Genomic DNA, 57,671 nt, shown 5'->3' on the forward strand with positions numbered 1-57,671 from the left:
CGTTGTTATTATTGCGAAATGGGAACTTTTCGCCTCTTGAAATTGGGATACAATTATTAATGGCTGCAGTTTCAGGGATTATCTCTTCTGTTCTAGCTATGGGGATTTTACCGTATTTAGAAAGTGGCCTTGGGATTGTATCAAGTATGAAGTTGATGGAACTCTCAAGTCCGAATCACCCGCTCTTGCGCAAAATTTTATTAGAAGCACCAGGTACATATCACCATAGTGTAATGGTAGCTAATCTTTCAGAAGCTGCATGTGAAGCAGTTGGAGCAAACGGGGTATTAGCTCGTGTAGGGGCGTATTATCATGATGTAGGGAAAACAGTACAACCGCGGTTTTTTATTGAAAACCAGATGGGGATTGAAAACCCGCATGATAGATTAGACCCTGTAACGAGTAAAGATATTATAATTGCTCATGTAACCGATGGGGTGAGAATGTTAGAAGAACACCATATACCTCAAGAAATTATTGATATCGCTGGACAGCATCATGGTACAACGCTACTTAAATATTTTTACTATAAGGCTATTAAAGAAGATAAAGAGAAATATACTGAGGAAATGTTCCGCTATCCAGGATCAAAAGCAACTTCTAAGGAGTCGGCGATCGTTGGTATTGCTGATAGTGTAGAAGCGGCGGTACGTTCAATGAATCATCCAACGCCAGATCAAATCAATAATTTAGTGCAAAGTATCATTAGAGATCGTTTGCAAGATGGTCAATTTAGTGAATGTGATTTGACATTTAAGGAACTACAAATCGTTGGAAAAACGTTATGTGAAACGTTAAATGGTATTTTCCATTCCCGTATTACATATCCGGAGCCGCCGGAAGAAAAGGAGAAAGAATGAGTTTATTAATTGATTTTATTGATGAAACAGAAGAAGTGAAAGACGAGTATATAAGCTTGATTCGAGGGCTGGTAGAGAAAGCAGCCCAAATGGAAAACATAGAAGAAGGAGCAGAATTATCGGTTACGTTTGTAGATAATGAACGTATTCGTGAAATAAACCGTGATTACCGAGATAAGGATCAGCCTACGGACGTTATTTCTTTCGCTATGGAAGAAATGGGAGAAGGCGAAATGGAAATTGTCGGTGCGGAGATGCCGCGTATGTTAGGAGATCTTATTATTTCTATTCCAAGAGCAAAAGAACAAGCTGAAGAATATGGACATTCTTTTGATCGAGAACTTGGGTTTTTAGCACTACATGGCTTTTTGCATTTGCTTGGTTATGATCATATGACAGAAGAAGATGAAAAAGAAATGTTTGGAAGACAAAAAGAAATTTTAGAGGCCTTTGGATTAGGACGATGAAAAAAGGAAAACTTTTAGATAGTTTTGGATATGCTATAGCTGGTATATACTTTTGTCTTCGTCATGAACGAAATATGAAAATTCATTATTTAGCCGCAGTCATTGTTATATGCTGCGGCTTTTATTTCCATATTACAACAATGGAATGGATTGTATTACTTATTGTGATAGGGATTGTAATGAGTTTAGAGATGGTGAATACGGCTATTGAAAAAACGGTAGACTTAGCAACCGCCGATATTCATCCGTTTGCAAAAATTGCAAAGGATGTTGCAGCGGGTGCGGTTTTATTGTTTGCAATTATAGCTGCTGTAATTGGTGCTATTATCTTTTTACCGTATATGGTATAGTTGCATTCCGAAGCTTTTATTAAGCTTTGGGAGCGCCGTGAAGGCCTTTAATGAACGAGTGTATCTATTCACATCTGTGAACGGAAAGGATGCGGGAAATGAATAGCAAACAATTAATTCAAGAAGCAACCGAAGCGCGTAAACGAGCGTACGTACCATATTCTAAATTTCAAGTAGGTGCAGCTTTACTAACTCAGGATGGAAAAATATATCGTGGATGTAATGTTGAAAATGCATCATATGGTTTATGTAACTGTGCAGAAAGAACAGCGTTATTTAAGGCGATTTCTGAAGGAGATAACGAGTTTGTAGCTATTGCAGTCGTAGCGGATACAAAGCGTCCGGTACCTCCTTGTGGAGCATGTCGACAAGTTATGGTAGAATTATGTAAACAGGATACGAAAGTATACCTATCAAACTTACATGGTGATGTTCAAGAGACAACAGTCGGAGAATTGTTACCAGGAGCATTTTTAGCGGAGGATTTACATGAATAGAAAAGGTTATAAATCAGGTTTTGTCTCTATTATTGGCAGACCGAATGTTGGGAAATCTACATTTTTAAATCGTATTATCGGTCAAAAAATTGCCATTATGAGCGATAAGCCACAAACAACTCGTAATAAAATTCAAGGTGTATATACAGAAAATGATTCACAAGTAGTTTTCATTGATACACCAGGAATACATAAACCTAAACATAAACTAGGCGATTTCATGGTGAAGATGGCTCAAACGACATTGAAAGAAGTTGATATTGTTCTGTTTATGGTCAATGCAACTGAAGGATTTGGTCGTGGTGAGGAATTTATTATTGAGAAATTACAAGAAACGAAACAACCGGTATTTTTGGTAATCAATAAAATTGACCAAGTTCATCCAGAACAATTATTAGCGTTAATTGATCAATACCGTAAACTACATGAGTTTGCAGAGATTGTACCAATTTCTGCATTAGACGGTAATAACGTGGAAGCGTTAATTGGAGCAATTAAAAAGTATTTACCAGAAGGACCACAATACTACCCGGATAATCAAGTAACGGATCATCCGGAGCGATTTATTATTGCAGAGCTTATTCGTGAAAAAGTATTACATTTAACACGCGAAGAAGTACCGCATTCTGTAGCGGTTGTTATTGATGCGATTCAAAAACGTGAGGGCGGAGCGGTTTATATAAACGCAACGATTGTTGTTGAACGTGCATCACAAAAAGGAATTATTATAGGTAAGCAAGGGAAGATGTTAAAAGAAGTCGGTAAGCGAGCTCGCTTTGACATTGAAGCACTTCTTGGTTCTAAAGTATTTTTAGAAGTATGGGTGAAAGTGCAAAAAGATTGGCGTAATAAGATGTCACAGCTTCGTGACCTTGGTTTCCGTGAAGACGAGTATTAATATGAAGTAAAGTTATGATCAGTGGATGTTGTGTTCATCCACTGATTATTGGTTTTTATGAACCTTGATAAATTAGGAAAAATTTTTCTCACATGAAAATGAACAAAATGGGTCAATTTAATAACAACAAAAGAAATTGGTTTATAGGCTACGCTTATTGAGAAAGGTGGATTCTTATGCTAGATTTTACCTGGAAGTTTTTCTCCAAAACAGGAAGCATTGAAACGTATTTGCTTTTGAAAGAAATGGAAAAAGACGTAAACGATGAGATGGATCAACATGAAGAGGAGTTAGCGCATCTAGACTCTCCAATTTCTTGACCCGTTTTGTTCAAACCTTGGATGGTGACGAACATGTTTCAAAAAGTTGAGGGCATTGTTATCCGTACGACAGATTACGGAGAAACGAATAAGATTGTTACAATATACTCACGGGAATTTGGTAAGGTAAGTGCAATGGCAAGAGGGGCGAAAAAACCGAAGAGTCGGTTAGCAGCTATTTCGCAACTTATGACACATGGTCATTTTCTTATTCAAATGGGATCTGGACTTGGAACTTTGCAACAAGGCGAGATTATTTCATCTATGAAAGAAATTCGAGAGGATATATTTTTAACTGCTTATGCATCATTTGTTATTGAGTTAACTGATAAAGCAACAGAAGATAAGAAGCATAATCCGTATTTATTTGAAATGTTATATCAAACGTTGCATTATATGTGTGAGGGTGTTGACCCAGAAGTATTATCATTAATTTATCAAACGAAAATGCTTCCGGTATTAGGGATGCGCCCGTACTTTGATACATGTGCTATTTGTCATCAAGAAACAGATTTTGTCGCCTTCTCTGTCCGGGAAGGCGGTTTTCTGTGCTCGCGTCATGCGGAGCAAGATCCGTATCGTATTCCGGTGGGAGAGGCTGTTCATAAATTATTACGTCTCTTTTTTCACTTTGATCTACACCGGCTCGGTAATGTATCGGTGAAGGATAGTACAAAAAAACAAATGCGCACAGTATTGAATACATATTATGATGAATATTGTGGGATTTATTTGAAATCAAGGCGTTTCTTGGAACAACTTGATAAGTTTCAAATATAAAAAGGGCCGTATACGGTCCTTTTTACATACTTTCTTTTTCGAATAGCATATTTAGTATATAATATTTAAGAGATAGTATAACTTTTTTCGTTGTGCATTAAAGGTGGTGATTATCATAGAGCTGAATAAACGGCAAGAACATATCATTCAGATTGTAAAAGATCACGGTCCTATTACGGGGGAGTCAATTGCTGCGCAATTGGGTTTAACACGTGCAACGCTAAGACCAGACTTAGCAATTTTAACGATGGCTGGTTATTTAGAAGCGCGTCCACGCGTAGGTTATTTTTATACGGGTAAAACTGGGGGACAGCTATTATCTGAAGCTGTTAAGAAAATTAAAGTGCAAGATTATCAATCTAGACCGGCTGTAATTGATAAAAATGTATCAGTATACGATGCAATCTGTACGATGTTTCTAGAGGACGTTGGTACATTATTTGTTGTAGATCAATCTACTTTATTAGTTGGCGTTGTATCTCGTAAAGATTTATTACGAGCTAGCTTAGGAAAGCAGGATTTAACCTCTCTTCCGGTTAATATTATCATGACAAGGATGCCAAACATTGCGATGTGTCGCAGGGAGGATTCTTTATATGATATTGCGATGGAATTAATAGAAAGACAGATTGATGCGTTGCCAGTTGTGAAGGATACGAAACAAGGTTTAGAAGTGATTGGGCGAATTACAAAAACAAATATTACACGTGCGTTTGTAAATTTAGTAAATAACGAATAAGTGTAATTTGTTTAAAGTGAGGTAATGTAATGGATAATAAAATCGTATATGTCGTATCTGACTCTGTAGGAGAAACGGCTGATTTGGTTGTTAGAGCGGCAATGGGACAGTTCCCATTCGCTCCTGATATTAGACGTGTACCGTATGTAGAAGATACAGGGACATTAAAAGAAGTAATCTCGATTGCCAAGAGCAATCAAGCGCTTATTTGTTTTACGTTAGTAAAGCCTGATATGCGTCAATATTTATTGACAGAAGCGGCAAAAGAAGGAGTAGAGGCATACGATATTATCGGACCTCTTATCGATCAAATTGAAGGAATTACAGGGCAAGTACCAAGGTATGAGCCAGGTGTCGTTCGAAAATTAGATGAAGAGTACTTTAAAAAAATTGAAGCGATTGAATTTGCAGTTAAGTATGATGATGGTAGAGATGCACGTGGTATTTTAAAAGCTGATATCGTGTTGATTGGAATTTCACGTACATCAAAAACACCACTTTCACAATATTTAGCGCATAACAAACGTTTGAAAGTTGCCAATGTACCACTTGTACCGGAAGTGGATCCGCCTGAGGAATTATATCAAGTGGCAAAAGAGAAATGTTTCGGTTTGAAAATTATACCGGATAAGTTAAATCATATTCGAAAAGAACGATTGAAATCACTTGGATTAAGTGATGGAGCAACATATGCAAATATTAATCGTATTCAAGAAGAAATTGATCATTTTGAAGAAGTAATTAGTAAAATAAATTGTCAAGTGATTGATGTATCAAATAAGGCGATTGAAGAAACAGCAAATATTATTGTGAATGCAGTGCAAAGCCAAAAAATGTTTTAGCACATTTACCAAAGGTGAATGTGCTTTTTTCGCTCGTGAGAAGGCGGTAGAGGAAGATGCGAAGTAGAGCATGAACTTTCGGCTTAGTAATAGAATATAGCGGAATGGTTATACTTATATTCTTCTGTTTTTTAATTATGCTAAAGGAACGATTTCGTTATCTTTAAATGTAAGATGAAAATTAAAGGGATATGTAGCGTAGTTGAAGAAAATATATTATAATAAAAAATTGTGATAAAAACCTATATTTTACGTTTAGACTTTAATTTTTCAGAATAAACTAGGGATAGGATTTTCGAAAAAGACATGTATTTACGTTAAATCGACAAAATCTAGACAAGAAAACGCACATTATGGAAGGATTCACAGAAGGGATGTAGAATACAGAAATATGCAAAACATCAGTAAGATATTAGTTGATGCAGATGCGTATCCCGTGAAGAATGCAATTGTGCAAGTTGGAACAAAATTTTATGTCGAAATTTTGTTTGTCGCATCCTATGCTCATCGTTCAAGAAAACAGCAAGGTAATTGGGTCTATGTAGATTCTGAGCAAGATGAAGTTGACTGTTATATTTATTAACATGCAAAAGCTACAGATCTCATGATCATACAGGTTATAGTGCTTGCTAGTCTTCTTGTGAAAAAGGAGTATATGTATTGTCTCCAAGAGATACATTTGTAACAGATGAGCAAATGGATACAATTTTATATAGTAGTATGTATCTGCGAATTTACGCAGACTAGGGACTTATACGAAAGGTCCAAAATCGTTTACACAATGTGATTGACAGTACTTTCTAACAAATTTAGAAAAATATTGTCGAATTATAAAGGAATCTTTTAATTTATATCGAATACAAAATACGACACGGAGATGGATTTATGGGGAACAGAATTCCCGAAGAAGTTGTTGAACAGATTCGGACATCATCTGATATTGTAGAAGTGATTGGTGAGTATGTTCAACTTAGAAAGCAGGGACGTAACTATTTCGGCCTTTGTCCATTTCATGGTGAGAATTCTCCTTCATTCTCTGTTTCATCTGATAAGCAAATTTTTCATTGCTTCGGATGTGGAGAAGGTGGAAATGTATTTTCTTTTCTTATGAAAATGGAAGGACTTGCTTTCACCGAGGCTGTTCAAAAGCTTGGCGAAAGAAATGGAATTGCAGTTGCAGAATATACATCAGGGCAAGGACAACAACAACAAGAAGACATATCTGATGACACTGTCATCATGCAACAGGCTCATGAACTTTTGAAAAAGTATTATCATCATTTATTAGTAAATACAGAAGAAGGAAATGAAGCACTTTCATATTTATTAAAACGTGGTATTACAAAAGAGATGATTGAGAAATTTGAAGTTGGTTATGCATCACCAGCTTGGGATGCAGCAACGAAAATTTTACAAAAAAGAGGTTTGTCGCTATCTAGTATGGAACAAGCTGGCCTTCTTGTAAGAAGTGAGAAGGATGGCAGTCATTATGACCGCTTCCGCGGAAGAGTTATGTTTCCGATTTATACTTTACAAGGTAAGGTGATAGCGTTTAGTGGAAGGGCGTTAGGAGATGACACTCCAAAATATTTAAATAGCCCTGAAACACCGATTTTTTACAAAAGTAAGCTGTTGTATAATTTCCACCAAGCAAGGCCGTTTATTAGAAAACGTGGGCAGGTTGTCCTTTTTGAGGGTTATGCCGATGTACTAGCCGCGGTGAAAAGTGGTGTGGAAGAAGCTGTTGCGACAATGGGAACAGCCTTAACTGAAGAACAAGCGAAACTTCTGCGACGTAACGTTGAAACTGTTGTTCTTTGCTATGATGGTGATAAAGCAGGACGAGAAGCGACGATGAAAGCAGGGCAATTACTATTGCAAGTTGGTTGCCAAGTGAAAGTTACATCCTTGCCAGATAAGCTTGACCCTGATGAATATGTGCAACAATATGGGACAACCGCTTTTGAAAATCTTGTGAAATCAAGTATAAGTTTTGTTGGTTTCAAAATAAATTATTTGCGTTTAGGGAAAAATTTGCAAGATGAGTCTGGCAAAGAAGAATATGTAAAAAGTGTTTTAAAAGAGTTATCATTGCTACAGGATGCGATGCAGGCGGAATCATATTTAAAATCATTATCGCAAGAATTTTCGTATTCAATGGAAACACTTTTGAATCAATTGCACCAATATCGCAAAGAACAAAAGGTACAGCAAAAACAAATAAAGCAGGTTTCTAAGCCATCTCAAATTGTTCAAACGAAGCCGAAGCTAACAGGTTTTGAAAGGGCAGAAAGAGAAATTATTTACCATATGTTGCAAAGTGCAGAAGTGACAGTACGTATGGAACCTCATATAGAAGATTTTTATACAGAAGAACATAAAGGGATTTTATATGAACTATACGCATATTATGAAAAGGGAAATGAACCTTCAGTCGGAACATTTTTAAGTTGGCTCTCTGATGAAAAGTTGAAAAATATTATCACTGATATTTCGACGGATGAATTTATTAATCCAGAGTACACAGAAGAAGCGTTACAAGGTCATTTGGAGGCGTTAAGACGCCATAAAGAGAAACTTGAAAAGATGGAAATTATCTTTAAAGTAAAACAAATGGAAAAAACAGATCCTGTAGAGGCTGCTAAATATTATGTGGCATATTTACAAAGTCAAAAAGCAAGAAAATAGCTTTTTCGATAAAATTTTAGTATAATGAATGTTTGTATCTCGCGTAAGGAGGGGAACAGATGGCTGATAAACCAGCTCGTTCTAAACAAATTGAAACTGAAATGACCCTTGAGCAAGTGAAAGAACAACTCACTGAGCTCGGAAAAAAACGTGGCGTTCTTACATATGAAGAGATTGCAGAACGCATGAATGGATTTGAAATTGAATCCGACCAAATGGATGAATACTACGAATATTTAGGTGAACAAGGGATTGACTTAGTTGGTGACAATGACAACGACGAAGGTCCTAATAATCGCCAAATTACAAAAACGGAAGAAGAATTCGACCTCAATGATTTAAGTGTGCCACCAGGTGTGAAAATCAATGACCCTGTTCGTATGTACTTAAAAGAAATTGGTCGAGTTGACTTACTATCCGCTGAAGAAGAAATTCGACTTGCGACACGTATTGAAGAAGGCGATGAAGAAGCAAAACGCCGTCTTGCAGAAGCAAACTTACGTCTTGTAGTAAGTATTGCAAAGCGCTACGTGGGCCGCGGTATGCTTTTCTTAGACTTAATCCAAGAAGGAAATATGGGTCTAATTAAAGCGGTTGAAAAGTTCGACTATCGTAAAGGTTTTAAATTTAGTACGTATGCAACTTGGTGGATTCGCCAAGCTATTACACGTGCGATTGCAGACCAAGCGCGAACAATTCGTATTCCAGTTCATATGGTCGAAACCATTAATAAGTTAATTCGTGTACAACGTCAATTATTACAAGATTTAGGACGCGAACCATCTCCTGAAGAGATTGGTGAAGAAATGGATCTTGCTCCAGAAAAAGTACGCGAAATCTTAAAGATTGCACAGGAGCCAGTTTCTCTTGAAACACCAATTGGTGAAGAAGACGACTCCCATTTAGGTGACTTTATTGAAGACCAAGAAGCAACATCGCCTGCGGACCATGCAGCGTATGAATTGCTAAAAGAACAATTAGAAGATGTGTTAGATACACTAACAGATCGTGAAGAAAATGTTCTGCGTCTTCGTTTTGGTTTAGATGATGGACGAACTCGTACGCTTGAAGAAGTTGGGAAAGTATTCGGCGTAACGAGAGAACGTATTCGTCAAATTGAAGCGAAAGCACTTCGCAAACTAAGACATCCGAGCCGTAGTAAACGTCTTAAGGATTTCTTAGAATAGGTTATTTTAAGTTTACTTCACGATTGTGAAGTAAACTTTTTTCTTTTGTTAATTTTTGTTAACATTTAGCTATCGGCAACGATTACAATTTCTTGTAATTTATTTTACAGAATTGTCTTTTGATTTGCAAATGCTCATTTTTAGATTTTTCGATTAATTTTGTTTATTCTATACAAAATAATATGTAGAAAAGTAAAAAATATGATGAGAAACGTTAGTAATTATCGAAATAATATGCGATATAATAGTGAAAATCAATAAAATGAATTTACGGAATATTTTTAACAAGTAGTAGTTTGCTCTTTTCTGATAGAGCGTTTTCAAGTACAATATAAATGACTGAATCATCTAACTATTTAGGGATATAGAGGGGGGAGAAGAGATATGAAACGTAATCCGTTGATTCCGTTCGCTCTTATTGCAGCATTAGGTATTATCGTTATGTTTGTATTTTCATTTCAGGGGCTAAATAAATCTAAAGAGTTAGCTGATGCAAAAAATGGCGGGAAACCAGCACAAACAGCATCAAAGCCAGAGGATATTGTAAAGCAAAGCTGTACGAGCTGTCATGGTGATCAGTTACAAGGGGCGGTAGGACCTAATTTACAAAAAATTGGTGGGAAACTTTCAAAAGATGAAATTAAAGAAATTCTTTCAAAAGGAAAAGGGAATATGCCACCAAATGTAGTTCCAGCTGATCAAGCAGCTAAAGTAGCTGATTGGTTATCGAAGAAAAAATAAAGTGAAACTTTAATCAGTGGGGGGTTCATCCCCCATTGATTATTAGCCCTCACCAATCGGGCGTTTACGGGCAGTTGGTCTCCCACCTAACTTCTTTGTTCTAGCCGAATTTTGAGGTGGGAGTCTTACTGCCCGCAAATAGCGGGATAAAGTATAGAAAAACAAGTCTTTTGCTTTTTGCAAAAGGCTTGTTTTTCTATACTATCTAAAATACGATTAGTAATAGAGAATTGAAGTGTTGTTATAGACTTGCAACAACCACTATAAATTCATTATCATGGAGACAGACTGACAAGAGAAGGAGTAATGGAAATACATGAATGAAGTAAAGCTTTCAAAACGATTAGAAGAAGTTGTGAGGGAGATTCCTGTAGGCTCTACAGTAGCTGATATTGGATCGGATCATGCGTATTTACCGTGTTATACAATTATAAATAATATTGCTACAAAAGCAGTTGCAGGAGAGGTTGTAGATGGACCGTTTCGCTCTGCACAAGCAACTGTAGCTGAAAGTGGCTTACAAGATAAAGTAGACGTTCGTAAAGGGAATGGATTAGCTGTTATTACACCAGGAGAAGTAGATGTTATTACGATTGCTGGTATGGGTGGAGCGTTAATTCGTGACATTTTAGAAAGTGGTAAAGAAAAATTAGAAGGTGTAACACGTTTAATCTTACAGCCGAATATTGCAGCGCACCATATCCGTGAATGGTTTATTGAAAATGGATGGGAGCTTATCCGTGAGAAAATTGTAATAGAAGATGGAAAGATTTACGAGATTTTAGTCGGAGAGCGGGGAGATACAGCAGTACCTTACTCTGAAAATAAACAAGCTGAATTGTTTATGGGTCCATTTCTAATAAAAGAAAAAAGTGAAGCTTTTGTTGAAAAGTGGGAAGGGGAATTGAAAAACTTCCAAAATATTTTAAAACAGTTAGAGCGTGCAGCGGAGTCTGAAGAGACAAAAGCGAAGCGTGCAGAAGTAGAAGCGAAAATGAAAATGATAGGAGAGGTTTTATCATGAGTAAAATTCCGAATGGCCATGAAATTATTTCTTTATTTGAAAGTATGTATCCGAAGCATTTAGCGATGGAAGGGGATAAGATTGGCTTACAGATTGGAGCGCTTAATAAACCTGTGCAGCACGTATTAATCGCATTAGATGTAACTGAGGAAGTTGTGGACGAGGCGATCCAATTAGGAGCGAATGTCATTATAGCGCACCATCCTTTAATCTTTAATCCATTAAAAGCGATTCATACAGATAAGGCGTACGGAAGAATTATTGAAACGTGTATTAAAAATGATATTGCAATTTATGCCGCACATACAAATGTAGATATTGCTAAGGGCGGGGTAAATGATTTACTTGCTGATGCGTTAGGGTTACAAAATACAGAAGTATTAGCTCCTACATATGCAGAAGAAATGAAAAAAATTGTTGTATTTGTTCCAGTAACCCATGCAGAAGAAGTGCGCAAAGCTCTTGGAGATGCGGATGCAGGTCATATCGGTAATTATAGCCACTGTACGTTCGGTAGCGAAGGGGTAGGTACGTTTATCCCTCAAGAAGGTACAAATCCTTATATCGGAGAAACTGGACAGTTAGAACGTGTAGAAGAGGCGCGTGTCGAAACGATTATTCCAGCTTCGTTACAAAGAAAAGTTATTAAAGCGATGTTGGCAGCCCATCCATATGAAGAAGTGGCATATGATGTATATCCGCTTGATAATAAAGGTGAAACATTAGGTCTTGGTAAAATAGGATATTTACAAGAAGAAATGACGCTTGAACAGTTTGCTTCACATGTGAAACAATCATTACATGTAAAGGGTGCAAGAGTTGTTGGAAAGTTAGATGATAAGGTGCGTAAAGTAGCTGTACTTGGTGGTGACGGTAATAAATATATAAACCAAGCGAAATTCAAAGGAGCAGATGTATATGTAACAGGTGATATGTATTATCATGTTGCTCACGATGCGATGATGATTGGTTTAAATATAGTCGATCCAGGACATAACGTTGAAAAAGTAATGAAGCAAGGTGTACAAAAACAATTGCAAGCTAAAGTAGATGAAAAGAATTTCAATGTACAAATTCATGCTTCACAGTTACATACGGATCCGTTCACATTTGTATAAGAAAAATAAAAACCGTTGCTCATGTAGGCAACGGTTTTTATTATTGTTGTTTTTTTACTTTTACACGTGGCAATATCTTTTGAAGTGGTACCTTTCGAATTCTGTCCCATGTAGCTGGATTCATCGGATCATATTGCTCTAAGAAAGCAATAACTTCTTTTGTGATTGGTGTTGGAGTAGAAGCCCCCGCTGTAACTGCAACATTTTCGATACCTTGTAGCCACTCTAATTGGATTTCACTTACGTCTGCAACACGGTATGCTTTTGTACCAGCAATTTCTTGTGATACTTGAGCTAAACGGTTGGAGTTGTTACTTTTCGGATCACCAACAACAATTGTTAAATCTGCAACATCAGCTTGTTTAGCGACAGCTTCTTGGCGAACTTGAGTTGCTAAACAAATTTCCTTGTGGAATTCTGCTGTTGGGAATTTTTTCTGAATGTCCTCCATTAAATGTTGAACATCCCATTGACTCATTGTTGTTTGATTTGTAACTAAAATTTTATCCGTTGGGATTTCTAATGTTTTTAAATCGTCAGCTTTTTCGATAAGATGAACGATATCAGGTGCAATACCAACTGCACCTTCTGGTTCTGGATGATTTTTTTTGCCGATATAAATGACATGGTATCCTTCAGCTTTCTTTGCTTCAATAAGGTCATGTGTTTTTGTAACATCTGGGCAAGTTGCATCAATTGTCGTTAAACCTTTTGCTTTTGCACGTTGTTTAACTTCTGGAGAAACACCGTGTGCAGTAAAAATAACAGTACCAGAATCGATTTTATCTAAAATTTCTAATCGACTTGGACCGTCTAATGTAATGATGCCATCCTCTTCGAAAGCATCTGTTACATGCTTATTGTGAACAATCATACCTAAAATATAAATGGGTCTCGGTAATGATTTATCTAATGCGGCGTTACGTGCAATAACCATCGCGTCAACAACGCCGTAGCAATAACCACGAGGGGAAATTTTAACAATCTTCATGTGAGTAATCCTCTCCTTCTAAACAAGGGATACTTTTGTGCATAGTCCATTACATTATAAAGGAGGAGTGGAGAGAAAACAAAGGATAGTTACACATATAGTTTTGGTTTTGTAGCTATTTGTTGAACAGGCTCTTCCGGTAATTCTTTTTCTATTACTGGTTCTATTACGATTTTTTTTCTTTTTTTCTTTTTTTGTGGAGGAGGAGTGGTCACTTCAACTTCTCCAGGCTGGTCTTCAGCTTGTTTTTCTTCCGTGCCTTTTCCAGAGGTGAGGATTTTAACAATACTGGGTAGATTACGCATAATTGGACTGTATTGCTCAACGACAGGTCCTACAGATTGAACAACTTGTGATACTTTTTCGATGTTATTTATCATATTAGTTGGATTTGCAATTAGGTTAGAAAAAAAACTTCCGATGCCACTGCTAGATGTCGCCGCAGCTGTAGTTGTTGTACCGCCACGCGTTTCGTTTGCTTCATACATTTGAGGGGGTATCATTTGTTGAGGATATGGTTGCTGTGGTTGGTACGGTTGTTGGTATGGTTGCTGTGATTGGTACGGTTGCTGGTATGATTGCCTTTGTTGGTACGCTTGCTGCTGGTGCATCATCGGCGGCTCTTCCATTTGCCGATAGGGAGGGACCATTTGCATGAAAGGCTCCGTAGGATCGTGTTTTTTAAAGAGTTTAGAAAGAAAACTTTTCTTTTTTTGTGCCATTGGTGGTAGTTGTGGAATTGGGTATGGTGTATAAGAATGATGTCCTTGATTAGGATACATTTGCCCTATTGGGGATTTCGGATACATATGAGAAATCCTCCTTTCTTCAGTTAGGTATATACACATACAATATGCAATGGAAGGAAAGAAGGTTAGTTTTTGAGATGAAAACCTAAACTAAAGATGGATTTTACTTGTAGACTTCGATATAATGTAGACTTGACTGATTTGTGCGCAGTAGAAATTTTAGAAAGAAGGTGTAACTTATGACACTACAAACTTTTACACAGTATGATTTTAAACCATTTTTAATAGATGCAATTCGTGAACTACGCTTTTCAGAGCCGACAGGAATTCAAAAGAAAATTTTCCCAGTCGTGAAAAAAGGTGTGAGTGTAATTGGACAATCCCAAACTGGTTCTGGGAAAACACATGCATACTTACTTCCTACATTAAACAGAATTGATGCAAGTCGTGAAGAAGTACAACTTGTTATTACAGCGCCTACTCGTGAGTTAGCACAACAAATTTATCAAGAAATTGTGAAATTAACAAAGTTCTGTGCAGAAGATCAAATGATTACAGCACGTTGCTTAATTGGTGGAACTGATAAACAACGATCAATTGAAAAGTTGAAAAAACAACCTCATATTGTAGTTGGAACGCCAGGACGTATTAAAGACTTAGTAGAAGAAAAGGCGCTATTTGTTTATAAAGCGGATACTATTATTGTCGATGAAGCGGATTTAATGCTTGATATGGGATTCATTCAAGATGTAGATAAAATTGCAGCACGTATGCCTAAAAGCCTGCAAATGTTAGTTTTCTCTGCAACAATTCCTCAAAAATTAAAACCATTTTTGAAGAAATATATGGAGAATCCAGAACATATTCATATTAATCCGAAGCAAGTTGCAGCAGGAAATATTGATCATTACCTTGTGCCTTCAAGACACCGTAATAAAATTGAATTAGTAAAAAATATGTTACTTCAATTTAAACCATATTTAGCAATTGTCTTTACAAACACAAAGAAGAAGGCTGATGAAGTAGCCGATGGATTAGCAGAACGTGGGTTAAAAGTAGGGCGTATACACGGTGATTTATCACCACGTGATCGTAGAAAAATGATGAAACAAGTTCGTGATTTAGAGTTCCAATACATTGTCGCAACAGATTTGGCGGCACGCGGTATTGATATTGAAGGAATTAGCCATGTTATTAACTATGAACTTCCACCAGATTTAGATTTCTTCGTTCACCGTGTTGGAAGAACTGCACGTGCGGGTCATTCAGGTATTGCAGTGACGATTTATGATCCAGCAAACGAAGAAGCATTAGATAGCTTAGAAAAACAACGTAATATTGAGTTTAAGCATGTAGATTTACGCGGAGATGAATGGGCGGATTTAGGTGACCGTCGTCGTCGTAAGAGCCGTAAAAAACCAAATGATGGACTAGATGTTATGGCAACAAAAGTTGTTAAAAAGCCGAAAAAAGTAAAACCAAACTATAAACGAAAACTTGCCACAGAACGTGACAAAGTGAAGAAAAAATATAGCAATAAAAAAAGATAAGGGATTTCCCTTATTTTTTTTTATCTCACTACTTGAGAGAAAATCGATTAATGCAGATTAATAATTAGTGAGGGGTAGAAAAAACGTTGACTAAAGTTTCACTTTATCCAATTAATTTAGGTGTAGAGTGCAGATTGTTTAAATAGTCAGTTTAATTTGTGTAGTGCCTTTTGTGTGAACAAACAATTCGCTACATATTTCTACAAATTATGCTATCATTATATCTATTGTATATTGAAGAGGTGATTGTATGTTAAAGATTGGATCTCATGTTTCAATGAGTGGTAAGAAGATGTTATTAGCAGCAAGTGAAGAGGCTGTTTCATACGGTGCAACAACGTTCATGATTTATACAGGTGCGCCACAAAATACACGAAGAAAACCAATTGAAGAATTGAATATAGAAGCAGGAAGAAAACATATGGAACTAAACGGTATCGAGGAAATTATCGTCCATGCTCCGTATATTATTAATGTTGGGAATACGACGAAACCTGAGACGTTCCAATTAGGTGTTGATTTCCTGCGTATGGAAATTGAAAGAACGGCAGCATTAGGGGTAGCAAGACAAATTGTTCTTCACCCAGGAGCTCACGTTGGTGCAGGAGCCGATGCTGGTATTCAACAAATTATTAAAGGGCTTAATGAAGTAATAACGCCAGAACAAACGGTTAATATTGCGCTAGAAACGATGGCAGGAAAGGGAACAGAATGCGGTCGTAGCTTTGAAGAAATTGCGAAAATTATTGATGGTGTGAAATATAATGAAAAACTATCTGTATGTTTTGATACGTGTCATACGCATGATGCAGGTTATGACCTTGTAAATGATTTTGACGGTGTGTTAAACGAATTTGATAAAATTGTTGGGATAAATCGTTTACAAGTACTTCATATTAACGATAGCAAAAATGTATGCGGAGCTGGAAAAGACCGTCATGAGAATATTGGTTTTGGTCATATTGGCTATAAGGCATTGCATCACATTGTGCATCACCCACAACTTACGCACGTACCAAAAATTCTTGAAACGCCGTATGTAGGTGAAGATAAAAAAGATAAGAAGCCACCATATAAATTAGAAATCGAAATGCTGAAAAATGGTACTTTTGATGAAGGAATTCTTGGGAAAATTAAAGCGCAATAAGGAGGGGATTTTCCCCTCCTTATTTTAATAGCTGCTGAAATAAAATATTTACTTGTTGGGCAGTGGCAGGAGTAGTTACTTTAGCGATTTGTTTTAACAAATCTAGTCGCTCGGTATTATCGTAAATGTTAATGTTTTTCCCTTTCATAAGTAAAACGATTTTATCAGCTTGTGCAGTTGTGATTGGAACTTCGTATTCTTTACTATATTTCAATAACTCTTTTGTAGAAATATGATTTAATTTTTTGTTCACAATTTGTTTAATGAGGTTCATCGTGTTGTCCTCCTTCACACGTTCTTCTATCGAAATATATGTACGCATAGCTTGTACATATTCGTATCAAGGTGCATTTTTTCAATGGGGAAAAGAAGCTTATGTTATAATATAAGGACAAAACTATAGATAAAGAGTATAAGGAGGACTTATGGAAAAAAAGCAACATCGAAAAGAAAGTGTTATTCATCTTGTATATCGTTTAGTTATGATTGTCTTTGGGGCAGCGTGTGCGGCGGTAGCGATTGAACTATTTTTAATGCCAAATAAAATTATTGATGGTGGAATTATTGGTATTTCTCTTATATTAGATTATCTTACTCCTAATATTTGGTGGTTAAGTTTTTCTACTTTAGTTGTTGTCCTCAACATTCCGTTTATGTACTCTGGGTATAAGCAAATTGGAAAAACATTCATGTTATCTTCAGCATTTGGAATTGTAGCTTTAGCATTTATTGAATCAACGTTGCATGCTATCCCGCCATTTACAACAGAGCCGATTTTAGCAACAGTTTTTGGCGGTCTTATTTTAGGGATTGGTGTAGGACTTGTTATTCGTCATGGTGGATCGTTAGACGGGACGGAGATTATGGGAATTCTATTAACGAAGAAATTACCGTTTTCTGTTGGTGAATTCGTAATGTTTGTGAACTTATTCATTTTTGCATGGGCAGCATTTGTTTTTGGTGTTGAACAAGCGATGTATTCTGTTATGACGTACTATATCGCATTCAAAACAATTGATACGGTAATTCAAGGATTGGACGAAACGAAAGCAGTTTTAATAGTATCGGATCAATATGAGGAAGTGTCAAATGCAATTTTACACCGCCTTGGTCGTGGAACAACAAAACTTGTTGCTAAAGGTGGCTATACAGATAAAGAAAAAGAAGTTATTTATGCAGTTGTAACACGTCTGGAAGTGACGAAGTTAAAATCAATTGTGCATGAAATTGATGAAAATGCATTTGTTACGATTATGAATACACAAGAGACAAATGGTGGTAAGTTTAAATCAGCAATTCACTAAAAAGTTAATTGTAATATCTTTTGAAAGCAGAGAATTCTTCTCTGCTTTTTGTTATAATAATAAGGTTTCTTGAAATAAAGAATATATTTTAGGCAGATTGGTTTACAACTATAATAAGCTGTACTATAATTCAAATAGAGATAAATCGGAATCATTCTGAATTAAAATAGGTGAGATGATATGAATAATATATTGGAAATAGAAGGATTAACGTTTCGATATGAAGATCGCAACGTGTTAGAAGATATTAATTTGCAAGTTCCGAAGGGAGCTTTTTTAGGTTTAGTTGGACCAAATGGTTCAGGGAAATCGACTTTACTTAAATGTTTATTGGGTGTTTTAAAACCAAAGCAAGGAAGTATTCGATTGTTTGGCATTGATAGTAAGAAATTTAAAGAGTGGAATAAAGTTGGTTATGTATCCCAAAAGGCAAGTAGTTTTAACTCAGGTTTCCCGGCAACTGTTTTTGAAGTTGTTTCAATGGGGCTTGTTTCGAAAAAGGGGCTTTTTCGCTTTTTTACGAAAGACGATAATGCGAAAGTAGAACAAGCGATTGCTGATGTAGGTATGAGTGAGTTTCAAGGTCGTAACATTGGAGAACTTTCTGGTGGACAACAACAGCGTGTATTTATTGCTCGTGCACTTGTAAGCAATCCGGAATTGCTTATTTTGGACGAACCTACTGTTGGGATCGATGTAAAAAATGTGGAAAGCTTCTATGAGATACTAGAGGATTTAAACAAAAGGCTAGGAATCACGTTAATTCTTGTTACGCACGATATGGGTGCTGTAACAGAGAAGGTGACGCATGTTGCATGTTTAAATCAGCATCTACATTTCCATGGGAATGTAGAGAAATTCCGAGAGTTAGAAGATGCAGAAATGTCGATTTTATATGGACATCATGTTCATCGCTTAGAACATGAACATGGGCATCACGGGAGGATATAATGATACAGGATTTTTTACAATATGATTTTTTACGTAATTCTTTATACGCTGGTGTTTTAATAGGGCTTGTCGGACCACTTATCGGCGTGTTCGTTGTAATTCGCCGCATGTCGCTTATTGCGGATGCATTAAGTCATGTGACGTTATCAGGAATTGCAGCTAGTTTATTACTTGAAAAGACAATCTTTACTGGTGGGTTTTTAAACCCTTTATATATGGGAATGTTTTTTTCAATCGGTGGAGCATTGCTAATTGAAAAATTACGTACTGTATATAAACATTATCAAGAGTTAGCAATTCCGATTATACTTTCAGCAGGGATGGGAATCGGTGTTATTTTTATTTCACTTGCAAATGGATTTAACACAGATTTATTTAGTTATTTATTTGGTAGTGTAAGTGCTGTGACAAGTACGGATTTAATTATTATCGGTGTTGTAGCAATTGTTGTTATTGCAACGATTGTTTTATTATACAAAGAGTTGTTTTTACTATCATTTGATGAGGAATACGCTGTATCAACGGGTTTGAGTGCAAAGTGGATTCACTTTATTTTCATTATATTAGTTGCTCTTGTAATTGCGGTCTCAATGCGGGTTGTAGGTGTTCTTCTCGTATCATCTTTAATGACGTTACCAGTTGCAGCAAGTATTCGTATTGCAAAAGGATTTAAACAAACAATTTTCTTTTCCATTTTATTTGGTGAAATTGCAGTAATTGGTGGAATGTTTGCTTCGTATCAACTTGATCTAGCACCAGGTGGTACAATTGTTATGATAGCGGTTCTTATTTTAATCGGTGCGATTTTATGGAAGAAGAAAAAAACTGCATAAAGTAGGGATAGGTATGAATCTAACAGAAGCTTTACGCCTAATGAAGGAAAAAGGATATAAACATACGGGGAAAAGGGAAGAGATGCTAAGATTATTCGCGGCGCATAATCGTTATTTAACTGCGAAAGATGTTTTAGAGCATATGAAGGATGATTATCCAGGACTTAGTTTTGATACGATTTATCGTAACTTAACGGTTTTTGCTGAAGTCGGTGTTTTAGAGCAAACGGAATTAAATGGTGAAAAGCATTTTCGTTTTACATGCTCAATTATGGAACATCATCACCATTTCATTTGTTTAGATTGTGGTGGTACGAAAAAAATCACTTCTTGCCCAATGGATTTTATGAATAAAGATTTTAAAGGTTATGAGGTAACCGGGCATAAGTTTGAAATATATGGTCGTTGCCCAAAATGTGCAAAATGAGAGGGCTCGTCGGTTATATAATTGACGAGCTTTTAATTTAAATGTAAAAAAAGGTTGCTCACAAAAATTGTGGGCAACCTTCTTTTATTGTTCTTGTTTTTCTTTTTCTTTATCTCGTTCGGCAGCCATTTCAGCAGCGATTACATCAATTTCTTTTTTCAGTTCTTCTACCATTGTTTCTTCTGGTACTTTACGAACGACTTGCCCTTTACGGAATAATAAACCTTCTCCGCGTGCACCGGCAATACCGATGTCAGCTTCACGAGCTTCACCAGGACCGTTTACGGCGCAGCCGAGTACTGCAACCTTAATTGGAACTTGAAGCGTAGAGATGTATTCTTCGACTTCATTAGCAATGCTAATTAGGTCGATTTCAATACGACCACAAGTTGGACAAGAAATAAGTGTTGCGGCATTAGATGCAAGACCGAATGACTTTAATAGTTCACGTGCAACTTTTACTTCTTCAACTGGATCAGCACTTAAAGAAATACGAAGTGTATTTCCGATGCCTTTACTTAAAATTGCTCCAAGACCGGCGGCACTTTTTACAGTTCCAGCAAACAATGTTCCTGATTCTGTAATACCTAAATGTAATGGATAATCAAAAGCGCGAGCAGCTTTTTCGTATGCTTCAATTGCTAAGTTAACATCAGAGGCTTTCATTGATACGATAATATCGTGGAAATCTAAGTCCTCTAAAATTTTAATATGGTGCAGTGCGCTCTCGACCATACCATCAGCAGTTGGATATCCATACTTTTCTAAAATATGACGTTCTAATGAACCGGCATTTACACCGATACGGATTGGAATGCCACGCTCTTTCGCTGCATTTACAACAGCTTCTACTTTATGGCGACGTCCAATGTTACCTGGATTGATACGTACTTTATCAATGCCGCCTTCGATTGCTTTTAAAGCAAGGCGATAATCAAAATGAATATCAGCAACAAGTGGAATGTTGATTTGTTTTTTAATATCAGCAATAGCATTTGCTGCGCGTTCGTCTGGAACAGCAACACGAACAACTTGACAGCCAGCTTCTTCTAAACGTTTAATTTCAGCAACTGTAGCCTCAACATCATGTGTTTTTGTTGTCGTCATACTTTGTATAATTAATTCATTGTTACCGCCAATTGTTAAATTACCGACTTTAACTGGACGTGTTTTTGTACGTTGAGTCATTTCATTCACGAATTGATCGCTCTCCTTATAAAAGAAGTTTCTTATTTTAGTCCCTTACATCAATGATAGTATGTGTGAGAAAGGGCTATAGAAACCAAAGTACTCGGTTTCACTTTTACTATTGTATCAGCGCCTTTATGTAATTGACAAGGATTAAGTGATTGCTTATTGATATAACGGGAATTTATAAGACTTTCCAACTTGGATTTTTGTAGCAGATGTATTTTTATTTAATTGCTTAAAATCATCAATTACTTTTTCAATAGAAGGGATTTTTTTCTTATTAATTTGTTCTGTAATAGAAAGAACGGTCTCGCCAGTTTTTACTTCGATTGCTTTATAAACTGTATCCGTTTCTTTTTCTGTTTCTTTCTCTTTATTTTGTTTTGCATCTGTATTTTCTTTTTTTATCGTTTGGGCAGCAGAGGTTTTTTTGTATGAACTTAACATCGGTAAAGTACCGATTTTTATGTCGTAATAAAATATATAACCGAGGACAAGCACGAATAAGAGTACACCTAATCTCTTCATATCCTTCACTCCTTTGCTAGGAATATATGCTTGTCCAAAAAAAAAATGCCTATTTAGGCATTTTTTTTTATAGTTCTTGTTTTTCTTTCGGTTTTGGAACTTCTTTAATTGTTAAGTATAGAACGATTAACACAACTGCAATGTAAATGAATGTTGCACCAGGTACGTTTATTTTGAATAAATCCATAATCATAAAGAAGATTGTTGGAATTGTGTAGCTGTAAGCAGTTAATGTCCAAACTTGTTTATAAGATAATTTGCGCTGACCGCTCATCGCAGAACCGATGAAGGCAAGCAATGTAACTCCTACAAAGGTAATAAATAATTGGAACAAGTACAGTAAGAACCCAATAACGAATAATAAGATTGGATAAATACTGTCAAATAACGAAATGAAGTCCTGTAAATCTTTTTTCTCAAGAGATGCGCCTAATAAGTCATTATAGGAGTATGTTTGTGTTTGACCATTTCCCATGGAGACTACTTTATCTTTTAAAACAAATAAACCTGTTTTATTTTGATATTTTTCTAAGTCTGTTGAATTTGGATCAAATACGAAAAGGGCGTTTCCGTCTTCTTTTTCGATAGGTTGATCAATATCAGCTTGTAGCTCGCCGTTTTCGATTTTAAAATCAGGTAAATCTTTTTCGATTACTTTATTTACCATGTTAACACCATCTTGGATGACGCTACCGTACAAGAAAGTTCTTGGAATAGTAGTGATTAGGCAAAGAAGCATAATATACAAAATGGTTTTACCGATTTTTTGAAAACGGAAAAGCGCCATATCTTTAGGCGAATATACGCTTTTTGCTAGCTGTGTAAAAATGGACATAGATTCACTTCCTTTATGTATGTATAAAATCATTGTAACGTACGAATCTAGAGAAGCTCAAGATATATTATATTTACATATAGTAGAGAGGACTAAATTTCTTCTTATTAATTTACTTCTTCTAGTAGAGAAAAATACAATTGACACTTTTCTTTTGTATATGGTAAATTTATCTTACATTTTTCAAACGATATATCCGATGGGAATTTAGTTGTTTTTAATGTTACATACATAATCGTGGACCCTTAGCTCAGTTGGTTAGAGCAGACGGCTCATAACCGTCCGGTCGTAGGTTCGAGTCCTACAGGGTCCATATCCATTTCATATGTTTATTATGTCAGCAGGAAGCTTCCTTGTAGAAGGAAGCTTTTTTTACGGGATATATGAGCATTTTAATTGAAAAGAAGTGGGAATTTTGCTACTTTAATGATAGCAAGACAAAGCGATTTATTTGTTTGCACCCTATGGCAATTAGGGTAGAATGAAGTTGTAGGTCACATATGTAGTGACAATACATAAACCGGGAGGAATATAACAATGGCAAAACACGAATTACCAAATTTACCTTATGCGTATGATGCTTTAGAACCTCACTTTGATAAAGAAACAATGAACATCCATCATACAAAACATCACAACACGTATATTACAAACTTAAACGCTGCTTTAGAAGGTCATGCAGAATTAGCTGACAAAAGCGTTGAAGAATTAGTTGCAAACTTAAACGAAGTACCTGAAGCAATCCGTACAGCAGTACGTAACAATGGTGGCGGACATGCTAACCATACATTCTTCTGGACAATCCTATCTCCAAACGGCGGGGGACAACCAGTAGGCGAACTTGCAACTGCGATTGAAGCGAAATTCGGTAGCTTTGATGCATTCAAAGAAGAATTCGCAAAAGCTGGCGCAACTCGCTTCGGTTCTGGTTGGGCTTGGTTAGTAGTAAACAATGGTGAGTTAGAAGTAACAAGCACTCCAAACCAAGATTCTCCTCTAACTGAAGGTAAAACTCCAGTTATCGGTTTAGATGTTTGGGAGCATGCTTACTACTTAAATTACCAAAACCGTCGTCCTGACTACATCGGTGCATTCTGGAACGTTGTAGATTGGAACGTTGCTGAAAAACTTTATCAAGAAGCAAAATAATTAAAGTTAATAAAGCTAGAAAAAAGCTAGGAGTTTTCTCCTAGCTTTTTTCTATGCTCTCCTTTTACATAATTGAGCTTGTCTTTGGAAGACTAGAACATGAAGTAAAGGAGAGTTGTGTATGAAGTGGAAACATGTAATTGGTGATGTTGAAGTGAGTCGGGATTTAGTATTATTGCTCGTTATAGGAGGTTTATACACGCTCGCAATTTCTTTATCGAATACGTTTGTAAACATTTATTTATGGAAGCAAACACAAAATTATGTGAATCTGGGCTTGTATAATTTGGCCAGCGTTGTATTGCAGCCTCTAACATTTCTTGTGGGCGGGAAATTAGCGAAACGTATTGATCGCTCGGTTTTATTGAGAATCGGTGTAGGCACGTTAGCTGTTTTTTTTATCGTCGTTTTAGTAGCGGGGAAAAGTGCATCTCACTATATTTTACTAATGGGAGCCCTTTTAGGAGTTGGTTATGGTTTTTATTGGCTTGCTTTTAACTTGTTGACATTTGAGATTACAGAACCAGAAACAAGAGATTTTTTTAACGGTTTTCTAGGACTTCTTACATCGTTCTCTGGAATGATTGGACCGATAGCAGCAGGATATACAATTTCACGTATGGAAAAATGGAGTGGTTATACTGTTGTTTTCTTCCTCTCGTTAATGCTATTTGCGGTTGCAGTCGTTCTAAGCTTTTTTTTATCGAAGAGGGAATGTGAAGGACGCTATGAAATTGTGCAAGTATTGAAAGAGCGGCAAGTTGATGAAAACTGGGGAAGAATTACGCGTGCTCATTTCTTCCAAGGTTTGAGAGAGGGAACGTTTATTTTCGTTATTTCGGTATACGTCTATTTAGCATCTGGTAGCGAGTTAGCACTAGGGAAGTATAGTTTAGTGAACTCTGCAGTATCATTTGTATGCTATTATTTAGTTGCTCGTATGTTAAAGAAAGAATGGCGGAAAAAAGCAATTTTACTTGGTGGCATTATTTTATATGCGGTCGTATTTTTAGTTATTTTCAATGTTACATATACGAAATTACTTATTTATGCAGCATGTATTGCGGTTGCATATCCTATTTTACTCGTTCCGTACGGATCTATGACATACGATGTAATTGGTAGAGCAAAACAGGCGAGAGAATGGCGTGTAGAATACGTAGTTGTCAGGGAATTATGGTTAAATGCCGGAAGAATTTGTTCCATTTTAAGTTTTTTATGTGCTGTAACATTCTTTCCCCCTGAAAAAAGTTTACCGTTCTTACTATGTATTTTAGGAGCTGGACATTTTCTTATTTATTTTGCAGTTAAAAATGTCAAATATGATGAGGGAAATGTGAACAAAACCAGCGTTGTAGCGCAGGGAACCACGCAGAATCAAACTGAACCAGAAGGTTAACTTATCGTTTGTTTTATGCTAGAATAGAAAAAGATGTAAGACAGCAGTGAGGGCACCTGTATGAAGGTGTCCCTTTCACATTACATAGCTGTTGGTAGAGGGGGTTTGTATGAGCAAGAAGCAGAAAAAGAACCAGACAAAGACAAAAACCCACGTTCCCTTTCGGTTAAACGTGTTGTTTTTTTGCGTGTTTTTAATGTTCTCCGCGGTTATTGTAAGGCTTGGATACGTACAAATTGTTCGTGGTGAGGAATATAAAAATGAAGTTGAGAAAAAAGAAAATTCAACGATAAGTAATCCTGTACCACGCGGGAAAATATTTGATCGTAATGGAGAAGCGGTCGTAGATAATGAGCCTATTCGTACAATTACATTTACAAAAATGAAGGGATCAACTGCAGCAGATCGCTTAGAAACGGCGAAAAAGTTAGCAGATTTAATTGAAGTCCCAACAGATAAGTTAACAGATCGCGATAAAAAAGATTATTGGCTTGCTTTACATAAAGAAGAAGCAGAAGCAAAAATCACAAAAAAAGATCGTGAAGAGTTTAAAGCGAATAAAATTGACGATAAAGAACTAGATGAACGTCAACGAAATCGTGTAACAGAAGAAGAGATTAATCAACTGTCAGCAAAAGATTTAGAAATATTGGCGATCAAAAGTAAGATGGAAAGCGGATATGCAATGACGCCGCAAATCGTTAAAAAAGGTGCAACAGAAGAAGAATATGCGATTATTAGTGAAAATTTGGCGAAATTGCCAGGTGTAGATACAAATGTCGACTGGGAACGAAAATATAAGTATGATGATATGTTCCGAAGTGTACTTGGTGGTGTAACTTCTTCTGATGAAGGGTTACCGAGAGAAAGATTAGATTACTATCTTGTTCGTGATTATAATCGTAATGATCGCGTAGGAAAAAGTTACCTTGAGCAACAGTACGAAGATAGTTTACACGGTACAAAATCCGAAGTGAGAAATGTTACAGATAAAGACGGAAATATTTTAGAAACTATTAATGTGTCACAAGGACAACGAGGTAACGATCTGAATTTAACAATTGATATGGAATTACAAAAGCGTGTAGAAGAGATTCTTGAGAAAAACTTAAATAAATTTAAAGGATCAGAACCGCTTTTAGATCGCGCTTTCGTTGTAATGATGAATCCGAAAAATGGTGAAGTTTTATCCATGGCAGGGAAACAATTAGTTAACGAAGATGGTCAAACGAAAGTAAATGACTTTGCTTTAGGTACCATGACAAGTTCTTATCCGATGGGTTCAACTGTAAAAGGTGCGACTGTACTTACGGGATATCAAACTGGCGCGATTCAACCTGGATCTGTACAGTTAGATGAACCAATTAAATTAAAAGGTACACAAACAAAATCATCTTGGAAAACGATGGGATACATTAATGACCTTGAAGCGTTAAAAATGTCTTCAAACGTTTATATGTTTAAAACAGCGATGAATATCGCTGGTGTCCCCTATGTGCGAGGCGGTACGTTAGATATACCACAAAAATCATATGATACTATGCGTTACTATTTCAGTCAATTTGGACTTGGTGTAAAAACTGGCATTGATTTACCGAATGAAACGGCTGGACAAAGAGGTAGAACAGATCATATACCAGGTTTCTTATTAGATTTATCAATTGGACAGTATGATACGTATACACCGCTTCAATTAGCACAATATATTTCGACGATTGCTAATGGTGGATATCGTATGCAACCGCAAGTTGTAAAGGAAATTCGTGAGCCATCGGCGAAGCCAGAGGAAGTTGGAAAAGTTGTTCAATCCATGGAACCGAAAGTATTAAATCGCATTGATATGCCTGAATCGCAAATTAAACGTGTTCAAGAAGGATTTAGACAAGTGTATAACGATTCAGGTGGTACAGCTACAAAATACTTTGCAGGTGCACCATATAAAGCAGCTGGGAAAACAGGTACAGCTCAAACTGTATATGGCGGAGATAAAGAGATTGGTAGAAATGCAAAAGGTGAGCGTGTTGAAACATATAACTTAACATTAGTAGGTTATGCGCCACTTGAAGATCCAGAAGTAGCATTTTCTGTTGTTGTGCCATGGGTACATGATGATAAAACAGGAATTAATGGATATATTGGTCGTGAAATTATGGATGCTTACTTTGAGTTAAAACAACAAGCGTTAACTGGTGAAGCTCCGAAAGATGGAAAAGAGAAAAAAAGTAATGCACAAGATGATGAATAAAAAAGTTGTAAAAAAAGCACACTATCTGAAAAGATAGTGTGCTTTTTTTTATGCTTTATGCATATGGTCTAGTAAATGTGGACAAGCGTAAAATGTTGAAAAACATGTAGTTTCAAAAACGATGAACATAACAAGATTAGTGCATATGCTCTAACTTTGTCTTGTGTGATAGGAGATAGCAGTTTTATGGATGATTAGAAAATTTATTGCATCTAAAGTGCAAAAATGAAAATCAAGTTTGTGTATACAGTTGTTTTTGTGGAACTTTACAAAACTTTTACAAACAATTAAAACCGAATTAATAGTTTAGCAGTATTCTTATATCTGTAATCCTGTTATTTCCGGTTGCTTCTAGGAGGAAGAACACGTGAAATGGATGAGCGCATCGATTAAAGTTTTGACATTGTCGACATGTTTCCTTTGTTTTAACATGTCTACTGCATTCGCTACAAATGAAATGGGAGAAGTGAGAGTTGATGGATCCTCAACGGTTTTTCCTATTATAGAGGCAGTAGCAGAGGAATATACAAAGGCCCATCCAAACGTGAAAATTTCTATTAGTATTTCTGGGACAGGAGGAGGATTTAATCGTTTCAGTAAAGGAGAAGTAGATATAAACAATGCTTCGAGATTGATGAAACCGGTAGAAGAAAATGCAATGCAGAAAAACTCCATTCAATTTACACCATTTGAGGTTGCTTATGATGGTCTAACGATTGTTGTGAATCGTCAAAATACGTGGGTAAACAATATGACGCTAGACGAGTTACGTCTATTATGGAGTGAAAATGGAAGATTGAAACGATGGTCACAAATTCATTCATCATGGCCACGTGAACAAGTTAAATTTTATGCGCCAGGCGTAGACTCTGGTACTTATGATTATTTCCAAAATGTTGTCTTACAAAATAATCGCCTTGTAAAAACGGTTTCTTTGTCTGAAGACGATCAAGTTATTATGCAAGGGGTAATGAATGATAAAAATGCCATTGCTTTTGTAGGATATGCTTATTATATGGCCAATCGAGATAAGGTAAAAGCAATACAGGTGGATGGTGTATTTCCAACGAAAGAGACCATTCAGTCGGGTACGTATAAGCCATTATCTAGGCCGCTATTTACGTATGTGAATCATGCATCTATCAGAAATAAAATTAATGTAGCCAATTATGTTGAGTTTATGATTAAGCATGTTGGAAGCCTTGCTGAAGAGGTCGGATATGTAAAATTACCAAAGGGAAAATATAATGAACAGCTGCGAATGTTAACAGAAATAAAAAGGTAATGTCAGGGTGGAAAGGGGTTTTCATCTTTGGCTCATAATGACAAAAGTCAAATTACATTTTCTGTACAACATTTGATTGAGAGAAATACAAATAGAAGAAAAAAAACGCAGCGAATCAATCGAATTGTTCCGTTAATACTAAAAGCCATTGCTAGCGTGTCCATTGTAACGACACTTGGAATTATTATTACGTTGGCAAATGAAACAATCATGTTTTTTCAAAAGATATCATTGTATTCTTTTTTGACAGAAAAAGAATGGTTACCTTTTTTTGAAGATCCGAAATTCGGTATATTACCACTTATATGTGGAACAATCCTTGTAACAGCAATTGCCATGTTCGTAGCAATTCCTATTGGTTTAGGTTGTGCCGTGTTTTTAAGCGAATACGCTTCGAATGGCGCTCGGAAAATATTAAAACCGTTGTTAGAGCTACTAGCAGGCATCCCGACAATTGTATATGGTTTTTTCGCGTTAACAGTTGTCACACCACTTTTACAACGGATTATACCAGATTTGCAGTTTTTTAATGCTATTAGTCCAGGTATTGTTATAGGGTTTATGATGATACCGACGATTGCGTCTCTCTCTGAAGATGCAATGAGAGCTGTAGCAAAAGGAATTAAAGAAGCCTCATTAGCGCTAGGAGCAACTCGTTTTGAGATGGTAAAACAAGTGGTGTTTCCATCGGCTTTTACGGGCATAATGGCAGCGATTATATTAGCAGCTTCTCGAGCAATTGGTGAAACGATGATTGTTGTTATTGCAGCTGGATCAACACCGAATGTATCGATAAATCCGACTCATTCTATTCAAACATTAACAGCCTATATTGTACAAGTGAGTTTAGGTGATGCTCCGCACGGAACGATTACTTATTACAGCATGTATGCTGTAGGTGCAACGTTATTTATGTTTACTTTTATTATGAATATCATTTCGCAATATATTATGCGCCGTTTTAGGAGGGTGACATAATATGCGAATGTTAAACCATAAGAAAATACAAGAAAATATGGCATCGCGTTTTTTAAAGGACCGGATTTACAAGTGTTTGTTTTATATAGCAATTTTGTTTTCAGTAGTAATACTTTTTATATTGCTTTTTCAAATTTTTGAAAAAGGTATAAGTTATCTTTCAATAGATTTCTTTACAAACTTCGCCTCACGTAATCCGAGAGAAGCTGGGATTGTCGCTGCTTTGTCAGGAACAATACTATTTATGAGCATTGTTATACCGGTCTCTTTTATATTTGGAGTCGGAACAGCTCTTTATTTAGAGCATTATGCGAAGGAGTCCGTTTTTAAAAAGTTAATAGAATTAAATAATCAAACATTAGCAGGGGTACCTTCCGTTGTGTTTGGTTTACTCGGGTTAACTATTTTCGTATACGCTCTCCATTTAGGAGAGAGCATAATTGCAGCGGCACTGACGATGAGTTTACTCGTCTTACCAACTGTTGTTGTAGCTAGTCAAGAAGCGATTCGAACTGTGCCGAGCTCATTACTAGAGGCTTCTTACGGATTAGGTGCTACGAAGTGGCAAACGATGTATCAAATTGTATTGCCAGTAGCTTTGCCAGGGATTGTAACGGGATGTACGTTAGCGGTATCGAGAGCAATTGGTGAGGCAGCACCATTATTAGTCATTGGGGCCCTTGCCTTTGCAAATTATGTTCCGTTCAGTATGTTTGATAGATTTACGGTTTTACCAATTCAAATTTTTAATTGGATGAGTAGACCACAAGAAGAATTTCAGTATGTAGCAGCAGCTGGGATGATTGTTTTGCTAGGATTGTTGCTCTTTATAAATATATTTGTCTTATGGTTACGAAATCGAAAATAAGTTGGAAGTGGATGAAAGGGGAATTCAAATGGTAGCAACAGTAGTAAATGTACAGGTGAAAAAAGAGAAAAAGATTGAGACAGCACCAAAAAAAGTAGTATTTGATACGAAAAATTTAAATTTATGGTACGGGGAAGACCATGCTTTAAAAGATATCAACTTAAGTATTCATGAGAATGAAGTAACAGCGATTATCGGTCCAAGTGGTTGTGGTAAATCAACATACTTAAAAACGCTAAATCGTATGGTAGAGTTAGTGCCTATCGTTCGAACTACGGGCGTTATCGAATATAGAGAACGAAACATATTCGATAAATCATATCCGGTTGAAGAATTACGTACGCATGTGGGTATGGTGTTCCAAAAGCCAAATCCATTCCCAAAATCTATTTATGAAAATGTAGCATATGGTCCGAAAATCCATGGTGTTCGTGACAAAAAAACTCTTGATGAAATTGTTGAAAATAGCTTGCGCGGCGCAGCTATTTGGGATGAGTTAAAAGATCGTTTGCACGATAATGCATACGGTTTATCTGGTGGTCAGCAACAACGTCTATGCATTGCACGCTGCTTAGCAATTGAGCCAGACGTTATTTTAATGGATGAGCCAACATCAGCGCTAGATCCAATTTCAACATTAAAAGTAGAAGAATTAATTCAGGAGCTAAAGAAAGACTTTAGTATTGTTATCGTAACGCACAACATGCAACAAGCGGCACGTATTTCAGATAAAACAGCTTTCTTCTTAAGTGGAGAAGTTGTGGAATATACAGATACAAACAAATTATTTACAACACCTGCAGATAAGCGTACAGAAGACTACATTACAGGACGATTTGGTTGATATCGTTGTAAGGCTAAGAGTAAATGCCCTCTTAACAGAGGGCATTTCTCACTTTCACCTCATTTTAATAGGGGAGTAATATTTCTCTTTTCTCAAGGCTTAATAAACGTACAAGAGGCTGGATAGGGGATTTATATATAATGGCACATAATATTGAGGGGGAAGAAACGATGGTAAGAGAACAGTTTCAATGTGATTTAAAAACGTTACAGCAAAAGGTGATCGAGCTTGGTGAGTTAGCAAGGGAAGCTTTATTGATTGCTATGGTAGGTCTTCACCACAGGGATGTAGAGAAAGCGTTAGAAGTCATTGATGGGGATTATCGCATGGATAATTTAGAAGAGGAAATAAATGACCTTGCGCTTATGCTTATTACAAAGCAGCAGCCTGTAGCAAGTGATTTAAGAAGAATTTTCATTTCAATTAAAACAGCGACAGATTTAGAACGTATTGCAGACCATGCTGTTAATATTGCGAAATCAACAATTCGTCTTGGTGAAAAAGAAGTGGTTGTTAGCTTGCATAATCTTGAGGAAATGTTTGAGATTGCTCATAAGATGTTAAATTTAGCATTAGAAGCATATGAGCAAGAAAATTTAACTTTTGCTAAACAAATTGCTGAAATGGATGATTCAGTTGATGAAATTTATGGGAAGGCGATTCGTGAATTTATTTCCTCTATCCCTGGACAACCAGAAGCGATTACACAAATTACACAACTATCCTTTGTTGCAAGATATATTGAGCGTGTAGCAGACCATGTTACAAATATTGCCGAGAATGTATTTTATTTAGTGAAAGGAAAGCATTATTTATTGAATGAGTAGGGGGAAAAGTAGGTGATGAGAAATCACCTGCTTTTTTTAGTCAAAACATGACAAAAAAAGCTCGTTGTTTCCTTTAGTCTATGATGATAAGATGTATCATAATTAATGGGAAAATAAGTACATATGTGTTAGTTACGTCTTATTAATTATTTTACCAAGTTATTGGTAAGCGCTTTCTTTTTTGTTGGGAGTTAAAAGGTACATTTATTCATAAAGTGAGGCTTTAATTAGTGGGGTTGTCTCTCACTGATTGTTAGATCATACCAAACCGGACTTTTACTGCAGTTAATGTGGGATAAATGATATACGGAGTTCTTGAACATTATATAAGTGGAGGCTGAAGTATATGAAGGGGGTTATTTTAGCTGGAGGAAAAGGGAGACGCCTTAGACCATTAACATGTAATACTCCAAAACCGATGTTACCATTGTTAGAAAAACCAGTTCTTGAATATAATATTGAATTATTACGTCAGCATGGTATTCGCGAAATTGCAATTACAGTTCAATATATGAGTACTGCCATTAAGCAATACTTTGGTGATGGTAGTAAGTGGGGAGTTAACTTGTATTATTTTGAAGATTCTCCTCCGCTTGGAACAGCAGGGAGTATTAAGCAAGCGGAAAGTTTTTTAGATGAAACATTTGTTGTTATTAGTGGGGATGCATTAACTGACTTTCAATTATCAGAAGGAATTGCATTTCATGAACAGAAGAAGAGGATGGTAACGATGTTTGTGAAAGAAGTAGAAAACCCACTCTCATTTGGCTTAGTTGTAATGAATAAAGAACAAGAAATTATACGATATATAGAAAAGCCGAGCTGGAATGAGGTAGTTTCTAATATTGTGAATACAGGTATTTATATAATGGAGCCAGAAATCTTTTCTTACATACCATCCATGGGATTTTCGGATTTCAGTCATGATGTGTTTCCGTTATTGGCAAATAAAAATGCTTTATTTGCATATTTATCAGAAGACTATTGGCTAGATATTGGTACACTTGATCAATATCGGCAAGCTCAATTCGATTTGTTGACGAAAAAATTGAAGGTGCCTATTCCATATACAGAAGTATTACCGATGGTGTGGATGGGAGAAGGCGTAACGATAGGAAAAGGGACGAAAATTCATGGCCCTTCTTTTATTGGAGAAGGAGCAATGATTGGTGCGGGGGCTGTAATTGAACCGTACTCTATTATCGGGAAAAATAGTATCGTTTCAAGTTATTCTCATCTCCAAAAAAGCATCATTTTTGCAAACTCTCATATAGGGAAAAATTGTGAGTTGTTAGAAACAACAATAGGAGATTATACAATGGTCGAAGATGATGTTACACTTTTTCAAAAAAGTATTGTAGCGGATCATTGTCATATAGGGAAAAGTACAGTAATTAAACAAAAAGGAAAAATATGGCCATATAAGGAGATAGATAGTCATTCGATAGTGGGTTCTGCCGGTGTTAAAGAGAGTGAAAAGAGTGCAGGATGGTTACAAAAAAGCCGGATTGTAGGAAGGGGTAATGTTGAAATTACTCCTCAATTTATTGTGAAAGTTGCAATGGCTTATGGATCTCTTTTTGCCAAAGGAGAGAGTATATTGATTGGAAGTCAGGAAAATATAGAAACAACTTCCTTTAAAAATTTATTCCTCCATGCCATTCATGGCAGCGGGATTCATACGATGGAATGTAAAGAAATGAATGAGTCGCTTTTTCAGTATGCCATTCACAATTTGCAATGTGCAGGTGGAGTTTTCGTTCAAGTGGAAAGCGAAAGAGGGATTGTTATACAACTGTATGGTAAGGAGGGCTCGTTTTTAACGTATAAGCAGCAAAAAGCGATAGAACAAGTATATATGTCTGAGTCGTTTTATTACGCTTCTGAGAAAGAAATGGGACGAAATAAGCTAGTTCACGTTTCTGTAAATAATTATGTAGAAGCTGTGTTAGAGCGTATTGATATTGAAACGATACAAAAACAGAAGTTTCATCTTCTTATTAATAAGAGAAATGATATGTTACAACATTTACTTATGCTCTTTCTACAAAGGCTTGGATGCACAGTTACATGGATTTATGCGAGTGAACAAAAAGATCATGTGAAAGCTTTGATGAAATCGAGTAAAGCAAATATGGCGCTTATGTTTTCTGAACACGGAAATCGCTTCGAATTATATGACACTCACAGTAATATTTACCAAGGAACTGATTTTGAAGAAGTAGATATTCCAGATTTATTACTCGAATCAGCAGATAATGTTTACCCGATGTCTTTGAAATTAGGGGAATGTTATCTCCTCTTTTATATGCATAATGAAAAAAACTCTTTTCAATTAAGATGGAAGCGAGATATTTTATATCGAATTGGAAAATTATTCGAATTAATAGCGTTGCAAGGAAAAACATTACTTAGCATAGCAGAGCAATCACCTCCACTGTATCTACTTTATGATGAAGTTGTATGTTCATGGAAGGAAAAAGGGAAAGTAATGAGGAAATTATTGGCCGATATGGAAAGAAAAGAAGAAGGTATATTTGAAGGGATACAGTTCAAATATACAGAAAAAGAGTGGTCTTATATCGTTTCTGATACAAAACAACCAAAAATTTTGGTGTATTCACATGCTAGAAACCCAGTAATAGCAAGGGAAAACATGAAAAATCTTATAGAAAAAATTAGACAATATCAAAAGGTGTAGAATTTTTATTTTAAAAGTGGTATTATAGTATAGTCTGATTTAAGTTATTAGTGACTGGAGGGAAATAAGAATGCGTGTGAATATTACTCTAGCATGTACAGAATGCGGAGATCGTAACTATATCTCAAAGAAAAATAAACGTAACAACGCTGAGCGTATCGAGCTTAAAAAGTATTGCAAGCGTGACAAGAAGTCTACGTTACACCGTGAAACAAAGTAAGCAGTAGGAATATTTTCCTACTGTTTCTTTTTTTTATGCGATTCCTACGTAAAAGTGATACACTATCTTCGTAGAGTAAAGTGTCACTGCAAGGGGGAAAAGTGTGTGAAAGAAGAGAAAATACGTTTACGCAAACAAATAATAGAACACATGAATTCTTTATCTGAAGAACAGTATACAACTTTATCGGAACAAATTGCAGTTTCGGTGTATGGACAAAAAGAGTGGGTTGAAGCTAAAACAATTGGAATCACTCTCTCGATGGAGCATGAAGTGAATACATATCCTATTATCGAAAAAGCTTGGGAAGAAGGAAAGAAAATTGTTGTTCCGAAGTGTAATAAAGGGGCAAGAACGATGTCTTTCCGACAAATTAGTAATTTTAATCAATTAGAAACAGTATATATGAATTTACGTGAACCGATTCCAGCGCTTACGGAAGAAGTGAATGCGTGTGAAATTGATCTTCTTGTCGTACCAGGAGTAGCTTATACACAGCGAGGAGAACGGATTGGATATGGCGGTGGCTACTATGATCGTTATCTCGTGCACTATAAAGGGAAAACGCTGTCATTAGCTTATGATTTTCAAATTGTAAAACATATTCCGGTAGAGCCGTTTGATAAAAATGTAGAAAAAATTATTACAGAAAAAGGAACAATGGTTATAAATGGGCTTGTATAGACAAATAAAAATTGACGAGACTTTTTCTTCTTGATTATAATAAAATATGTGAACGTTTTCTTATTATAATTTTTTTATAGTAAGTGAGCATAGAGGGTGATGAAATGATATCCATTTATGATATTCAGCAATTGCTAAAGAAATTTGGCACGATTATTTATACGGGTGATCGAATCGCTGATTTACAATTAATGCAAGATGAATTGCGTGAATTAAATCAATCACAGCTAATCGATCCACAAGACTATCAAACAGCTTTATTTTTGTTGAAGCAAGAAATTCAAAAAGAGATAAATAAGAATTAGATAAAGGTAGGTACGTAACATGGAAGAGAAATGGTTAGTTGGTGTTGACCTTGGTGGTACAACGATTAAATTAGCGTTTATTAATGTGTACGGTGAAATTTTACATAAGTGGGAAATCCCTACGAATAAAAATGAACAAGGAAAACATATTACACTTGATGTAGCGAAAGCTATTGATAAAAAGTTAGAAGAATTAGGTGAATTAAAAAGCAAGCTAATTGGTATTGGTATGGGAGCTCCTGGTCCAGTACATGTGGCATCTGGAATGATTTATGAAGCGGTTAATTTAGGATGGAAAAACTATCCGTTAAAAGATTTACTAGAAGTAGAAACGGGATTACCTGTTGTTATTGATAATGATGCAAACTTAGCGGCGCTTGGTGAAATGTGGAAAGGTGCTGGTGAAGGAGCAAAAGATTTAATTTGTATGACACTTGGCACTGGTGTTGGTGGTGGTGTTATCGCCAATGGTGAGATTGTACATGGTATAAGCGGTGCTGCTGGTGAGATTGGACATATTACAGTTGTTACAGAGAACGCTTTTCCATGTAATTGCGGGAAGTCGGGTTGCTTAGAAACAGTAGCCTCTGCAACAGGTATTGTGCGTGTTGCTATGCAAAAAATACAAGAGACAGATAAAGAAAGTATTTTACGTTCTATGTTAGCAGAAGAAGGGCTTATTACATCAAAAGATGTGTTTGAAGCGCTTGGACAGGGTGACGAACTAGCAGGTGAAGTAGTGGAAAAAGTAGCTTCTTATTTAGGATTAGCTGTAGCGAACCTTGCTAGTACGTTGAACCCAGAGAAAATCGTAATTGGTGGTGGCGTATCTAAAGCTGGAGATGCACTATTAGAGCCAATTCAACGTTATTTCGAGCAATATGCTTTCTCTCGTGCTGTAAAGAGCACAAAGTTAGCAATTGCAATACTTGGTAATGATGCAGGTGTAATTGGAGGAGCGTGGCTTGTAAAAAAGCACAAATACGAGGCGAAGATGATATAAGTTGTGAATAATAAAAAGAGGAAGGGGCCCCCTTCCTCTTTTTATGCAAGATCTTGTTGGAGAATAAAAATGTAAATGGATTAAGCTGCTGGTGGGTACCCATTATATAGAACAGTCATGATTGTAAACCATCCGAAAACAAGTACGGTTGCAATAGCAAAGCCGCCCGCGAATAAGTTTTTTTCGCGAAGTGTTCTAAGCGTAGCAAATACAGCTAACAGAGTGACTAGCGTAAAAATAATAACAAGGCCCATACAATATCCTCCTCTGTCTACTCATTCCGCAGGATGAGTTTTTAGAATATTTACTCTTTTATATTGTACATGTTTTAAAAATGATTGTCGAGATAACACCCCTTCTTTTCCTAAGAGAAAGAAATGTTGTATCATTAAAAGTAAATTAAATAACTGGAGGAGATTTTCATATGAAATGGATACAAATGCCGTTAGGCCCATTACAAACAAATGCTTATATTTTAACGAATGATCAAAATGAGTGTATTATCTTTGATCCTGGCCATGAAGGAGAAAAACTTGTTACATATTTACAAGAAGCACAGTTAAAACCACTTGCGGTTTTATTAACACATGCTCATTTCGATCATATCGGTGCTGTTGATGCGGTGAGAGACGCTTTTCATATTCCTGTATACGTACATAAAGAAGAAGCGGATTGGTTAGGCGATGCAACTGTGAATGGCTCGCAAATTTTTATGATGAACCGCAGTATTACAGCAAAACCAGCAGATCATATTATTGACGAAGAGGGTACATTAACGATCGGTTCTTTTAGTTTTGAAATTTTTGAGACACCAGGACATTCTCCAGGAAGTATTTCTTATTACAGTAAAGAAGCGAATGCTGTATTTTCTGGAGATGTATTGTTCCAAATGAGTATTGGAAGAACGGATTTACCTGGTGGAAGTTTTGCTGAATTAATTGGAAGTATTGAAGAGAAATTATTTGTATTACCAGATGAAACAGCGGTGCTATGTGGACACGGTCCAGAAACAAGCATTGGTTTTGAAAAAGAAAATAATCCATTTTTACAATAAGGAGTCATTATGGGGATGGAGCTCAATTTAAGAGAATGGATGGGAAAAGAAAAGGATCATTCGATTTCATATAGTACGTATATGAACCTCGTATTATATGCAGAGGAACATGGGTATTATATGAGAGAACGTGAAAAAATTGGAAGACAGGGAGATTTTTTTACGAGTAGCAATGTATCTTCTGTATTTGCGAAGACTTTTGCTAAGTTTTTTATTCGGCTTGTTGAAAAGGGAGAAGTTTCTCCAAATATTTGTGAGATTGGTGGGGGAACAGGAAAGTTTGCCTATGATGTTTTACAAGAATGGAAACAATTGTCTCCGGAAACCTTTGTAAATTTAAACTATTCAATTATTGAAGTGAGCCCTTTTCATAGAAGGCTACAACAGGAGAGGCTTTGCTTATTTGATAATGTGTCGTATTATACATCTTATATTGAAATGGGAGAGTCTTTCGAAGGAATTATTTTTTCGAATGAATTATTTGATGCATTTCCTGTTGAGATAGTTGAGAAAAGAAATGGAATTTTGTATGAAGTACGTATCACGTATACAGATGAGGGAAACCTTACAGAAGTATTTAGACCGATAGAGAAAAGAGTCGGTCGTTACTTATTGAAATATAACATTCATATTGCTGAGGGACAGCGTTTTGAAGTGCCTATTGCAATGGAAGAGTATATAGAAGAGATTGCGAAATGGTTTCAGAAAGGTATATGTATTACAGTTGATTATGGATATACAAAAGAAGAATGGATGCATCCTGCACATCGTGAAGGAAGTTTAAGAGGATATTATAAGCACAAGCTAATTCGTAATCCTCTTGCATATCCAGGAGAAATGGACCTTACTACGCATGTTCATTGGGATGAGTTGAAGATGAATTTTGAGCTACAAGGAATTAATACGATATGGCATAGGAAGCAATCAGAGTTTTTGTTAGCAGCAGGAATATTAGATCAGCTTGCTAGCCATCAAGATACCAACCCTTTTTCTGAAACTCAAAAACTAAATAGAGCTATTCGCTCTATGATTTTGAACGGAGGATTAGGTAATGCTTTCGATGTTGTTATACACACGAAAGATATGAAGAATTTACTTTTGAATCAATATTTAACAATATGAAAAAAACAAGACACAGTATTTTCTGTGTCTTGTTTTTTAATACGACTTTTAATTATGTAGCATTATATATTTTCTCTCATGATATATATTTATATTAAAGATATGAGATGAAAAATATAGAATACGCTCTTTTTCTCTGTCTATAGGTCCCTAACCTAATAATACGCGAACGAGTTGAATAATTGTTTCGTTTTCTACTTTGTAGTAAATTTCCAATCCTTTTCTTTCACTAGAAACGATTTTAGCACTTTTTAACTTTGCTAAATGCTGTGAAATTGTAGATTGTGGCATGTTTAAGCCTGTGTACATTGTAGAAACGTTGCTTGGGCCACGTTCAATTAATCCCTTTACAATACATAAGCGAACAGGATGAGCAAGCACTTTCAATAATTCTGCATTGCTTTCATATAGTTCTATTTCTTTTTGAAAGGTTTCTAACATGTTCTTTTCCACCTCCGTGTGAGCTGTTATACCATACTATACATACCAAAAAATCAAAGAAAAGAAAACAGTTGTTGCAGAAAAAAAGTCCTAAAGTAAAGAAATTGTAAGAAAAGAGACCCTGATGTAAATAAAATAGATAAATTTGAACAGTTTTGTAAAATGACATTTTTGGGTGAAAATTTTGATGCGTTTCAAAAATTGAAAGATATAGATATATTCGTAACACAATTTTATCATGATTTTCTTATTCTTTCAAATGAATATACGAAATTTTTAAAATAATATGACAAAGGAATTATAATGTTATATATAGAATATATAACAGGTTAAAAGAAAAGAAGCTGATTATGATTAGCTTCTTTATGGTGATAAAGAAATGTTTGGATGTAACTGATAAATCTTAGAATAATCAAGTCATTAGTCATTTATTCTAGAGTTCATCTTTTATCAACTTTAAAAATCTGTGGTTCCATATATTCTCATAAAAATCAATTGTCTCTTTTGCAGACATAAATGAATTATTCAAAGTAGAGGTTGCTTTCTGTACCATGAAGTTTTCGTATCCTAGTCCGTGGGCAAATTTAATCGTAGCATCCATACAGTATTCTGTTTGGGCGCCGCAAAATTCAATGCGATGTACAGATAATTTTTCTAAAATCTCTTTTAAGTTTGTTTTATAAAATGAATTTGCATGTGTTTTTCTTACAAAGAAATCTTGTTCCTGAACATCTAGATTGGTATGAATATCCCAAGGTTCTTTTTCGGGTACTAAATCATCATCACAATGTTGAACAAAAATGATTGGTTTATTTGATTTTCTGTATGAAGAAATTCTTTTATTTACTTTTGTAAGCAAGTTTTGTAAATCAAATAAATGCTCTCCGCTATAACATACCCCATTTTGTAAATCGATAACGATTAAAATATCTGCACAAGTATCCATTATTTTTACCCCTTTTTTATTTCTTAATATATCAATTAATCCATTACTTGGAAATAGATGATATACTTTTATTTTTTAATGAACTATACAAAAAGAAAAAACATTAAAATGAATATGCTAGACAGCATAAAAAGAAGATATGAAAACTTAATTTCATATCTTCTTTTCTCTCTATGCATTTACCGGTTCTTCTACATAAGAAAGAGCATTTTCAAAATCGGATATTAAATCGTTAACATTTTCAAGGCCGACTGATAAGCGAAGTAATGAATTCGAAATGCCCCTTTCATCACGAGCTTCTTGTGATAAAGCCGCATGTGACATTTTAGCTGGATAGGAAAGAATTGACTCGACGGCTCCTAAACTAACTGCAAAAACAGGTAATTTTACTTTCGATAAAAATTGGCGGAGTGCATCTTCTGACTGCAGAGTAAAAGATAAGACAGCTCCAGCGGATGTCGCTTGAGATTGTTGAATGTTATAGCCAAGATGTGATTGAAATCCAGGGTAATAGACATTTTGAACTTTAGAGTGCTCCTGTAAAAAATGTGCGATTTTGTTGGCACCTGCAGCTGAATGTTCGAGACGTACATGCAATGTTTTAATGCCGCGAAGTACGAGAGAACAATCTTGAGGTCCTAAAATAGCACCAAAAGCATTTTGTAGAAATCCGAGCTTTTGAGCGAGTTCTTCATCTTTTACGACAGCTAATCCGGCGGTGACATCGCTATGACCAGCAATAAATTTTGTTGCACTATGAAGAACGACATCAGCGCCAAGATCAAGCGGTTTTTGAAATAGTGGTGTCAAAAATGTATTATCTACAAAAGTAAGAGCATCAATTGATTTCGCTAATTCACAAACGGCACGAATATTCGTGACTTTTAATAGCGGATTAGAAGGTGTTTCGATGTAAAAGAGCTTTGTATTCGATTTAATATTTTGCTTCACTTCTTCTAAATTGGTCATATCAACAAATGTATGTGAAACACCGTAACGGGAGAGAACTTCAGTTATAATTCGGTAAGTGCCTCCATATACGTCTTCTGAAATGAGTACGTGATCGCCTTGTGAAAGAAGGAGAAATGCAGTAGAAATTGCTGCAATACCTGATGCAAAGGCGAATCCTTTTGTCCCGCCTTCTAATAAAGCAATGATATCTTCAAGAGCTTCACGTGTCGGATTTCCAGATCGACTATAGTCGTACTTTCCGAAAGCATCTACATCAAACTGATGAAATGTTGATGTGTTATAGATGGGAACGTTAACAGCTCCTGTGTGTGTGTCATGCTTGTATTGATTATGCAGTAAAAGCGTATCTATGGAATAACTCATATTCTTACACCTTCTTTTACAATTTTAATTGCTTGCTTTAAGTCTTGAATTAAATCATTGCTATTTTCGATGCCGACTGAAAAACGGAGAAGACGATTACACACACCACGTGCTGTTCGAACTTCTTCAGGAATATCGGCATGAGTTTGCGTTGCTGGATAAGTCATTAAACTTTCGACGCCGCCAAGACTTTCAGCAAATGTAATTAAGGATAAAGATTGTAAGAAAGGATTAATCCAAGTTTCATCTTGAAGGCGAAATGAAATCATACCACCTCTTCCTGGATAAAATACATCTGTCACACCATCTTCATCATTTAAATAAGCAACAATTGCATGAGCATTTTCTTCATGCTGTTTCATGCGAAGTGCTAAAGTTTTCATGCCTCGAATTAATAGCCATGAATCAAACGGGCTTAAGACAGCACCAGAGGCATTATGATAATGAGCAAGCTCCTCGCAAAGAGATTTCCCTTTCGCAACGACAAGTCCGCTTAGTACATCGTTATGCCCGCCTAAATATTTAGTTGCGCTATGAAGGACGATGTTTGCACCTTCTGTTAATGGTTGCTGTATATAAGGTGTATAGAACGTGTTATCTACAATAAGAAGTAGTCCGTGCCTTTTCGCTACACTTGCTACATTGGCGATATCAGTTACTTGCATTAATGGATTAGTCGGTGTTTCTATGAAAATAGCCTTCGTTTGAGATGTGATTGCTTGCTCAATTTGTTTAATAGATTGTGTATCTACGTATCTACATCGAATATTCCACTTGTCTTCATGTTCGGAAAATAGACGATATGTTCCTCCGTATAAGTCTTCAGATACGATAAGCTCATCTCCGGAACGGAATAGTGAAAGGACAAGGAGGACAGCCGCCATTCCTGAGCTACAGGCATACCCTTGCTCACCGATTTCTAAATCTGCAATTGCCTGTTCTAAAAGACCGCGAGTCGGATTTCCAGTTCTTGAATAGTCAAAGCCAGTAGATTTACCAATTCCTTCGTGACGATAAGCAGTTGAGAAATAAACAGGTGGATTAACAGTTCCTGTTGTAGCTTCGCTACGGTTCCCGATTTGTGCTAGTTTTGTTTCGATTGTTGACATGTGAAAATTCCCCCTTTTTAAAGTGAACGACTAAGTGAATTTAAAATAAAAAAAGCCTTCTAAGAAGAAGGCTTTCGGTTTGAATAGAGTCTTCTTCTCATCTGTCAAATCTTTCACAATTTGCTGGAATTAGCACCTTATTAACGAATGAATGTTAATGGTTGCTGAGGCGTCATAGGGCCAGTCCCTCTACCTCTCTAGATAAGAATGTTCGTATGAAATTTTTATTATGTTTTTAACTTTACAACAAAAGATAATTGAATTGCAACTTTATTTTAAATTATTTTTATTTTTCCGCAAGTGTCATTGACTTTTATTTTTGTGCATGCTAAATTTATTAAAAAATTAACAGACATTGTTAAAAGGGGAACGTATTTCCTTTTAGCTACATAAATAAAATAATAAAGACAAACTCTTATTGAGAGCGGTGGAGGGAAAGGCCCTGTGAAACCCGGCAACCTGCAAACTAAATGTTTGAAACGGTGCTAAAACCTGCAAAACGTGTGTTTTGCATAATAAGAGGAGGAACAATTATGTCCCCCTCTTCAAAGTGAAGAGGGGGTTTTTATATTGATAGAAATGAGGGAGATTCGTGAAATTACTAGATTTATTATCAAAAGGAATTGTAATAGGTGATGGAGCAGTTGGAACTTTATTACATTCGCATGGTTTACAAAGTAGTTTTGAAGAATTGAATTTGTCTGATCCGGACTTAATTATATCGATCCATAAACAATATGTAGCTGCTGGAGCGGATGTTATTCAAACGAATACGTATGGTGCGAATGAAGCGAAACTCCGCATGTATGGTCTAGAAAATCAAGTTGTCCAAATTAATAAAGCGGCAGTGAATATTGCGAAAGCATCGGTAACAGAGCGGAATGCAATTGTAGGGACAATTGGAGGTATGAAACATATTGGTGCTGTTACAACGACTGATATAGAGCGAGAATTTATGTTACTTGAGCAGGCAGGTGCTTTACTAGAAGAACAGGTTGATGGATTACTATTAGAAACTTTTTATGATGAATTTGAATTATTGCATGCCGTTAAAGTATTGCGTAAACAAACGAATATTCCGATTGTTGCTCAGTTAGCGTTACATGAGGCAGGTACGACTCAAAATGGGAATGATGTCAATGAAATATTAAAACAGCTTTTAGATTACGGTGCCAATGTTGTTGGATTGAACTGTCAACTGGGGCCACTTCATATGACGGAAGCTTTCAAAATGATATCGATTCCTCAAAATGGCTATTTATCAGCATATCCGAATGCAGGTCTTCCGAATTATGTGGAGGGGCGTTACGTATATGAGGGAAGTCCAGCATATTTTGAAGAGATGACACCAAAATTTATTGAACAAGGTATTCGTTTATTAGGTGGTTGTTGTGGTACTACCCCGGAACATATTGAAGGAATGAAACGTGCTATTGCAAATGTTGTACCTGTAATAGCAAAGGAGACGATTCAAAGGCCTACAGTGGTCCATACACATGAGAAGCGTTCGAGAGCTCATGTTACTCTCGCAGAGAAGGCAAAGAAACAAACGACAGTTGTAGTGGAATTAGATCCACCGAAAACTTTAGACACGCAGCGATTTTTTGAAGGGGCAAGAGCACTGAAAAGGGCTGGAGCGGATGCTATTACTCTAGCAGATAATTCATTAGCATCTCCTCGCGTTTCGAATATGGCTATGGGTGCATTATTAACGAAGCATGATATTCCGGTATTGACGCATTTAACGTGTAGAGATCATAACGTCATTGGACTGCAGTCTCATTTACTTGGATTATCAGCATTAGGTATGGAGGAAGTGTTAGCTTTAACTGGTGATCCAGCGCGCGTTGGTGATTTTCCAGGTGCAACTTCTGTATATGATTTGTCATCTATAGAGCTAATTAAAATGATTAAAGAGATGAACGACGGTCGCTCTATTTTAGGGAAATCAATTGGTCCGGCAACAAGATTTTCTGTCGGAGGGGCATTCAATCCTCATGTAAGGCATTTAAAAGCAGCGGTAAAACGAATGGAACGAAAAATTGATGCTGGAGCAGAATATTTCTTAACTCAGCCAATTTATGATGTAGCTTTAATTAAAGAAGTATACGAAGCGACAAAGCATTTGGAAGAACCTATCTTTATTGGAATTATGCCGTTAGTAAGTAAGCTGAACGCAGATTTTCTTCATTTTGAAGTGCCAGGTATTACTCTCCCTGAAGAGATAAGACAAAGAATGGATGGACATGAAACGAAAGAGGCAGCCATAGAGGAAGGAATTCGTATTTCACAAGAATTGATCGATGCGGCGATGAAATACTTTAACGGTATTTATCTTATTACACCGTTTTTAAAATATGAAATTACAGAACATCTCGTGAAATATGTGAGAGAAAAGCAAGAAGTGAAAGAAGGTATTAATTGATGAAACGAATAGAAGAGAGATTACAACATGAAATTTTAATATTAGATGGTGCAATGGGAACGATGATTCAGCAAGAAGATCTAACGGCAGAAGATTTCGGAGGAGAAGAATACGAAGGTTGTAATGAATATTTAGTGAAAACAAGACCAGACGTTATTTTAAATATTCATAAAGCCTATATTGAGGCTGGCGCCGATATTATTGAAACGAATACATTTGGCGCGACGAATATTGTATTAAGTGATTATGCATTGTCTCATTTAGATGAAGAGTTAAACGAAAGGGCAGCGTTTTTGGCGAAGCAAGCGGTTAAAGAAAGCGGGAAAGAAGTGTATGTTGCGGGAGCAATGGGACCAACAACGAAAGCAATTAGTGTTACAGGCGGTGTGACTTTTGAAGAGTTAATCGAAGCGTATACAAGGCAAGTGAGAGGGTTATTAAGAGGAGAAGTTGATGTATTGCTCGTTGAGACGAGTCAAGATATGCGTAATGTGAAAGCTGCTTACCTTGGAATTCAATCGGCGTTTGAAGAACTAAACAAAATAGTACCCATTATGATTTCCGGAACAATTGAACCGATGGGAACGACGTTAGCGGGTCAAATGATCGAAGCCTTTTATTTATCGGTAGAGCATATGAAGCCGTTATCGGTTGGATTAAACTGTGCTACTGGTCCGGAATTTATGAGGGAACATATTCGTTCTCTATCTGATTTATCGGAGTGTTATATTTCTTGTTATCCAAATGCTGGTCTTCCTGATGAAGATGGGCATTATCATGAATCTCCGGCGTCACTTGCTGAAAAAGTGAAGCGTTTTGCTGAAGAAGGATGGATTAATATTATTGGTGGTTGTTGTGGCACAACACCAGAACATATAAGTGCAATGAAATTAGCGCTTGCCTCGATTAATCCTCGTGAGCATCATGAAAGGGTTGGACATGGAATTAGTGGGCTAGAAGCGTTACAATACGATGATTCTATGAGGCCTTTATTTGTTGGAGAAAGGACGAATGTAATTGGCTCGCGTAAGTTTAAAAGATTAGTAGCAGAAGGGAAATTTGAAGAGGCTGCTGAAGTGGCAAGAGCGCAAGTGAAGAAAAATGCTCATATTATTGATATTTGTATGGCAGACCCTGATCGTGATGAAATAGAAGATATGGAAAGATTCTTGGCAGAAGTTACGAAAGTGTTAAAAGTACCGATTATGATTGATTCAACAGATGAAAATGTTATGGCGAAAGCTCTTACTTATATTCAAGGAAAAGGTGTTATCAATTCTATTAATTTAGAGGATGGAGAAGAACGTTTTGAAAAAGTGACCCCCCTTCTTCGGAAATACGGTGCTGCGATAGTTGTAGGGACAATTGATGAAGATGGTATGGCAGTTAGTGCAGAAAGAAAGATAGAGATTGCTAAAAGAAGCTATGAATTACTAACGAAGAAGTATGGTATACGCCCATCTGATATTATTTTTGATGCGCTTGTGTTTCCTGTAGGAACAGGTGATGAAGAATATATAGGTTCAGCGGCAGCGACTATAGAAGGAATTCGTCTTATTAAAGAAGCGTTACCAGAATGTTTAACGATTCTAGGTGTGAGTAACATATCTTTTGGTTTACCACCAGCTGGACGTGAAGTATTAAACTCTGTCTTTCTATACCATGCAACGAAAGCAGGATTAGATTATGCGATTGTTAACACGGAAAAATTAGAGCGCTATGCGTCAATTCCAGAGGAAGAAAAACGTCTTGCGGATGCATTATTATTTGAAACGACGAAAGAGACGTTAGAAAAATTTACAAACTTTTATCGTGTTGCCAAAAAGAAAGAAGTCGCTACACAAGAAACGCTAACGCTTGATGAACGACTGGCAAACTATATTGTAGAAGGTACGAAGCAAGGACTACAAGAAGATTTAAGTCTCGCGCTTACAGAAGGACGAAAACCTCTGGATATTATTAATGGTCCACTTATGACAGGAATGGATGAGGTGGGGCGATTATTTAATGGTAATGAGCTTATCGTTGCTGAAGTATTGCAAAGTGCTGAAAGTATGAAAGCTGCCGTAAGTTATCTAGAGCCACATATGGAATCTAGTGATAGTGCAAAAAAAGGGAAAGTATTATTAGCGACTGTAAAAGGTGACGTACATGATATTGGGAAAAACCTCGTTGAAATTATTTTATCAAATAACGGATATGAAATTATTAATTTAGGAATTAATGTTCGTTCGGATCGAATTGTTCAAGAAGTACAAGAAAAGAAACCTGATATTATTGGTCTTTCTGGTTTGTTAGTAAAATCAGCGCAACAAATGGTAACGACTGCCGAAGATTTAAAAGCGGCAAATATTGATATTCCAATTGTTGTAGGTGGTGCAGCACTAACGAGGAAATTTACAGATAATCGTATTTCTCCATCTTATAAAGGGCTCGTATGCTATGCAAGTGATGCAATGACAGGTCTTGATATTATTAACAAATTACAAAAAGAAGAAGAACGTGAAAAGATGAAGCAAGATAAAAAGGAACGCCATCTTCATATTGTGAAACAAGAGGAGAAAAAAGTAGAAATTCCAGCAGTTATTGAGCCGTTGCCAAAAGCAGCTGTTATGATACCAGATTCGACGAAACGAGTTGTATTACGGGATATTCCTACCCTTCATCTTGCACCGTTTTTAAATAGACAAATGTTAATTGGACACCACCTTGGGTTAAAAGGAAACGTAAAAAAACTCCTGCAAGAAGGGGATAAAAGAGCGCATGAGCTAAATGATTTAATTGATGAATTATTACAAGAAGGACAATCTTGGTTACGTCCAAAAGCGGTTTATCAATTTTTCCCGGCGCAAAGTGATGGACAAAATATAATTATATACGATCCGGAAGATCACACACGTATCATAGAGCGATTTGAATTTCCGAGACAAGGGAAAGCACCATACCGTACTTTAGGAGATTATATACGCCCTATTGGAGATGAGATGGATTATGTCGCTTTCTTATCTGTTACCGTTGGGGAAGGGGTTCGGGACATTGCTGAAGAGTGGAAGGCGAAGGGTGATTATTTACGCAGTCACGCCATTCAATCGTTAGCTCTTGAATTAGCAGAAGGACTTGCTGAAAAAACACATATGCTTATTCGTGACCGCTGGGGCATTCCAGACTCACCTGAACTGACGATGGAAGAACGTTTCCGTACGAAATATAGAGGAATACGCGTGTCATTTGGTTATCCAGCTTGTCCAGAACTTGCTGACCAAGAAAAATTATTTCGCTTAATTCATCCAGAGGAAATAGGTATTACATTAACAGAAGGATTTATGATGGAGCCAGAAGCATCTGTAACGGCTATGGTATTTTCTCACCCTGAGGCAAGATATTTTAGTGTACTATAGTGTAGAAGGGGGAGACGTATGAAAAAAATAGTCTTTACAGGTGGCGGTTCGGCAGGACATGTAACACCTAATTTAGCAATTATTCCACATTTACAAAAGCAGAACTGGGATATCTCTTATATTGGTTCTCATCAAGGGATTGAGAAAACGATTATAGAAAAAGAAGGAATTCCGTACCATAGTATTGCAAGCGGAAAGCTACGTCGTTATTTTGATTTAAAAAATATAAAAGATCCTTTTCTCGTGATGAAGGGTGTTATGGATGCGTACGTAACAATTCGTAAACTAAAACCGGATGTTATTTTTTCCAAAGGTGGTTTCGTATCTGTACCAGTCGTAATTGGAGGATGGTTAAACAGGGTGCCAGTTTTGCTACATGAATCTGATATGACACCTGGACTAGCAAATAAAATTGCGCTCCGTTTTGCCTCGAAAATATTTGTTACATTTGAAGAAGCTGCGAAGCACTTACCGAAAGAGAAAGTATTATATACAGGATCACCAGTACGTGAAGAAGTACTAAGAGGAAATCTTGAAAAAGGTTTAAAGTTTCTAGGGTTTTCCCGTAAGAAATCAGTTATTACTGTTATGGGAGGAAGTTTAGGAGCAAAGAAAATTAATGAAACTGTTCGATCGGCACTTCCAGATCTTCTGAAAAATTATCAAATTGTGCATCTTTGCGGAAAAGGGAATCTTGATGAATCCTTACAAAATAAAGAAGGATATAGACAATTTGAATATGTACATGGAGAGTTGCCGGATATATTAGCAGCAACAGATTTTGTTATTTCACGTGCGGGATCCAATGCGATTTTTGAATTTTTAACAATGCAAAAGCCGATGGTTTTAATTCCGTTATCGAAATTTGCAAGTCGTGGAGATCAAATTTTAAATGCTGAATCTTTTGAAAGACAAGGGTATGCATCGGTATTATATGAAGAGGATGTAACGGTGAACTCGCTTATAAAGCATATAGAAGAGCTATATAGTAATAATGAGACGTATAAAACAGCATTAAAAAAATATAATGGAAAAGAAGCGATTAAAACTATCATTCAACATATTTCAGAGGCATGATTATACAATCATGTCTTTTTTAATAGGATGAAAGATTCCAAGAATTGATATTTTTATGTTACAATAACAAATGGTTAATAGGGAAATTCCAATTGATTAAGCGTGAAAATACGAATGGATTAGGAGTGACTGTGTTGGAGCTAAGTCTCTATGAAAATACTGCACTTATTATATGCTTTGTGTTGTACGTTGGCAGTGTTATTGTTTATATTTCACGGAAATTTTCACAAGAACGAGAGCTTGAAAAATCAGAAATAACAGCTGAACTAGAAATGTTAGCTGATGAAAGTTATAAAAAGCAAAAAATAAAAGAAGACCATGAAGCATCCCATCATTTAAACGCAAATAAGTTCTAAAGATGGGTTTTTTTTGAAAAAATCCCATTAACGCTAAAAAAGGAGTTTCCCCATACATATTTAAGGAGTGGATATAAATGAAGTTTTATATTGCTTCGGGATTTCAAAATAAACATCTTGTACGTTTCGTTTCAAGCCAGTTGAAAGAAGTGGGATGGCAGCATACATATGATTGGACGAAAAATGAAAGAGCAACCAATAGAGAACAATTGCAAAAGATTGGTGAAGAAGAACAAAAGGCGATACGAGAAGCTGATGTCTTCTTACTCATACTAGAGGGTGGGAATGGAAGTCATACAGAGTTAGGGATGGCAATTGCTTTAGAAAAGAAAATTTATATATATCACAAGGACAATGAATTGCAAACTACGTTTTACCATTTACAAGAAGTTGATGTTTTTGAAGGAGAAATTGAGGGGCTTGTCTCATATATATTGAATAAAGTGGAATGTTAGACGTGGGAATGTAGCCAGAAATATTTCTTGCAAAAAAGAGTGAAGGTTACCATTAGTCTATTTTGGGCACAGTTATTATAAGTAAAGTATATAAAGGAGTTATACATATGAAATTAGAAAATGGATGGGAAACAAGTTTTTTAGAAGTTGTACAAAACAGTGAATTTAAGAAAGATGCAATTCTTAGTCAATTGCTTTTTGCGGATAGTGAAGAAGTAGAAGAGCTTGTTGATGATTACGGTTATGAAGAGATTATTGAACGTGAACATGATGATGAGTTAGCAGGAATTTTAGGAGAAGAACTTTTTAGTGAGATGGAGCGAAACGTATTCTTATCTTCACAGCCAGAAGAAAAACTTATTTCATTCGTAAATGGATTAGGTTTTCATGTGTTAGATTGGATCGTGCTTCTTGAAACAGAATTTGGCATTGATAGCGCAAATTTCACATCGGATGCAGTGAAAATGTTAGAAAAGCGTTTTAGACAGTTCCCATATATAGAAGAGAAGACAATTTTTGATATGACGTTTGGAGAAGCAATGGATGTATTAGAGTCTGTAACAGGTTTGCATTTAAAAGAAAAGATGGGTGTTTAAAAAAAGAACGTGATAGCTTCACGTTCTTTTTTTTTACATAATAATAATTTTATCATCTAGCTTTGTTTGTCCAGTAAGAAGTGCATTTAAATACTCTACTTTTCGTATGCAAGCTTGTATATGTCTTTCAACCTCTTGTAACTCTGCTTGGTGATGCGTTTCAATTGGATGAATTTGTACGTTGAATTTTTCGAATTGACTACTATATGTTATTTCTGCATAGCCGTTCATAATATCGGTTTCGTTATGAAATAAAAATTGCTTCGTTTCTTCACAGAATGATACATCCTGAAAGCCATATACTTTTAATGCTTCAATTACTTTTTTAATCATTTTTGTATTCATTTTTTAACCCTCTTTACGAAGTTCTACTTATATATTATAACATAAAAAATTACGTAGAAAGCGCTTCCAAGTGTATTTTATTATAAACTTTACGTTTCAATCATAAAAATGAAACAAAGAAAAAATAATTGTAAAGAAGGAAGGACTCTTTTATTGTTTCGTCATATATATAGAGAAATAGTGCAATGAAAGGAAATTTTCCGAGGTGGAGATTGTATTTCCAATTTGAGCGCAGTAAAAGAGGTGAGAATCTTGAACTTTGATATTGTAGGACAAAAAGCATATATAAAAGATGGGCCGCATCGGAACCGAATTGGAACTGTAAAGAAAAATGAAAAACAATTAGAAACCCACTTTGCTATTGTAATTGGGGAACAAAGTATTGCTGTAGAGCTAAAGGATATCGTGTTAGTTGGAGTAGATGTAGGACAATTTCATAAATGGTGCGAGCAAAATGGTTATTTGTAAAAGGACGGGCTTTGAGATAATGAAATATATTTGAGAAAAAGAGAATATGTTATTGTATTCTCTTTTTCCATGTTTAAGGAGTCGGAAATGAAGTATAAAGAACAAGAGTTTACATTGGAGTTAAAAGAGCAACTAGAAGAATACTTAGCGTGATAACTTTCAAAGTAAGATGTATAGAGATGGAATATAATGAAAAAGACGCTAACAGTTTATTATGTTAGCGTCCTTTTTTATTATGAAGCAATTTCCCCAGTTTTTACATCGTCTTGATTGTACGTATCTTGATCTAATTCACCAAGCCATTTACTAGAAATAAGACCAGCTGTCATAGAACCACTTACGTTAAGAGCTGTACGGCCCATATCGATTAATGGCTCAACCGATATAACAAGAGCGACAATGCCGATTGGTAAGTTCATTGTAGATAGTACGATTAACGCTGCGAATGTTGCACCGCCACCAACGCCGGCAACACCGAATGAGCTAATAGCAACGACAGCGATTAAAGTTAAAATAAATTGTGGTTGTAATGGATCAATTCCTACAGTTGGAGCGACCATCATTGCAAGCATTGCTGGATAAATACCTGCGCAACCGTTTTGACCGATAGATACCCCGAATGAAGCTGCAAAGTTTGCGATACCCTCGGAAATACCAAGTTTTTCTTTTTGAGCTTCAATGTTTAATGGCATTGCACCAGCGCTAGAGCGAGAAGTGAAGGCAAATGTTAATACCGGGAACACCTTTTTCAAATATTGAATTGGATTTAAACCAGATAGAGCAATTAATAATAAGTGAATAACGAACATTACGATAAGTGCTACGTAAGACGCTAACACGAAGTTACCAAGTTTTAAAATAGCGTTAATATCGCTACCAGCAACTGTCTTTGCCATAAGAGCTAATACGCCGTATGGAGTAAGACGTAAAATTAATGTTACCATGCGCATTACGATTGCATACACAGCATCAAGCATCTTCTTAAATAGCTCTGCTTGTTCTGGATATTTTCGTTTTACACCGATAAAGGCGATACCGATAAAGGCTGCAAATATTACAACAGAAATTGTTGATGTTGGCCGAGCGCCTGTTAAATCAAGAAACGGATTTGTAGGCAACAATTCTAATAATTTGTCTGGAATTGTTGTCTTTTCGATAGAAGTAAATCTTTCTTCAACTAGCTTCAGACGAGCAGATTCTGCATCACCTTGTTGTAAACCTGTTGCTGATACATCAAATCCTGCGCTTGCAGCTATACCGACAGCTGCGGCAATTCCTGTAGTAAGAATTAAAATTCCGATAATAAGACCACTGATTTTACCAAGATTTTTCGTTAACTGTAATTTTGTAAATGCTGAAATAATAGATACTAAAATAAGTGGCATAACAATCATTTGAAGTAATTTTACATAACCGTTACCAATTAAACTAAACCAGTTATTTGATTCGATAATTACTTTAGAAGTAGGCTCATAAATAAATTGTAATATAAGACCGAATATAATTCCGACTCCTAAAGCAGTAAATACACGTTTATTAAAAGATACATGCTTACGTTGCATATAATATAATACGCCAACTAAAATGAGCATGACGGCAACGTTAATTCCGACAAGCAGTGTATTCATGGTAATTCCCCCTAATTCCAATGTGTTATATAGAATATAAGGTAACAAAACCTATAAGTCAACTAGGAAATCGCGGAATTAAAAAAAAGATGGCAAATTGCCATCTTTTAATGTCCAGCTCCAGGGACAAGTAAAAATGTTGTGTACCATGTAAATCCGATGAAGAAAACGGTTAAATATGCCCCGAATACGTATATATACATACGCTCTGTTAATTTTAAATAGCTTAAAAGTACGAAGAAACCTGTTTGTCCTAAAAATAGTAGTGCTGCTGAATTCATATCCCCTACGTAAAACATAACCGAGAAAATTCCAGTCCAAAAGCCGAGAACGCGAAACATGCGCTCCATGCCATCTCCCTCCTTTTCTAAAAAAAGTAAAACCTCTTTTCATTATAGTTTATTTTTCTAACTATTGTAAATATTCATTCACATAAAAGAAAGAAGCCAATTATAATATTGACTTCTTCTTAGTTGAAAAACTAAATTTGAACTTTATAGTTACAAGATTTGCATCCATCTAGTAGACTATCGTTTCGTGTTAATTCCACGTTCGGGAATAGGATTTCAAAAATCCCTTTCATCATATCTCCGTGCATATTACAAATTTCAGTCGGATGATGTGCAGCAACTTCTTTAAACGGACAATTGTGTACATCATAGAAAATTTTTGTGCCATCCGTACTTATTTCAAAAGCAGGAGATAAACCAGCTGTTGAGAATGCTTCTTTTGCGATTTGCATTTTTTGTTCTATCGTCAATGCTTCTGCACTTACATTTAAGCGATGCATATGTTGTTGCATTAATTCTTTGCCGAATTGTTTCCCTGTTTCATATAGCGCTTTTTCACCAGCGCTACCTAAGCTTAGCAGTGAATTAAATGCTATCTGCGCTAATAATTGATAATCGCGAAATGGGAATTGTAACTGGATGACATCTTGAGACAAGACGTATAGTCTGCTTGGTCTGCCGCCTTTCCCAGTTTTTTTTGTTTCTGATTTGAGCATATTAACATCTTCTAATTTAGATAAATGTAAACGCGCTACGTTTGGATGAATGTTAAACTCATCTGCAATTTCTTGTACAGTTACGTAATTATGCTTTTGAGAAATATATTTATAAATGTAATAACGAGTAGGGTCAGATAACACACCTGTAATTTTTAAAGCTTGTTCCATTAGGATCTCCACCTTTATCACTTTATCCAAGATATTAACATTATAATACAGATAAACTTCTATATAGGTAATTTCAGACAATAGTTCGGAAATTGTTCATAATTTCACAAACATATTTTTCCTTTTTCTCTTAGTGAAAATACAAAATTCTTAATTTTTCTTGTGCATTTTTTCATGATATATACATAGTGAGGAGGGAAACTTGATGAATAGTGTCGAGCTTTTTGCAAATATGATTATGAAAGAAGCTTGTAGGGTGCAAGCATCAGACTTACATATTGTGCCCAGGCAGAAGGATGTGGCGATTCAATTACGTATAGGGAAAGATTTAATTACGAAACGGTGTATTGAAAAGGAATTTGGAGAAAAGCTTGTTTCGCACTTTAAGTTTTTAGCATCAATGGATATAGGAGAGAGGAGAAAGCCTCAAAATGGTTCATTATATTTGCAAATTGATGGATCAGAAGTGTATTTATGCCTTTCAACCCTTCCAACAGTATATCAAGAAAGTCTAGTTATTCGCCTCCATTTACAAGCATCTGTTCAGCCGTTGTCTCATCTTTCGTTATTTCCAAGTACAGCGGAAAAATTACTCTCTTTTTTAAAGCATCCGCATGGGTTACTCGTATTTACTGGGCCGACTGGTTCTGGAAAAACAACAACAATGTATGCGTTATTAGAAGTAGCTAGAAAATGGCAAACACGTCGCATCGTTACACTTGAAGATCCAGTTGAGAGAAGAAAAGACGGTTTATTACAAATTCAAATAAATGAAAAAGCTGGTATCACATATGAAACGGGATTAAAGGCTATTTTGCGTCACGATCCAGATATTATTTTAGTTGGCGAAATTCGTGATGAAGAAACAGAAAAAGTAGCTGTAAGAGCCAGTCTGACGGGACATTTAGTGATGACAACCTTGCATACAAATGATGCGAAAGGAGCGATACTACGATTTATGGATTATGGTATTACAAGGCAAGAAATTGAACAATCATTATTAGCTGTAGCTGCTCAGCGACTCGTTGAATTAAAATGTCCATTTTGCAGAGGGAAATGTTCAACTTTATGTAAATCAATGAGGCAAGTAAGGCAGGCGAGCATTTATGAACTGTTATATGGATACGAATTAAAACAAGCGATTAAAGAAGCAAGTGGAGAACATGTTACGTATCACTATGAAACGTTGGAATCGTCGGTGCGAAAAGGGTATGCTTTAGGCTTTTTAGAAGAAGATGTATATGTTTAAGGGAAAATGGAGTTTAAGTGATCAAGTATCATTATGGAAAAGATTAAGTGATTTATTAGAGAAAGGTTACTCACTTTTGCAGGCACTAGAATTTTTGCAGTTTCAACTACCATTAGGGAAGAAATTACAGTTACAGCGTATGATCGAGGGATTGAAAAATGGACAAAGTTTGCACGCTTCTTTTCACCAATTAATGTTTCATCCAGAGGTGCTAAGTTATTTGTTTTATGCAGAGCGACACGGTGACATTTCTTTTGCTTTGCAACAAGGGAGCGTACTTCTTTACAAGAAAGATAAATATAGGAAAGATATGATGAAAGTGATGCGATATCCTATGTTTTTATCATTTTTTTTAATGATTATGCTTTCTGTTTTTAACCTCATTTTATTGCCTCAGTTTGAAATGATGTATAGTTCTTTACGTTCTACAGCATCACCACTTACGGAGCAAATTTTAGTTGCAATTAAATTATTACCTTACTTCATTTATATCATTTTTCTTATCGTTATAACGGGATTTAGTTTATATATTTTTTATTTCCGAAAACTTCCGCCTACTCAAAAGGTAAAGATTATGATCCGTATTCCCCTTATGAAAACCTTACTTATTTTAAAGCATTCGCATTATTTTTCCGCTCAATTAAGTGGTTTATTACACGGTGGATTGTCGGTACACGAAGCATTAACAATAATGATGAAGCAAAAGTATCATCCGTTCTTTCAGTATGAAGCAGCCCGAATTGAGCGGCAATTAATTGCAGGAGAACCGTTACAATCTATTATTGATAAAAGCGGTTATTACGAGAAAGAACTTTCTTATATCATTACGCATGGACAAGCAAACGGTAATTTAGCAAATGAGCTTGGTGATTACAGTGAGCTCATTATTGAAAAGGTAGAACAAAAAATTAAACGTATGTTGTTTGTGATTCAACCCATTTTATTTACATGTCTTGGGGTTATAG

At 36.0% G+C, this 57,671-nt stretch carries 60 protein-coding genes, 1 tRNA gene and 2 riboswitches (2 of these 63 running past the window's edge); of the genes, 46 read left to right on the forward strand and 15 right to left on the reverse strand.

Annotated features, from left to right (window positions below; all coding sequences use genetic code 11):
* The 15 genes from CQZ94_RS04700 to CQZ94_RS04770 all read left to right on the forward strand — a co-directional run.
* Nucleotides 1-860 carry the 3' end of an HD family phosphohydrolase gene (locus CQZ94_RS04700; RefSeq protein WP_105584468.1) on the forward strand. Its footprint begins 1,285 nt before the window's first position, so only the last 860 of its 2,145 coding nucleotides appear in the window; the start codon falls outside the window, past its left edge; the stop codon is at nt 858-860.
* Nucleotides 857-1,327 (forward strand): rRNA maturation RNase YbeY, encoded by a 471-nt coding sequence (gene ybeY, locus CQZ94_RS04705; RefSeq protein ID WP_002088675.1) that lies wholly within the window; start codon nt 857-859, stop codon nt 1,325-1,327. Before CQZ94_RS04700 ends, ybeY begins: the two co-directional genes overlap by 4 nt.
* On the forward strand, nt 1,324-1,677 hold the full coding sequence (locus tag CQZ94_RS04710; protein ID WP_105584469.1) for a diacylglycerol kinase family protein: 354 nt from the start codon (nt 1,324-1,326) through the stop codon (nt 1,675-1,677). Before ybeY ends, CQZ94_RS04710 begins: the two co-directional genes overlap by 4 nt.
* Nucleotides 1,678-1,775: 98 nt before the next feature.
* Nucleotides 1,776-2,174 (forward strand): cytidine deaminase, encoded by a 399-nt coding sequence (locus CQZ94_RS04715; protein ID WP_002111886.1) that lies wholly within the window; start codon nt 1,776-1,778, stop codon nt 2,172-2,174.
* Nucleotides 2,167-3,072, forward strand: coding sequence for a GTPase Era (gene era, locus CQZ94_RS04720; RefSeq protein ID WP_002111885.1), 906 nt, complete (start codon nt 2,167-2,169; stop codon nt 3,070-3,072). The genes CQZ94_RS04715 and era overlap by 8 nt, the downstream gene beginning before the upstream one ends.
* Nucleotides 3,073-3,248: 176 nt before the next feature.
* On the forward strand, nt 3,249-3,392 hold the full coding sequence (locus CQZ94_RS04725; protein ID WP_000883924.1) for a YqzL family protein: 144 nt from the start codon (nt 3,249-3,251) through the stop codon (nt 3,390-3,392).
* 33 nt (nt 3,393-3,425) lie between these two features.
* The gene (recO, locus tag CQZ94_RS04730; RefSeq protein ID WP_105584470.1) at nt 3,426-4,172 is read left to right on the forward strand and encodes a DNA repair protein RecO; all 747 of its coding nucleotides are present in this window, start codon (nt 3,426-3,428) and stop codon (nt 4,170-4,172) included.
* Between the two features lie 106 nt (nt 4,173-4,278).
* A complete protein-coding gene (gene ccpN / locus CQZ94_RS04735) occupies nt 4,279-4,911 on the forward strand; it encodes a transcriptional regulator CcpN (protein WP_105584761.1) in 633 nt (210 codons plus the stop codon).
* 29 nt (nt 4,912-4,940) lie between these two features.
* Nucleotides 4,941-5,753, forward strand: coding sequence for a pyruvate, water dikinase regulatory protein (locus CQZ94_RS04740; RefSeq protein WP_105584471.1), 813 nt, complete (start codon nt 4,941-4,943; stop codon nt 5,751-5,753).
* A gap of 391 nt (nt 5,754-6,144) precedes the next feature.
* Nucleotides 6,145-6,336, forward strand: a complete 192-nt coding sequence (locus CQZ94_RS31625) for a PIN domain-containing protein (protein WP_242234767.1) — start codon at nt 6,145-6,147, stop codon at nt 6,334-6,336.
* Nucleotides 6,337-6,638: 302 nt separating this feature from the next.
* The gene (dnaG, locus tag CQZ94_RS04750) at nt 6,639-8,441 is read left to right on the forward strand and encodes a DNA primase (protein WP_105584472.1); all 1,803 of its coding nucleotides are present in this window, start codon (nt 6,639-6,641) and stop codon (nt 8,439-8,441) included.
* A gap of 59 nt (nt 8,442-8,500) precedes the next feature.
* On the forward strand, nt 8,501-9,628 hold the full coding sequence (gene rpoD, locus CQZ94_RS04755) for an RNA polymerase sigma factor RpoD (RefSeq protein ID WP_000764062.1): 1,128 nt from the start codon (nt 8,501-8,503) through the stop codon (nt 9,626-9,628).
* A 384-nt stretch (nt 9,629-10,012) separates the two neighbouring features.
* Nucleotides 10,013-10,369 (forward strand): cytochrome c550, encoded by a 357-nt coding sequence (gene cccA / locus CQZ94_RS04760; protein ID WP_105584473.1) that lies wholly within the window; start codon nt 10,013-10,015, stop codon nt 10,367-10,369.
* A 316-nt stretch (nt 10,370-10,685) separates the two neighbouring features.
* Complete coding sequence (locus tag CQZ94_RS04765) at nt 10,686-11,393, forward strand: tRNA (adenine(22)-N(1))-methyltransferase (RefSeq protein WP_105584474.1); 708 nt, start codon at nt 10,686-10,688, stop codon at nt 11,391-11,393.
* A complete protein-coding gene (locus CQZ94_RS04770; protein WP_105584475.1) occupies nt 11,390-12,511 on the forward strand; it encodes a Nif3-like dinuclear metal center hexameric protein in 1,122 nt (373 codons plus the stop codon). The genes CQZ94_RS04765 and CQZ94_RS04770 overlap by 4 nt, the downstream gene beginning before the upstream one ends.
* 40 nt (nt 12,512-12,551) lie before the next feature.
* Here the strand turns inward: CQZ94_RS04770 and CQZ94_RS04775 are convergent, their stop codons facing one another.
* Both CQZ94_RS04775 and vrrA read right to left on the reverse strand, forming a co-directional pair.
* Nucleotides 12,552-13,502, reverse strand: coding sequence for a 4-hydroxy-3-methylbut-2-enyl diphosphate reductase (locus CQZ94_RS04775; protein ID WP_105584476.1), 951 nt, complete (start codon nt 13,500-13,502; stop codon nt 12,552-12,554).
* 89 nt (nt 13,503-13,591) lie between these two features.
* On the reverse strand, nt 13,592-14,311 hold the full coding sequence (gene vrrA, locus CQZ94_RS04780) for a VrrA/YqfQ family protein (protein ID WP_105584477.1): 720 nt from the start codon (nt 14,309-14,311) through the stop codon (nt 13,592-13,594).
* A 179-nt stretch (nt 14,312-14,490) separates the two neighbouring features.
* Here vrrA and CQZ94_RS04785 point away from each other — a divergent pair, with 179 nt between their 5' ends.
* The gene (locus CQZ94_RS04785; protein WP_105584478.1) at nt 14,491-15,801 is read left to right on the forward strand and encodes a DEAD/DEAH box helicase; all 1,311 of its coding nucleotides are present in this window, start codon (nt 14,491-14,493) and stop codon (nt 15,799-15,801) included.
* 250 nt (nt 15,802-16,051) lie between these two features.
* A complete protein-coding gene (locus tag CQZ94_RS04790) occupies nt 16,052-16,948 on the forward strand; it encodes a deoxyribonuclease IV (protein WP_105584479.1) in 897 nt (298 codons plus the stop codon).
* A 19-nt stretch (nt 16,949-16,967) separates the two neighbouring features.
* Here CQZ94_RS04790 and CQZ94_RS04795 read toward each other — a convergent pair whose 3' ends face one another.
* On the reverse strand, nt 16,968-17,222 hold the full coding sequence (locus CQZ94_RS04795) for a DUF2624 domain-containing protein (RefSeq protein ID WP_002088657.1): 255 nt from the start codon (nt 17,220-17,222) through the stop codon (nt 16,968-16,970).
* 151 nt (nt 17,223-17,373) lie between these two features.
* Here CQZ94_RS04795 and CQZ94_RS04800 point away from each other — a divergent pair, with 151 nt between their 5' ends.
* The 4 genes from CQZ94_RS04800 to CQZ94_RS04815 all read left to right on the forward strand — a co-directional run bounded on the left by CQZ94_RS04800 (nt 17,374) and on the right by CQZ94_RS04815 (nt 20,463).
* Nucleotides 17,374-18,252, forward strand: a complete 879-nt coding sequence (locus CQZ94_RS04800; protein WP_105584480.1) for a YitT family protein — start codon at nt 17,374-17,376, stop codon at nt 18,250-18,252.
* Nucleotides 18,253-18,432: 180 nt separating this feature from the next.
* Entirely contained in the window at nt 18,433-19,203 is a 771-nt protein-coding gene (locus tag CQZ94_RS04805; protein ID WP_105584481.1) for a metal ABC transporter ATP-binding protein, read from the forward strand.
* Nucleotides 19,203-20,036, forward strand: a complete 834-nt coding sequence (locus tag CQZ94_RS04810) for a metal ABC transporter permease (RefSeq protein WP_105584482.1) — start codon at nt 19,203-19,205, stop codon at nt 20,034-20,036. The genes CQZ94_RS04805 and CQZ94_RS04810 overlap by 1 nt, the downstream gene beginning before the upstream one ends.
* Before the next feature lie 13 nt (nt 20,037-20,049).
* A complete protein-coding gene (locus CQZ94_RS04815) occupies nt 20,050-20,463 on the forward strand; it encodes a Fur family transcriptional regulator (protein ID WP_105584483.1) in 414 nt (137 codons plus the stop codon).
* Nucleotides 20,464-20,547: 84 nt separating this feature from the next.
* Here the strand turns inward: CQZ94_RS04815 and ispG are convergent, their stop codons facing one another.
* From ispG to yqgB, 3 genes are all read right to left on the reverse strand, one after another.
* Nucleotides 20,548-21,651 carry a flavodoxin-dependent (E)-4-hydroxy-3-methylbut-2-enyl-diphosphate synthase gene (ispG, locus tag CQZ94_RS04820; RefSeq protein WP_181149439.1) on the reverse strand — a complete coding sequence of 368 codons (1,104 nt, stop codon included), beginning with the start codon at nt 21,649-21,651 and terminating at the stop codon, nt 20,548-20,550.
* Nucleotides 21,652-21,816: 165 nt separating this feature from the next.
* Entirely contained in the window at nt 21,817-22,182 is a 366-nt protein-coding gene (locus tag CQZ94_RS04825; protein ID WP_105584485.1) for a hypothetical protein, read from the reverse strand.
* A gap of 67 nt (nt 22,183-22,249) precedes the next feature.
* On the reverse strand, nt 22,250-23,017 hold the full coding sequence (yqgB, locus tag CQZ94_RS04830) for a protein YqgB (RefSeq protein ID WP_105584486.1): 768 nt from the start codon (nt 23,015-23,017) through the stop codon (nt 22,250-22,252).
* Nucleotides 23,018-23,256: 239 nt separating this feature from the next.
* Here yqgB and CQZ94_RS04835 point away from each other — a divergent pair.
* The 14 genes from CQZ94_RS04835 (at nt 23,257) to glcK (ending at nt 37,525) form a co-directional block, all read left to right on the forward strand.
* Nucleotides 23,257-23,330, forward strand: a tRNA-Ile gene (locus tag CQZ94_RS04835).
* 224 nt (nt 23,331-23,554) lie between these two features.
* Nucleotides 23,555-24,166, forward strand: a complete 612-nt coding sequence (gene sodA / locus CQZ94_RS04840) for a superoxide dismutase [Mn] (protein WP_001052033.1) — start codon at nt 23,555-23,557, stop codon at nt 24,164-24,166.
* Nucleotides 24,167-24,287: 121 nt separating this feature from the next.
* Complete coding sequence (locus tag CQZ94_RS04845) at nt 24,288-25,565, forward strand: MFS transporter (RefSeq protein WP_105584487.1); 1,278 nt, start codon at nt 24,288-24,290, stop codon at nt 25,563-25,565.
* A 109-nt stretch (nt 25,566-25,674) separates the two neighbouring features.
* A complete protein-coding gene (locus CQZ94_RS04850; RefSeq protein WP_105584488.1) occupies nt 25,675-27,810 on the forward strand; it encodes a peptidoglycan D,D-transpeptidase FtsI family protein in 2,136 nt (711 codons plus the stop codon).
* 367 nt (nt 27,811-28,177) lie between these two features.
* Nucleotides 28,178-29,095: a PstS family phosphate ABC transporter substrate-binding protein gene (locus CQZ94_RS04855; protein ID WP_105584489.1), complete on the forward strand. Its 918-nt coding sequence runs from the start codon at nt 28,178-28,180 to the stop codon at nt 29,093-29,095.
* A gap of 27 nt (nt 29,096-29,122) precedes the next feature.
* Nucleotides 29,123-30,073 carry a phosphate ABC transporter permease subunit PstC gene (gene pstC, locus CQZ94_RS04860; RefSeq protein WP_105584490.1) on the forward strand — a complete coding sequence of 317 codons (951 nt, stop codon included), beginning with the start codon at nt 29,123-29,125 and terminating at the stop codon, nt 30,071-30,073.
* A gap of 1 nt (nt 30,074) precedes the next feature.
* Entirely contained in the window at nt 30,075-30,941 is an 867-nt protein-coding gene (gene pstA, locus CQZ94_RS04865) for a phosphate ABC transporter permease PstA (RefSeq protein WP_002145719.1), read from the forward strand.
* Nucleotides 30,942-30,969: 28 nt separating this feature from the next.
* On the forward strand, nt 30,970-31,785 hold the full coding sequence (gene pstB / locus CQZ94_RS04870; protein ID WP_105584491.1) for a phosphate ABC transporter ATP-binding protein: 816 nt from the start codon (nt 30,970-30,972) through the stop codon (nt 31,783-31,785).
* Nucleotides 31,786-31,955: 170 nt separating this feature from the next.
* Complete coding sequence (phoU, locus tag CQZ94_RS04875; protein ID WP_105584762.1) at nt 31,956-32,612, forward strand: phosphate signaling complex protein PhoU; 657 nt, start codon at nt 31,956-31,958, stop codon at nt 32,610-32,612.
* Nucleotides 32,613-32,958: 346 nt separating this feature from the next.
* Nucleotides 32,959-35,313, forward strand: coding sequence for a sugar phosphate nucleotidyltransferase (locus tag CQZ94_RS04880; protein ID WP_105584492.1), 2,355 nt, complete (start codon nt 32,959-32,961; stop codon nt 35,311-35,313).
* A 70-nt stretch (nt 35,314-35,383) separates the two neighbouring features.
* On the forward strand, nt 35,384-35,533 hold the full coding sequence (gene rpmG / locus CQZ94_RS04885; protein ID WP_001265616.1) for a 50S ribosomal protein L33: 150 nt from the start codon (nt 35,384-35,386) through the stop codon (nt 35,531-35,533).
* A gap of 105 nt (nt 35,534-35,638) precedes the next feature.
* Nucleotides 35,639-36,217: a 5-formyltetrahydrofolate cyclo-ligase gene (locus tag CQZ94_RS04890; RefSeq protein ID WP_105584493.1), complete on the forward strand. Its 579-nt coding sequence runs from the start codon at nt 35,639-35,641 to the stop codon at nt 36,215-36,217.
* A gap of 104 nt (nt 36,218-36,321) precedes the next feature.
* Nucleotides 36,322-36,522 carry a YqgQ family protein gene (locus CQZ94_RS04895; protein ID WP_002173470.1) on the forward strand — a complete coding sequence of 67 codons (201 nt, stop codon included), beginning with the start codon at nt 36,322-36,324 and terminating at the stop codon, nt 36,520-36,522.
* A 19-nt stretch (nt 36,523-36,541) separates the two neighbouring features.
* On the forward strand, nt 36,542-37,525 hold the full coding sequence (gene glcK / locus CQZ94_RS04900; RefSeq protein WP_105584494.1) for a glucokinase: 984 nt from the start codon (nt 36,542-36,544) through the stop codon (nt 37,523-37,525).
* Between the two features lie 80 nt (nt 37,526-37,605).
* On the opposite strand, the gene CQZ94_RS04905 is transcribed toward glcK, so the two are convergent.
* Nucleotides 37,606-37,779: a DUF2759 domain-containing protein gene (locus tag CQZ94_RS04905; RefSeq protein ID WP_002111850.1), complete on the reverse strand. Its 174-nt coding sequence runs from the start codon at nt 37,777-37,779 to the stop codon at nt 37,606-37,608.
* A 170-nt stretch (nt 37,780-37,949) separates the two neighbouring features.
* Between CQZ94_RS04905 and CQZ94_RS04910 the strand changes: the two genes are divergently transcribed.
* A complete protein-coding gene (locus tag CQZ94_RS04910; RefSeq protein WP_002015137.1) occupies nt 37,950-38,579 on the forward strand; it encodes an MBL fold metallo-hydrolase in 630 nt (209 codons plus the stop codon).
* A 9-nt stretch (nt 38,580-38,588) separates the two neighbouring features.
* Nucleotides 38,589-39,701: a class I SAM-dependent methyltransferase gene (locus CQZ94_RS04915; RefSeq protein ID WP_105584495.1), complete on the forward strand. Its 1,113-nt coding sequence runs from the start codon at nt 38,589-38,591 to the stop codon at nt 39,699-39,701.
* Nucleotides 39,702-39,851: 150 nt separating this feature from the next.
* On the opposite strand, the gene CQZ94_RS04920 is transcribed toward CQZ94_RS04915, so the two are convergent.
* From CQZ94_RS04920 to metI, 4 genes are all read right to left on the reverse strand, one after another.
* Nucleotides 39,852-40,142, reverse strand: a complete 291-nt coding sequence (locus CQZ94_RS04920) for an ArsR/SmtB family transcription factor (RefSeq protein ID WP_000894375.1) — start codon at nt 40,140-40,142, stop codon at nt 39,852-39,854.
* Nucleotides 40,143-40,575: 433 nt separating this feature from the next.
* Entirely contained in the window at nt 40,576-41,088 is a 513-nt protein-coding gene (locus tag CQZ94_RS04925; RefSeq protein ID WP_105584496.1) for a cysteine hydrolase family protein, read from the reverse strand.
* A 171-nt stretch (nt 41,089-41,259) separates the two neighbouring features.
* Nucleotides 41,260-42,423, reverse strand: coding sequence for a cystathionine beta-lyase (gene metC / locus CQZ94_RS04930; protein ID WP_105584497.1), 1,164 nt, complete (start codon nt 42,421-42,423; stop codon nt 41,260-41,262).
* Nucleotides 42,420-43,532: a cystathionine gamma-synthase/O-acetylhomoserine thiolyase gene (metI, locus tag CQZ94_RS04935; protein ID WP_105584498.1), complete on the reverse strand. Its 1,113-nt coding sequence runs from the start codon at nt 43,530-43,532 to the stop codon at nt 42,420-42,422. Before metI ends, metC begins: the two co-directional genes overlap by 4 nt.
* 94 nt (nt 43,533-43,626) lie before the next feature.
* Nucleotides 43,627-43,740: riboswitch (SAM riboswitch) on the reverse strand.
* A gap of 204 nt (nt 43,741-43,944) precedes the next feature.
* Nucleotides 43,945-44,054: riboswitch (SAM riboswitch) on the forward strand.
* Between the two features lie 70 nt (nt 44,055-44,124).
* Between metI and CQZ94_RS04940 the strand changes: the two genes are divergently transcribed.
* The 6 genes from CQZ94_RS04940 (at nt 44,125) to CQZ94_RS04965 (ending at nt 51,839) form a co-directional block, all read left to right on the forward strand.
* Entirely contained in the window at nt 44,125-45,957 is a 1,833-nt protein-coding gene (locus CQZ94_RS04940) for a bifunctional homocysteine S-methyltransferase/methylenetetrahydrofolate reductase (protein ID WP_105584499.1), read from the forward strand.
* A complete protein-coding gene (gene metH / locus CQZ94_RS04945) occupies nt 45,957-49,355 on the forward strand; it encodes a methionine synthase (RefSeq protein ID WP_105584500.1) in 3,399 nt (1,132 codons plus the stop codon). The genes CQZ94_RS04940 and metH overlap by 1 nt, the downstream gene beginning before the upstream one ends.
* A gap of 18 nt (nt 49,356-49,373) precedes the next feature.
* Complete coding sequence (locus tag CQZ94_RS04950) at nt 49,374-50,432, forward strand: undecaprenyldiphospho-muramoylpentapeptide beta-N-acetylglucosaminyltransferase (protein WP_105584501.1); 1,059 nt, start codon at nt 49,374-49,376, stop codon at nt 50,430-50,432.
* A gap of 95 nt (nt 50,433-50,527) precedes the next feature.
* Nucleotides 50,528-50,788: a DUF3966 domain-containing protein gene (locus CQZ94_RS04955; protein WP_000817964.1), complete on the forward strand. Its 261-nt coding sequence runs from the start codon at nt 50,528-50,530 to the stop codon at nt 50,786-50,788.
* 77 nt (nt 50,789-50,865) lie between these two features.
* Nucleotides 50,866-51,243, forward strand: coding sequence for a nucleoside 2-deoxyribosyltransferase (locus CQZ94_RS04960; protein ID WP_105584502.1), 378 nt, complete (start codon nt 50,866-50,868; stop codon nt 51,241-51,243).
* 107 nt (nt 51,244-51,350) lie between these two features.
* Nucleotides 51,351-51,839: a hypothetical protein gene (locus tag CQZ94_RS04965; RefSeq protein WP_142395750.1), complete on the forward strand. Its 489-nt coding sequence runs from the start codon at nt 51,351-51,353 to the stop codon at nt 51,837-51,839.
* A 33-nt stretch (nt 51,840-51,872) separates the two neighbouring features.
* On the opposite strand, the gene CQZ94_RS04970 is transcribed toward CQZ94_RS04965, so the two are convergent.
* Complete coding sequence (locus CQZ94_RS04970; RefSeq protein ID WP_105584504.1) at nt 51,873-52,184, reverse strand: hypothetical protein; 312 nt, start codon at nt 52,182-52,184, stop codon at nt 51,873-51,875.
* Between the two features lie 252 nt (nt 52,185-52,436).
* Here CQZ94_RS04970 and CQZ94_RS04975 point away from each other — a divergent pair, with 252 nt between their 5' ends.
* Nucleotides 52,437-52,652, forward strand: a complete 216-nt coding sequence (locus CQZ94_RS04975) for a DUF3912 family protein (protein ID WP_002111839.1) — start codon at nt 52,437-52,439, stop codon at nt 52,650-52,652.
* A gap of 233 nt (nt 52,653-52,885) precedes the next feature.
* Here CQZ94_RS04975 and CQZ94_RS04980 read toward each other — a convergent pair whose 3' ends face one another.
* From CQZ94_RS04980 to CQZ94_RS04990, 3 genes are all read right to left on the reverse strand, one after another.
* Nucleotides 52,886-54,280, reverse strand: coding sequence for an L-cystine transporter (locus tag CQZ94_RS04980; RefSeq protein ID WP_105584505.1), 1,395 nt, complete (start codon nt 54,278-54,280; stop codon nt 52,886-52,888).
* A 107-nt stretch (nt 54,281-54,387) separates the two neighbouring features.
* Complete coding sequence (locus CQZ94_RS04985) at nt 54,388-54,630, reverse strand: DUF2626 domain-containing protein (RefSeq protein ID WP_105584506.1); 243 nt, start codon at nt 54,628-54,630, stop codon at nt 54,388-54,390.
* Between the two features lie 131 nt (nt 54,631-54,761).
* On the reverse strand, nt 54,762-55,457 hold the full coding sequence (locus tag CQZ94_RS04990) for a helix-turn-helix transcriptional regulator (protein ID WP_105584507.1): 696 nt from the start codon (nt 55,455-55,457) through the stop codon (nt 54,762-54,764).
* A gap of 205 nt (nt 55,458-55,662) precedes the next feature.
* On the opposite strand from CQZ94_RS04990, the gene comGA reads away from it, so the two are divergent.
* Nucleotides 55,663-56,706 (forward strand): competence type IV pilus ATPase ComGA, encoded by a 1,044-nt coding sequence (gene comGA, locus CQZ94_RS04995; RefSeq protein WP_105584508.1) that lies wholly within the window; start codon nt 55,663-55,665, stop codon nt 56,704-56,706.
* A protein-coding gene (gene comGB, locus CQZ94_RS05000) for a competence type IV pilus assembly protein ComGB (RefSeq protein ID WP_105584509.1) crosses the window boundary here: on the forward strand, nt 56,693-57,671 show its 5' portion. 59 nt of this gene lie beyond the right edge of the window; the window shows 979 of its 1,038 coding nt (coding positions 1-979); it begins with the start codon at nt 56,693-56,695; its stop codon lies beyond the right edge, outside the window. The genes comGA and comGB overlap by 14 nt, the downstream gene beginning before the upstream one ends.

The sequence above is a fragment of the Bacillus sp. MYb209 genome, from assembly GCF_002975175.1.
In the GTDB taxonomy this organism is placed as follows: Bacteria; Bacillota; Bacilli; order Bacillales; family Bacillaceae_G; genus Bacillus_A.

Excerpts from the sequence above, each read along its gene's own strand:
- CQZ94_RS04710 (WP_105584469.1), top strand. The coding sequence starts at position 1,324 with ATGAAAAAAGGAAAACTTTTAGATAGTTTTGGATATGCTATAGCTGGT.
- CQZ94_RS04950 (WP_105584501.1), top strand. The coding sequence starts at position 49,374 with ATGAAAAAAATAGTCTTTACAGGTGGCGGTTCGGCAGGACATGTAACA.
- CQZ94_RS04965 (WP_142395750.1), top strand. The coding sequence starts at position 51,351 with ATGAAATTAGAAAATGGATGGGAAACAAGTTTTTTAGAAGTTGTACAA.
- phoU (WP_105584762.1), top strand. The coding sequence starts at position 31,956 with ATGGTAAGAGAACAGTTTCAATGTGATTTAAAAACGTTACAGCAAAAG.
- CQZ94_RS04740 (WP_105584471.1), top strand. The coding sequence starts at position 4,941 with ATGGATAATAAAATCGTATATGTCGTATCTGACTCTGTAGGAGAAACG.
- pstB (WP_105584491.1), top strand. The coding sequence starts at position 30,970 with ATGGTAGCAACAGTAGTAAATGTACAGGTGAAAAAAGAGAAAAAGATT.
- CQZ94_RS04910 (WP_002015137.1), top strand. The coding sequence starts at position 37,950 with ATGAAATGGATACAAATGCCGTTAGGCCCATTACAAACAAATGCTTAT.
- CQZ94_RS31625 (WP_242234767.1), top strand. The coding sequence starts at position 6,145 with ATGCAAAACATCAGTAAGATATTAGTTGATGCAGATGCGTATCCCGTG.
- CQZ94_RS04990 (WP_105584507.1), bottom strand. The coding sequence starts at position 55,457 with ATGGAACAAGCTTTAAAAATTACAGGTGTGTTATCTGACCCTACTCGT.
- recO (WP_105584470.1), top strand. The coding sequence starts at position 3,426 with ATGTTTCAAAAAGTTGAGGGCATTGTTATCCGTACGACAGATTACGGA.
- CQZ94_RS04770 (WP_105584475.1), top strand. The coding sequence starts at position 11,390 with ATGAGTAAAATTCCGAATGGCCATGAAATTATTTCTTTATTTGAAAGT.
- CQZ94_RS04895 (WP_002173470.1), top strand. The coding sequence starts at position 36,322 with ATGATATCCATTTATGATATTCAGCAATTGCTAAAGAAATTTGGCACG.
- CQZ94_RS04905 (WP_002111850.1), bottom strand. The coding sequence starts at position 37,779 with ATGGGCCTTGTTATTATTTTTACGCTAGTCACTCTGTTAGCTGTATTT.
- CQZ94_RS04980 (WP_105584505.1), bottom strand. The coding sequence starts at position 54,280 with ATGAATACACTGCTTGTCGGAATTAACGTTGCCGTCATGCTCATTTTA.
- ispG (WP_181149439.1), bottom strand. The coding sequence starts at position 21,651 with ATGACTCAACGTACAAAAACACGTCCAGTTAAAGTCGGTAATTTAACA.
- CQZ94_RS04790 (WP_105584479.1), top strand. The coding sequence starts at position 16,052 with ATGTTAAAGATTGGATCTCATGTTTCAATGAGTGGTAAGAAGATGTTA.
- CQZ94_RS04925 (WP_105584496.1), bottom strand. The coding sequence starts at position 41,088 with ATGGATACTTGTGCAGATATTTTAATCGTTATCGATTTACAAAATGGG.
- glcK (WP_105584494.1), top strand. The coding sequence starts at position 36,542 with ATGGAAGAGAAATGGTTAGTTGGTGTTGACCTTGGTGGTACAACGATT.
- CQZ94_RS04785 (WP_105584478.1), top strand. The coding sequence starts at position 14,491 with ATGACACTACAAACTTTTACACAGTATGATTTTAAACCATTTTTAATA.
- CQZ94_RS04800 (WP_105584480.1), top strand. The coding sequence starts at position 17,374 with ATGGAAAAAAAGCAACATCGAAAAGAAAGTGTTATTCATCTTGTATAT.
- comGA (WP_105584508.1), top strand. The coding sequence starts at position 55,663 with ATGAATAGTGTCGAGCTTTTTGCAAATATGATTATGAAAGAAGCTTGT.
- vrrA (WP_105584477.1), bottom strand. The coding sequence starts at position 14,311 with ATGTATCCGAAATCCCCAATAGGGCAAATGTATCCTAATCAAGGACAT.
- metI (WP_105584498.1), bottom strand. The coding sequence starts at position 43,532 with ATGTCAACAATCGAAACAAAACTAGCACAAATCGGGAACCGTAGCGAA.
- sodA (WP_001052033.1), top strand. The coding sequence starts at position 23,555 with ATGGCAAAACACGAATTACCAAATTTACCTTATGCGTATGATGCTTTA.
- CQZ94_RS04880 (WP_105584492.1), top strand. The coding sequence starts at position 32,959 with ATGAAGGGGGTTATTTTAGCTGGAGGAAAAGGGAGACGCCTTAGACCA.
- CQZ94_RS04920 (WP_000894375.1), bottom strand. The coding sequence starts at position 40,142 with ATGTTAGAAACCTTTCAAAAAGAAATAGAACTATATGAAAGCAATGCA.
- CQZ94_RS04725 (WP_000883924.1), top strand. The coding sequence starts at position 3,249 with ATGCTAGATTTTACCTGGAAGTTTTTCTCCAAAACAGGAAGCATTGAA.
- rpoD (WP_000764062.1), top strand. The coding sequence starts at position 8,501 with ATGGCTGATAAACCAGCTCGTTCTAAACAAATTGAAACTGAAATGACC.
- metH (WP_105584500.1), top strand. The coding sequence starts at position 45,957 with ATGAAACGAATAGAAGAGAGATTACAACATGAAATTTTAATATTAGAT.
- CQZ94_RS04960 (WP_105584502.1), top strand. The coding sequence starts at position 50,866 with ATGAAGTTTTATATTGCTTCGGGATTTCAAAATAAACATCTTGTACGT.
- CQZ94_RS04810 (WP_105584482.1), top strand. The coding sequence starts at position 19,203 with ATGATACAGGATTTTTTACAATATGATTTTTTACGTAATTCTTTATAC.
- CQZ94_RS04765 (WP_105584474.1), top strand. The coding sequence starts at position 10,686 with ATGAATGAAGTAAAGCTTTCAAAACGATTAGAAGAAGTTGTGAGGGAG.
- dnaG (WP_105584472.1), top strand. The coding sequence starts at position 6,639 with ATGGGGAACAGAATTCCCGAAGAAGTTGTTGAACAGATTCGGACATCA.
- CQZ94_RS04715 (WP_002111886.1), top strand. The coding sequence starts at position 1,776 with ATGAATAGCAAACAATTAATTCAAGAAGCAACCGAAGCGCGTAAACGA.
- CQZ94_RS04850 (WP_105584488.1), top strand. The coding sequence starts at position 25,675 with ATGAGCAAGAAGCAGAAAAAGAACCAGACAAAGACAAAAACCCACGTT.
- CQZ94_RS04795 (WP_002088657.1), bottom strand. The coding sequence starts at position 17,222 with ATGAACCTCATTAAACAAATTGTGAACAAAAAATTAAATCATATTTCT.
- era (WP_002111885.1), top strand. The coding sequence starts at position 2,167 with ATGAATAGAAAAGGTTATAAATCAGGTTTTGTCTCTATTATTGGCAGA.
- ybeY (WP_002088675.1), top strand. The coding sequence starts at position 857 with ATGAGTTTATTAATTGATTTTATTGATGAAACAGAAGAAGTGAAAGAC.
- cccA (WP_105584473.1), top strand. The coding sequence starts at position 10,013 with ATGAAACGTAATCCGTTGATTCCGTTCGCTCTTATTGCAGCATTAGGT.
- yqgB (WP_105584486.1), bottom strand. The coding sequence starts at position 23,017 with ATGTCCATTTTTACACAGCTAGCAAAAAGCGTATATTCGCCTAAAGAT.
- pstA (WP_002145719.1), top strand. The coding sequence starts at position 30,075 with ATGCGAATGTTAAACCATAAGAAAATACAAGAAAATATGGCATCGCGT.
- CQZ94_RS04970 (WP_105584504.1), bottom strand. The coding sequence starts at position 52,184 with ATGAATACAAAAATGATTAAAAAAGTAATTGAAGCATTAAAAGTATAT.
- CQZ94_RS04775 (WP_105584476.1), bottom strand. The coding sequence starts at position 13,502 with ATGAAGATTGTTAAAATTTCCCCTCGTGGTTATTGCTACGGCGTTGTT.
- CQZ94_RS04805 (WP_105584481.1), top strand. The coding sequence starts at position 18,433 with ATGAATAATATATTGGAAATAGAAGGATTAACGTTTCGATATGAAGAT.
- rpmG (WP_001265616.1), top strand. The coding sequence starts at position 35,384 with ATGCGTGTGAATATTACTCTAGCATGTACAGAATGCGGAGATCGTAAC.
- metC (WP_105584497.1), bottom strand. The coding sequence starts at position 42,423 with ATGAGTTATTCCATAGATACGCTTTTACTGCATAATCAATACAAGCAT.
- CQZ94_RS04915 (WP_105584495.1), top strand. The coding sequence starts at position 38,589 with ATGGGGATGGAGCTCAATTTAAGAGAATGGATGGGAAAAGAAAAGGAT.
- CQZ94_RS04815 (WP_105584483.1), top strand. The coding sequence starts at position 20,050 with ATGAATCTAACAGAAGCTTTACGCCTAATGAAGGAAAAAGGATATAAA.
- CQZ94_RS04825 (WP_105584485.1), bottom strand. The coding sequence starts at position 22,182 with ATGAAGAGATTAGGTGTACTCTTATTCGTGCTTGTCCTCGGTTATATA.
- CQZ94_RS04845 (WP_105584487.1), top strand. The coding sequence starts at position 24,288 with ATGAAGTGGAAACATGTAATTGGTGATGTTGAAGTGAGTCGGGATTTA.
- CQZ94_RS04985 (WP_105584506.1), bottom strand. The coding sequence starts at position 54,630 with ATGGAGCGCATGTTTCGCGTTCTCGGCTTTTGGACTGGAATTTTCTCG.